This is a genomic window from Microbulbifer sp. ABF4_143, from assembly GCF_056160225.1.
The window spans coordinates 1-56,598 of sequence record NZ_JBSWWT010000007.1; the positions used below are offsets into that span (position 1 = coordinate 1).

At 62.9% G+C, this 56,598-nt stretch carries 52 protein-coding genes, 1 tRNA gene and 1 other RNA gene (1 of these 54 only partly in view); 19 read left to right on the forward strand and 35 right to left on the reverse strand.

Annotated elements, in window-relative coordinates:
- Nucleotides 1-63: 63 nt before the first annotated feature.
- Nucleotides 64-369: an IS66 family insertion sequence element accessory protein TnpA gene (gene tnpA / locus ACXAF3_RS06960; protein ID WP_475111572.1), complete on the reverse strand. Its 306-nt coding sequence runs from the start codon at nt 367-369 to the stop codon at nt 64-66.
- Between the two features lie 215 nt (nt 370-584).
- Between tnpA and ACXAF3_RS06965 the strand changes: the two genes are divergently transcribed.
- Both ACXAF3_RS06965 and ACXAF3_RS06970 read left to right on the forward strand, forming a co-directional pair.
- Nucleotides 585-947 carry an alpha/beta fold hydrolase gene (locus ACXAF3_RS06965; protein WP_475111573.1) on the forward strand — a complete coding sequence of 121 codons (363 nt, stop codon included), beginning with the start codon at nt 585-587 and terminating at the stop codon, nt 945-947.
- Nucleotides 948-1,157: 210 nt separating this feature from the next.
- Nucleotides 1,158-1,367: a cold-shock protein gene (locus ACXAF3_RS06970; RefSeq protein ID WP_475111574.1), complete on the forward strand. Its 210-nt coding sequence runs from the start codon at nt 1,158-1,160 to the stop codon at nt 1,365-1,367.
- A gap of 155 nt (nt 1,368-1,522) precedes the next feature.
- Here ACXAF3_RS06970 and ACXAF3_RS06975 read toward each other — a convergent pair whose 3' ends face one another.
- The 3 genes from ACXAF3_RS06975 to ACXAF3_RS06985 all read right to left on the reverse strand — a co-directional run bounded on the left by ACXAF3_RS06975 (nt 1,523) and on the right by ACXAF3_RS06985 (nt 4,676).
- Nucleotides 1,523-3,265, reverse strand: coding sequence for a SulP family inorganic anion transporter (locus ACXAF3_RS06975; protein WP_475111575.1), 1,743 nt, complete (start codon nt 3,263-3,265; stop codon nt 1,523-1,525).
- Entirely contained in the window at nt 3,262-3,684 is a 423-nt protein-coding gene (locus tag ACXAF3_RS06980) for a protein tyrosine phosphatase family protein (RefSeq protein WP_475111576.1), read from the reverse strand. The genes ACXAF3_RS06975 and ACXAF3_RS06980 overlap by 4 nt, the downstream gene beginning before the upstream one ends.
- Before the next feature lie 113 nt (nt 3,685-3,797).
- Complete coding sequence (locus tag ACXAF3_RS06985; RefSeq protein WP_475111577.1) at nt 3,798-4,676, reverse strand: MBL fold metallo-hydrolase; 879 nt, start codon at nt 4,674-4,676, stop codon at nt 3,798-3,800.
- A 101-nt stretch (nt 4,677-4,777) separates the two neighbouring features.
- Between ACXAF3_RS06985 and ACXAF3_RS06990 the strand changes: the two genes are divergently transcribed.
- The 5 genes from ACXAF3_RS06990 to ACXAF3_RS07010 all read left to right on the forward strand — a co-directional run bounded on the left by ACXAF3_RS06990 (nt 4,778) and on the right by ACXAF3_RS07010 (nt 10,134).
- The gene (locus ACXAF3_RS06990) at nt 4,778-5,092 is read left to right on the forward strand and encodes an ArsR/SmtB family transcription factor (protein WP_475111578.1); all 315 of its coding nucleotides are present in this window, start codon (nt 4,778-4,780) and stop codon (nt 5,090-5,092) included.
- Between the two features lie 9 nt (nt 5,093-5,101).
- On the forward strand, nt 5,102-5,536 hold the full coding sequence (locus tag ACXAF3_RS06995) for a YeeE/YedE family protein (RefSeq protein ID WP_475111579.1): 435 nt from the start codon (nt 5,102-5,104) through the stop codon (nt 5,534-5,536).
- Between the two features lie 4 nt (nt 5,537-5,540).
- Complete coding sequence (locus tag ACXAF3_RS07000) at nt 5,541-5,984, forward strand: DUF6691 family protein (protein ID WP_475111580.1); 444 nt, start codon at nt 5,541-5,543, stop codon at nt 5,982-5,984.
- A 110-nt stretch (nt 5,985-6,094) separates the two neighbouring features.
- Nucleotides 6,095-7,825, forward strand: coding sequence for a SulP family inorganic anion transporter (locus ACXAF3_RS07005; protein WP_475111581.1), 1,731 nt, complete (start codon nt 6,095-6,097; stop codon nt 7,823-7,825).
- 86 nt (nt 7,826-7,911) lie between these two features.
- The gene (locus ACXAF3_RS07010; RefSeq protein WP_475111582.1) at nt 7,912-10,134 is read left to right on the forward strand and encodes an ATP-dependent helicase; all 2,223 of its coding nucleotides are present in this window, start codon (nt 7,912-7,914) and stop codon (nt 10,132-10,134) included.
- 54 nt (nt 10,135-10,188) lie between these two features.
- On the opposite strand, the gene ACXAF3_RS07015 is transcribed toward ACXAF3_RS07010, so the two are convergent.
- Together ACXAF3_RS07015 and ACXAF3_RS07020 are read right to left on the reverse strand one after the other, a co-directional pair.
- Nucleotides 10,189-10,881, reverse strand: a complete 693-nt coding sequence (locus ACXAF3_RS07015) for a DUF4919 domain-containing protein (RefSeq protein ID WP_475111583.1) — start codon at nt 10,879-10,881, stop codon at nt 10,189-10,191.
- Nucleotides 10,862-12,127: a patatin-like phospholipase family protein gene (locus ACXAF3_RS07020; RefSeq protein WP_475111584.1), complete on the reverse strand. Its 1,266-nt coding sequence runs from the start codon at nt 12,125-12,127 to the stop codon at nt 10,862-10,864. The genes ACXAF3_RS07015 and ACXAF3_RS07020 overlap by 20 nt, the downstream gene beginning before the upstream one ends.
- A 266-nt stretch (nt 12,128-12,393) precedes the next feature.
- Here ACXAF3_RS07020 and ACXAF3_RS07025 point away from each other — a divergent pair.
- Nucleotides 12,394-12,471: non-coding RNA, sX9 sRNA (locus ACXAF3_RS07025), on the forward strand.
- A gap of 125 nt (nt 12,472-12,596) precedes the next feature.
- Here ACXAF3_RS07025 and ACXAF3_RS07030 read toward each other — a convergent pair.
- Genes ACXAF3_RS07030 through ACXAF3_RS07050 form a run of 5 tightly spaced genes read right to left on the reverse strand, consistent with a single transcriptional unit; the run spans nt 12,597 to nt 18,153 of the window.
- Complete coding sequence (locus tag ACXAF3_RS07030; protein WP_475111585.1) at nt 12,597-13,598, reverse strand: YhdH/YhfP family quinone oxidoreductase; 1,002 nt, start codon at nt 13,596-13,598, stop codon at nt 12,597-12,599.
- 57 nt (nt 13,599-13,655) lie between these two features.
- Nucleotides 13,656-14,840 carry a protease SohB gene (gene sohB, locus ACXAF3_RS07035; protein ID WP_475111586.1) on the reverse strand — a complete coding sequence of 395 codons (1,185 nt, stop codon included), beginning with the start codon at nt 14,838-14,840 and terminating at the stop codon, nt 13,656-13,658.
- A 43-nt stretch (nt 14,841-14,883) separates the two neighbouring features.
- Nucleotides 14,884-15,534, reverse strand: a complete 651-nt coding sequence (locus tag ACXAF3_RS07040; RefSeq protein ID WP_475111587.1) for a cation/multidrug efflux pump — start codon at nt 15,532-15,534, stop codon at nt 14,884-14,886.
- A 59-nt stretch (nt 15,535-15,593) separates the two neighbouring features.
- Entirely contained in the window at nt 15,594-16,400 is an 807-nt protein-coding gene (gene nudC, locus ACXAF3_RS07045; protein ID WP_475111588.1) for an NAD(+) diphosphatase, read from the reverse strand.
- Nucleotides 16,401-16,455: 55 nt separating this feature from the next.
- Nucleotides 16,456-18,153 (reverse strand): FimL-related protein, encoded by a 1,698-nt coding sequence (locus ACXAF3_RS07050; protein ID WP_475111589.1) that lies wholly within the window; start codon nt 18,151-18,153, stop codon nt 16,456-16,458.
- Between the two features lie 527 nt (nt 18,154-18,680).
- On the opposite strand from ACXAF3_RS07050, the gene nhaB reads away from it, so the two are divergent.
- Complete coding sequence (gene nhaB, locus ACXAF3_RS07055; RefSeq protein WP_475111590.1) at nt 18,681-20,213, forward strand: sodium/proton antiporter NhaB; 1,533 nt, start codon at nt 18,681-18,683, stop codon at nt 20,211-20,213.
- 39 nt (nt 20,214-20,252) lie between these two features.
- Here the strand turns inward: nhaB and dnaQ are convergent, their stop codons facing one another.
- The 3 genes from dnaQ to ACXAF3_RS07070 are packed head-to-tail and all read right to left on the reverse strand — an operon-like array spanning nt 20,253 to nt 22,263.
- Nucleotides 20,253-20,981, reverse strand: coding sequence for a DNA polymerase III subunit epsilon (dnaQ, locus tag ACXAF3_RS07060; protein ID WP_475111591.1), 729 nt, complete (start codon nt 20,979-20,981; stop codon nt 20,253-20,255).
- A 2-nt stretch (nt 20,982-20,983) separates the two neighbouring features.
- A complete protein-coding gene (gene rnhA, locus ACXAF3_RS07065; RefSeq protein WP_475111592.1) occupies nt 20,984-21,424 on the reverse strand; it encodes a ribonuclease HI in 441 nt (146 codons plus the stop codon).
- Nucleotides 21,425-21,474: 50 nt separating this feature from the next.
- On the reverse strand, nt 21,475-22,263 hold the full coding sequence (locus ACXAF3_RS07070) for a class I SAM-dependent methyltransferase (RefSeq protein WP_475111593.1): 789 nt from the start codon (nt 22,261-22,263) through the stop codon (nt 21,475-21,477).
- Between the two features lie 230 nt (nt 22,264-22,493).
- On the opposite strand from ACXAF3_RS07070, the gene gloB reads away from it, so the two are divergent.
- Together gloB and ACXAF3_RS07080 are read left to right on the forward strand one after the other, a co-directional pair.
- Nucleotides 22,494-23,276: a hydroxyacylglutathione hydrolase gene (gene gloB / locus ACXAF3_RS07075; RefSeq protein ID WP_475111594.1), complete on the forward strand. Its 783-nt coding sequence runs from the start codon at nt 22,494-22,496 to the stop codon at nt 23,274-23,276.
- 201 nt (nt 23,277-23,477) lie between these two features.
- On the forward strand, nt 23,478-25,034 hold the full coding sequence (locus tag ACXAF3_RS07080; protein WP_475111595.1) for a LysM peptidoglycan-binding domain-containing protein: 1,557 nt from the start codon (nt 23,478-23,480) through the stop codon (nt 25,032-25,034).
- A gap of 82 nt (nt 25,035-25,116) precedes the next feature.
- On the opposite strand, the gene ACXAF3_RS07085 is transcribed toward ACXAF3_RS07080, so the two are convergent.
- The 11 genes from ACXAF3_RS07085 to ACXAF3_RS07135 all read right to left on the reverse strand — a co-directional run bounded on the left by ACXAF3_RS07085 (nt 25,117) and on the right by ACXAF3_RS07135 (nt 40,847).
- A complete protein-coding gene (locus ACXAF3_RS07085) occupies nt 25,117-26,997 on the reverse strand; it encodes a SurA N-terminal domain-containing protein (protein WP_475111596.1) in 1,881 nt (626 codons plus the stop codon).
- 238 nt (nt 26,998-27,235) lie between these two features.
- Entirely contained in the window at nt 27,236-27,508 is a 273-nt protein-coding gene (locus tag ACXAF3_RS07090; RefSeq protein WP_475111597.1) for an HU family DNA-binding protein, read from the reverse strand.
- Nucleotides 27,509-27,763: 255 nt separating this feature from the next.
- Nucleotides 27,764-30,169, reverse strand: a complete 2,406-nt coding sequence (gene lon, locus ACXAF3_RS07095) for an endopeptidase La (RefSeq protein ID WP_475111598.1) — start codon at nt 30,167-30,169, stop codon at nt 27,764-27,766.
- Between the two features lie 318 nt (nt 30,170-30,487).
- Nucleotides 30,488-31,777, reverse strand: a complete 1,290-nt coding sequence (clpX, locus tag ACXAF3_RS07100; protein ID WP_475111599.1) for an ATP-dependent Clp protease ATP-binding subunit ClpX — start codon at nt 31,775-31,777, stop codon at nt 30,488-30,490.
- A gap of 170 nt (nt 31,778-31,947) precedes the next feature.
- The gene (gene clpP, locus ACXAF3_RS07105; RefSeq protein WP_475111600.1) at nt 31,948-32,589 is read right to left on the reverse strand and encodes an ATP-dependent Clp endopeptidase proteolytic subunit ClpP; all 642 of its coding nucleotides are present in this window, start codon (nt 32,587-32,589) and stop codon (nt 31,948-31,950) included.
- 187 nt (nt 32,590-32,776) lie between these two features.
- A complete protein-coding gene (tig, locus tag ACXAF3_RS07110; protein ID WP_475111601.1) occupies nt 32,777-34,090 on the reverse strand; it encodes a trigger factor in 1,314 nt (437 codons plus the stop codon).
- Nucleotides 34,091-34,286: 196 nt separating this feature from the next.
- Nucleotides 34,287-34,371 (reverse strand) — tRNA-Leu (locus tag ACXAF3_RS07115).
- A 292-nt stretch (nt 34,372-34,663) separates the two neighbouring features.
- A complete protein-coding gene (gene fadA / locus ACXAF3_RS07120) occupies nt 34,664-35,839 on the reverse strand; it encodes an acetyl-CoA C-acyltransferase FadA (protein WP_475111602.1) in 1,176 nt (391 codons plus the stop codon).
- A gap of 11 nt (nt 35,840-35,850) precedes the next feature.
- Entirely contained in the window at nt 35,851-38,007 is a 2,157-nt protein-coding gene (gene fadB / locus ACXAF3_RS07125) for a fatty acid oxidation complex subunit alpha FadB (protein WP_475111603.1), read from the reverse strand.
- 304 nt (nt 38,008-38,311) lie between these two features.
- A complete protein-coding gene (locus ACXAF3_RS07130) occupies nt 38,312-38,893 on the reverse strand; it encodes a cupin domain-containing protein (RefSeq protein WP_475111604.1) in 582 nt (193 codons plus the stop codon).
- 97 nt (nt 38,894-38,990) lie between these two features.
- Nucleotides 38,991-40,847: a beta-ketoacyl synthase gene (locus ACXAF3_RS07135; RefSeq protein ID WP_475111605.1), complete on the reverse strand. Its 1,857-nt coding sequence runs from the start codon at nt 40,845-40,847 to the stop codon at nt 38,991-38,993.
- 143 nt (nt 40,848-40,990) lie between these two features.
- Between ACXAF3_RS07135 and ACXAF3_RS07140 the strand changes: the two genes are divergently transcribed.
- The gene (locus ACXAF3_RS07140; protein WP_475111606.1) at nt 40,991-41,977 is read left to right on the forward strand and encodes a GlxA family transcriptional regulator; all 987 of its coding nucleotides are present in this window, start codon (nt 40,991-40,993) and stop codon (nt 41,975-41,977) included.
- A 67-nt stretch (nt 41,978-42,044) separates the two neighbouring features.
- On the opposite strand, the gene ACXAF3_RS07145 is transcribed toward ACXAF3_RS07140, so the two are convergent.
- Together ACXAF3_RS07145 and ACXAF3_RS07150 are read right to left on the reverse strand one after the other, a co-directional pair.
- A complete protein-coding gene (locus tag ACXAF3_RS07145; protein ID WP_475111607.1) occupies nt 42,045-42,683 on the reverse strand; it encodes a class I SAM-dependent methyltransferase in 639 nt (212 codons plus the stop codon).
- A 1-nt stretch (nt 42,684) separates the two neighbouring features.
- Complete coding sequence (locus tag ACXAF3_RS07150; protein ID WP_475111608.1) at nt 42,685-43,161, reverse strand: Hsp20 family protein; 477 nt, start codon at nt 43,159-43,161, stop codon at nt 42,685-42,687.
- 149 nt (nt 43,162-43,310) lie between these two features.
- Between ACXAF3_RS07150 and thpR the strand changes: the two genes are divergently transcribed.
- Entirely contained in the window at nt 43,311-43,895 is a 585-nt protein-coding gene (thpR, locus tag ACXAF3_RS07155) for an RNA 2',3'-cyclic phosphodiesterase (RefSeq protein WP_475111609.1), read from the forward strand.
- 45 nt (nt 43,896-43,940) lie between these two features.
- Here thpR and ACXAF3_RS07160 read toward each other — a convergent pair whose 3' ends face one another.
- Nucleotides 43,941-44,873 carry a hypothetical protein gene (locus ACXAF3_RS07160; RefSeq protein WP_475111610.1) on the reverse strand — a complete coding sequence of 311 codons (933 nt, stop codon included), beginning with the start codon at nt 44,871-44,873 and terminating at the stop codon, nt 43,941-43,943.
- 538 nt (nt 44,874-45,411) lie between these two features.
- Between ACXAF3_RS07160 and hpf the strand changes: the two genes are divergently transcribed.
- The gene (gene hpf / locus ACXAF3_RS07165) at nt 45,412-45,759 is read left to right on the forward strand and encodes a ribosome hibernation-promoting factor, HPF/YfiA family (protein WP_475111611.1); all 348 of its coding nucleotides are present in this window, start codon (nt 45,412-45,414) and stop codon (nt 45,757-45,759) included.
- A gap of 45 nt (nt 45,760-45,804) precedes the next feature.
- Here the strand turns inward: hpf and gorA are convergent, their stop codons facing one another.
- Nucleotides 45,805-47,160, reverse strand: coding sequence for a glutathione-disulfide reductase (gorA, locus tag ACXAF3_RS07170; protein ID WP_475111612.1), 1,356 nt, complete (start codon nt 47,158-47,160; stop codon nt 45,805-45,807).
- Between the two features lie 285 nt (nt 47,161-47,445).
- Here gorA and ACXAF3_RS07175 point away from each other — a divergent pair, with 285 nt between their 5' ends.
- Entirely contained in the window at nt 47,446-47,946 is a 501-nt protein-coding gene (locus ACXAF3_RS07175; protein ID WP_475111613.1) for a hypothetical protein, read from the forward strand.
- A gap of 62 nt (nt 47,947-48,008) precedes the next feature.
- Here the strand turns inward: ACXAF3_RS07175 and ACXAF3_RS07180 are convergent, their stop codons facing one another.
- The 5 genes from ACXAF3_RS07180 to ACXAF3_RS07200 all read right to left on the reverse strand — a co-directional run bounded on the left by ACXAF3_RS07180 (nt 48,009) and on the right by ACXAF3_RS07200 (nt 52,635).
- Entirely contained in the window at nt 48,009-48,530 is a 522-nt protein-coding gene (locus ACXAF3_RS07180; protein ID WP_475111614.1) for a hypothetical protein, read from the reverse strand.
- Nucleotides 48,531-48,555: 25 nt separating this feature from the next.
- Nucleotides 48,556-49,701: a TIGR01620 family protein gene (locus ACXAF3_RS07185; RefSeq protein ID WP_475111615.1), complete on the reverse strand. Its 1,146-nt coding sequence runs from the start codon at nt 49,699-49,701 to the stop codon at nt 48,556-48,558.
- Nucleotide 49,702: 1 nt separating this feature from the next.
- Nucleotides 49,703-51,142: a YcjX family protein gene (locus ACXAF3_RS07190; RefSeq protein ID WP_475111616.1), complete on the reverse strand. Its 1,440-nt coding sequence runs from the start codon at nt 51,140-51,142 to the stop codon at nt 49,703-49,705.
- 145 nt (nt 51,143-51,287) lie between these two features.
- Nucleotides 51,288-52,079: a GIN domain-containing protein gene (locus ACXAF3_RS07195; RefSeq protein WP_475111617.1), complete on the reverse strand. Its 792-nt coding sequence runs from the start codon at nt 52,077-52,079 to the stop codon at nt 51,288-51,290.
- A gap of 133 nt (nt 52,080-52,212) precedes the next feature.
- Complete coding sequence (locus ACXAF3_RS07200) at nt 52,213-52,635, reverse strand: HIT family protein (RefSeq protein WP_475111618.1); 423 nt, start codon at nt 52,633-52,635, stop codon at nt 52,213-52,215.
- Between the two features lie 309 nt (nt 52,636-52,944).
- Here ACXAF3_RS07200 and ACXAF3_RS07205 point away from each other — a divergent pair, with 309 nt between their 5' ends.
- From ACXAF3_RS07205 to tcdA, 4 genes are all read left to right on the forward strand, one after another.
- Nucleotides 52,945-53,304 (forward strand): hypothetical protein, encoded by a 360-nt coding sequence (locus ACXAF3_RS07205; RefSeq protein WP_475111619.1) that lies wholly within the window; start codon nt 52,945-52,947, stop codon nt 53,302-53,304.
- 146 nt (nt 53,305-53,450) lie between these two features.
- Nucleotides 53,451-53,915 (forward strand): FKBP-type peptidyl-prolyl cis-trans isomerase, encoded by a 465-nt coding sequence (locus ACXAF3_RS07210; protein ID WP_475111620.1) that lies wholly within the window; start codon nt 53,451-53,453, stop codon nt 53,913-53,915.
- 207 nt (nt 53,916-54,122) lie between these two features.
- Complete coding sequence (locus ACXAF3_RS07215; protein ID WP_475111621.1) at nt 54,123-54,572, forward strand: thiol-disulfide oxidoreductase DCC family protein; 450 nt, start codon at nt 54,123-54,125, stop codon at nt 54,570-54,572.
- A complete protein-coding gene (gene tcdA, locus ACXAF3_RS07220; protein ID WP_475111622.1) occupies nt 54,559-55,365 on the forward strand; it encodes a tRNA cyclic N6-threonylcarbamoyladenosine(37) synthase TcdA in 807 nt (268 codons plus the stop codon). Before ACXAF3_RS07215 ends, tcdA begins: the two co-directional genes overlap by 14 nt.
- Here the strand turns inward: tcdA and ACXAF3_RS07225 are convergent.
- Nucleotides 55,362-56,598, reverse strand: the 3' portion of a protein-coding gene (locus ACXAF3_RS07225) for an aminotransferase class V-fold PLP-dependent enzyme (protein ID WP_475111623.1). Its footprint extends 422 nt past the window's final position; the window shows 1,237 of its 1,659 coding nt (coding positions 423-1,659); the start codon falls outside the window, past its right edge — the gene reads right to left on this strand; it ends in the stop codon at nt 55,362-55,364. The two genes, tcdA and ACXAF3_RS07225, sit on opposite strands and share 4 nt — an antisense overlap.

Below are 56,598 nucleotides of genomic sequence, written 5' to 3' on the forward strand. Positions count from 1 at the left end.
ATTTGCGCATATCCGTGGGCTCAGTACACAGCAGGATCCTCGCACGGGTACCCACCGAGAACATCAGCGCTGGCTCAGCTTCAGCTCAACCCCATTGCCCAGGCTCAGCACAATGTCCCAGCCTGAGACTGAAGCCGATTTCAGGGAGCCGAGATCAATAAAGTCTGGAGCAGCACTCTGAGCTGGTTCAATACTGCTAACCGGTACTGACAGACGCTTGCGCCACTGGCTGAAGCTGGCATAGCCAAGAGCCCGCTCGGTGCAAAACTGTTTGGCGGACAGAGCGCTGGCCTGCCACTCGTCAATCAGTGCTTGCCATTGCTGTGCGGATCGCCTTGGGCGAGAAGAGCGGGTATCGATAGAGTTCATGGTTGGCCTCCGTGTTGTTGACGGTGGCCAGAATAGTTTGAGGATTGGTTTGGTGAATGACGTCCTACAATGAACGGTTACCCTTTTGTGTGGTCGCTACGTCCCCAATACTACACAAAAAGGAGCATAAAGTGTGCCGCCCCTGAACGCGGTGTTAAATGCCAAAGGAAGCCATGAGGCAACTATCAGAAAGAGAATTCGAAGCCACTTTCACTATGCCACTACAGTTCGGCAGGCACACCCTGGCAACCAGGCCCGAGCTGGTCGCCGAGTGGAAGGAGAAATCCTCGGCCATGTCGCTGGTGTCGATCAGCAATCTGGTCGACACCCTCTGCGCGCGGGATTCCCTGCGCGACAGGCTCGGCGATATCCGCCAGCCGGCGCTGGTCATCGTGGGCGAGGAAGACATTTCACTGCCTCCCCCCTGCTCCGCCAGAATGGCCGAGCGGCTGCCCAATGGATCGCTTCAGGTCATAAAGCGTGCCGGGCACTTGTCCGCGCTGGAGCAGTCAGAGGCGGTGACTGCGGCAATGCTGACTTTTATGGCGTCGCACCGACAGCGCCGGGATTGGCACTGAAAGTGCCGACTCCCGGGAAAAGTATTGTTTGACTTCCCGACCAATCCGTATACACTGCCAGGGCGCTAGAAATTAAGCACCACGAACATCCTCTCCTGTTACGAAGTTATACCCATAATCCTCGTCCGTAGTTGTAAGTCCTGCTTACTTTCCCGCCAAATCCGCCATTTTCAATGGCTTTTTAATATTGTTTTGTTATAGGACACGATTATGTCTAACACAGTCACAGGAACCGTTAAGTGGTTCGACGAATCCAAGGGCTTCGGTTTTATCGAGCAGCAGTCCGGACCGGACGTCTTCGCACACTACAGTGCCATTTCCGACACCGGCTTCAAAACGCTGATCGAGGGTCAGAAGGTCGAGTTCAGCGTAGCCAAGGGCCCCAAGGGTCTGCAGGCCGAGAATATTGTCGTTGTCTGACGACTAACGGCTGACAAGCCGGACCCCGACCGGGTCCGGCGCACACCGCTCATCGGCGAGTGTGCGCACGGTACAGAAGAGGCGAAACCGGGTGGTTTCGCCTTTTTTATTTGCGCAGTTCCGCCCCGAAACCGGAGGCCGGCCGCTTCAATCGGCTAGCCTGCGGCCAGCTCGGATCTCAGATCGGAAAAGGCGTGAAACTGGGACAAAAATACACGCCCCGTGAGATGCTCCAACAGCCCGCAGCGCTGCAGCGAGTCCATGACCGGCCCCTTGACCTCGGAAAGGTGCAGCTTCACCCCCTGCTCTGCCAGCCGCTCATTGAGCGCTTCCAGTACCTCCAGCCCACTCCAGTCGATCTCATTGATCGCGCTGCACATCAGGACCACGTGGCGTATATGCCGCCGCCCGGCCAGTTCGGCGTAGATGCGGTCTTCCAGATAGCCGGCATTGGTAAACATCAGGCTTTCGTCAATGCGGATAGTCAGGATTTCGGGGGCGGTGATCACCTTGTGCCGCCTGATATTGCGGAAGTGCTCTGTTCCGTCGACCAGCCCCACTTCCGCGATATGGGGCCTGGAAGTCCGGTACAGAATCAGAGCGATGGAGGCAGCAACACCGCAGCTAACCCCCAGTTCCACACCAAACAACAGCGTGATCACGATTGTGACGACTGCCGCGAGAAAATCGCTTTTCGAGAAGCGCCAGGTCTTCTGCAGGATGGAAAAATCCACCAGCGACAACACCGCGACGACAATCGTCGCCGCCAGCGTCGCCTTCGGCAGGTAGTAGAGAAAGGGCGTCAGGAAGAGCGAGGCCAGGGCTATGCCGGCGGCGGTGAAAACGCTCGCCATCTGGGTCTCCGCCCCCGCATCAAAATTCACCACCGAGCGGGAGAAGCCGCCGGTGACCGGGAAGGCGCCGGACAGGCCGGAACCGATATTGGCCGCACCCAGACCGATCAGCTCCCGGTTCATATCGATTTTCTGGCGCCGCTTGGCGGCCAGCGTCTTGCCCACGGAAACCGATTCCACATAGCCGATAATGGAGATCATGATCGCCGGCACCGTCAGCGTCTCGACCAGATCCCAGGAAAATCCGGGTATATGCAGTGTCGGCAGTCCCGACGGAATGGCACCCACCAGCGCCACCTGCCGGCCTTCAAAATCGAACGCCATCGCGGCGGCGATGCTAGCCAGCACCCCCACCACCGGGGCGGCCTTAACCAGCAGGCCGGCAGTATGGGCGGAAAGCGACAGGCGCTCGAATTGCCGCGCCGCCGCCGAGCGCGACCAGTACAGAAACAGTATTACCGCGATGCCGGTGGCCAGGGTATAGGGATTGGCGCTGCCTATGTTCCCCCACAGCGAAGTCAGCATACGAATCAGATTATCGCCGTCCGCGTCGATGCCGAGGATATGCTTCAGCTGGCTCAGCGCGATCAGCAGGCCGGACGCGGTGATAAATCCGGAGATCACCGGGTGGGAGAGGAAGTTGGCCAGAAACCCGAGCCGCATCACCCCCAGCAGCACCAGGAACAGCCCGGACAACAGCGCCAACAGCGCCGCGGCCAGCAGGTATTCCGCACTGCCCTGCAATGCGACTTCACTCAGGGCCGCGGCGCTCATCAGCGAGGCCACCGCGACGGGGCCCACCGACAGGGTGCGGCTGGTGCCAAAGAGCGCGTAGGCCAACAGCGGCACCATGCTCGCATAGAGGCCGACTTGTGCCGGCACCCCCGCCAGCAGTGCGTAGGCCAGCGACTGGGGGATCAGCATGATGGTGACGATCAGCGCGGCCATCAGATCGCGGCTCAGGGTGTGGGTATTGTATTGCCCCAGCCAGTCGATGGCGGGCAGATAGGCCGACAGCGAGCGCATCACTATTCTCTGTTTCACCGATGATTTGCATCGAAAGCGACGAGCGTGCCGCTGACATCGAAACCCGCCTCGCGGGCACTCTGCAACAGAGCCTTTTTGTCCGCGCCGGCGAGGCTGCGGGCGGCGGCCCAGAGGTTGCAGGAGCGGTTGCCGGTGCGGCAGAAGGCGTGCACCCTTTTGCCCGAGGCGAGCAGGTCGGCAAATTCCCGGCAGTGCTGCGGGGTCATCTGGCCGCGGGCGAAGGGAATCGCAACAAACGCCATACCGTTGTCGCGGGCGACCTTTTCCAGCTCGGCGAAGTCCGGCTGATCTTCGCACTCATCTTCCGGGCGGTTGCAGACCAGGATTTCGACTCCGGCCTCGGCCAGCCTCGCCACTGCGTCGCAAGAGAACTGCTCGGAAACGCTGACCTGATCGTCCAGATACTTGATATTCATGTATTACCTCGAACTTAATTGCCCCCCAGTAGGAGCCTGCTTGCAGGCGAACGGCCACAGTGAACTTATCCATTCGCCTGCAAGCAGGCTCCTACACAGTTGGCGTTTTCCGCTTACAGTTGGTTGATCGGCACCTTCAGATAGACGGTGCCATTGTCCTCCGCCGGTGGCATCTGGCCCGCGCGGATGTTGACCTGGATGGATGGAATAATCAGGCGCGGCATCGCCAGTGTCGCGTCGCGCTCGGTGCGCATGGCGACGAACTCGGCCTCCGTTATGCCCTCACGCAGATGGATATTGTCGCGCTTCTGGGCGCCCACGGTGGTTTCACAACGGTACTCACGCCCGCCGGCCGGCGGGTAGTCATGACACATAAACATACGCGTCTCTTCCGGCAGGGCCAGCAGCTTCCGCGCCGAGCGGTACAGGGTGGCTGCGTCGCCGCCGGGAAAGTCACAGCGGGCGCTGCCCACATCCGGCATAAAAAGCGTGTCGCCGACAAACAGCGCATCGCCGATCAACCAGGCCATGTCTGCCGGGGTGTGGCCCGGGGCGTAGATGACTCGCGCCTCCAGGTCACCGATATTGAAGGTTTCGCCGTCGCGGAACAGGTGATCGAACTGACTGCCGTCCACGAGGAATTCTTTTTCCAGGTTGAACACTTCGCGGAAGATGGCCTGTACCTGGCGGATCTGCTCGCCGATGGCGATCCGGCCGCCGAGCTGCTCGCGGATAAACGGCGCCGCGGAGAGGTGGTCGGCGTGGGCGTGGGTTTCCAGTATCCACTCCACGGTCAGTTGTTTTTCGCGCACGAAGGCCACTATCGCCTCGGCGCCGGTGGTGCCGGTGCGGCCGGAGGCGGCGTCGAAATCGAGCACCGCGTCCACCACCGCGGCGGAACCGCCCTCCCGGTCGTACACGACATAGCTCCAGGTTTCGGTATCCCGATCCAGGAAGGGCTGAACCTGAGTGAGCGGCTTGCTGGCAGACATAATTTGACCTCCGCTATTTGCTGCTGACAACAATATACTTGTCGATATTATATAAATCAATATAATATGAAAGTGTAAATCGAGACCGCGGGGAGAAACCCATGCCAGATGCCGCCGAGACCAATCTCGACAAGATGCGCGCGTCCGCCGGCGAAGCCGCGCAGATGCTGCGCTCCCTCGGTAACCAGGACCGCCTGCTGCTGCTGTGTCAGCTGAGCCAGGAGGAGCTGAATGTCGGCGAACTGGAGGAGCGCCTGGATATCCGCCAGCCCAGCCTGTCGCAGCAGCTGGGCGTGCTGCGCCGGGAGGGCCTGGTCGCGACCCGCCGCGAGGGCAAGCACGTCTACTACCGGGTCGCCGACCAGCGGGTGCTGGCAGTACTGCAAACCCTTTATCAACTCTACTGTGCGGAGTGATTCCCAACCATGACTATCGACTGGAATGCATTTACCCCCTGGTCCGCCCTCGCGGGCGGGGCATTGATCGGACTGGCAAGCGCCATGTTGTTACTGCTGAACGGCCGCATCGCCGGCATCTCGGGTATTCTCGGCGGGCTGATAGATCGCACCGCCGGCGAGACCGGCTGGCGGCTGACCTTCATCCTGGGGCTGCTGGCGGGTCCGGCGCTGTGGCTGCTGTTCTCCGCCCTGCCCCCGATCCGGATCGAGGCCGGCTATCCGCTTCTGATCGCCGCCGGCCTGCTGGTCGGGATAGGCACCCGCTACGGTTCCGGCTGCACCAGCGGCCACGGGGTCTGCGGCCTGTCGCGACTTTCACCGCGCTCGCTGGCGGCGACCACCGGCTTTATGGCCGCCGGCTTCGCCACCGTCTTCACTGTGCGCCACCTGCTGGGAGCTTAAGACCATGAAGAAAACACATTTCAGCGCCTTCATCGCCGGACTTGTGTTCGGTCTGGGCCTGCTGGTCTCCGGCTTGGCGAACCCGGACAAGGTGCTCGGCTTTCTCGATCTGGCCGGGGCCTGGGATCCGTCCCTGGCCCTGGTGATGGCAGGCGCCATCGGCGTGGGCCTGCCGGTGTTCTGGCTGGCGAAAGGCCGCGACCTGTCGGTGCTGGGAGAGCAGATCAAGCTGCCCGGCAGGCGGGATATCGACCGCCCGCTGGTGCTCGGCAGCCTGCTGTTCGGCATAGGCTGGGGCCTGGCGGGCTTCTGCCCCGGACCGGCGATAGTGGCCAGCGGCGCGGGCGAGCCGAAGGCGATCGTGTTTGCCGCCGCCATGCTGGCGGGTATGGGCATTTTCCACCTGCTGAACCGCCGCGCACCGGCCCCGGCAAATCCAGCGCACTGACCGCCCATCCCCTCTCCATTTGTACGGAGGGGGGCCCAAAGCCGTCTATCTTGTCTGGGAGTTCTCCGAATACCCGACGCAAGAAAACAGCAACGGATTAACAGGCAGGGATGCGGGCCAGCAGACTGATACCCCAGTGGTTGAAACACTACCGGCGCCAATGGCTGGCGGGGGATGCGATTGCGGCGCTGGTGGCCACCATGATGCTGGTGCCCCAGGCCCTGGCCTACGCCGCCCTCGCCGGTCTGCCACCCCATATCGGCCTCTACGCCGGGCTGTTGCCGCTGCTCGGCTACGCGCTGTTCGGCTCCAGTTCGGTGCTGTCTGTCGGCCCGGTGGCGGTGCTGGCCCTGATGACGGCCTCGGCGCTGACGCCGCTGGCCGCACCGGGCAGCCCGGAGTATATCGCCGGCGCGATACTCCTGGCGGCGCTGAGCGGCGCCTTCCTGTTCGCGATGGGCCTGCTCGGCCTCGGCACCCTGTCCAACATGCTGAGCCACCCGGTGATCAGCGGTTTTGTCTCCGGGGCCTCGACGCTGATTATCATCGGGCAGATAGGTCCGCTGTTCGGCCTCGAGAGCGACGGCGACACCGCGCTACAGCTGCTGGTGAGCACCCTGCGGGAAATCCCCGGCGCGGACAGGGCCACCGCCGGCCTGGGTCTGACGGCCACTCTGACACTGATTGCAGCGCGCCTTTGGCTGGCGCCGCTGCTGCAAAAAGCGGGCGTTGCGGAAATGCGCGCAAAGCTGCTGGCGCGGCTGGCGCCGATGCTGGTGGTGCTGGCCGCAATCGCGCTGACCACGATCTTTCACTGGGAAAAACAGATGGACGTCGTGGGCGCCATTCCACCCGGACTGCCACAGCTCAAACTGCCGGAATTCGACTGGAACATGACCTATCAGCTGCTGTTGCCGGCGCTGATCATCGCCCTGCTCGGCTTCGTCGAGAGCCTGTCCATCGCCCACGCCATTGCGCTGCGGCGCGGTGAGCGCCTGGATGCGGACGCGGAGCTGCGCGGCCTGGGCGCCGCCAACCTGCTCAGCGCCCTGTCCGGCGGATTTGCGGTTACCGGCAGCTTCGCCCGCACCGCGATCAACGACGAGGGGGGCGCTGCCTCGCCGATGAGCGGCGTGATCGCCGCGCTGCTGCTGGCGCTGGTGCTGCTGTTTGTCACCGGCCTGTTTAGCGAACTGCCGTTGTGTGTGCTGGCCGCGACCATCATCGTCGCCGCGGCGAGCCTGATCGATGTGCGCGGCTTTGTGCACAACTGGCGCTACGACCGCACCGACGGCGTGGCGATGACCGGCACCTTCCTCGGCGTGCTGCTGTTCGGCGTCGAGGCCGGCATCGGCCTCGGTATCGGGCTGTCCTTCGCCACCCTGATCTGGCGCACCAGCCGCCCCCATATCGCCGTGGTCGGCCGGGTGCCGGGCACCGAGCACTTCCGCAACGTGCTGCGCCACACGGTCAAGACACAGCCGGATATCCTGTTCCTGCGCATCGACGAAAGCCTCTTCTTCAGCAATATCAGCGCGGTGGAGGACCGACTGCTGAGCGAGCTCAAGCGCCACCCGCAGACCCGCGAACTGGTGCTGATCCTGTCTTCGGTCAGCCGTATCGACGGCACCGCGCTGGAGCGGCTGCAGCAGGTAAACCGGGATCTGCAGGAGCGCGACATCCGCCTGCACCTGTCCGAGGTCAAGGGGCCGGTCCTCGACCGCCTGGGGCGTTCGCGGCTGCTGCAGGAGCTGAGCGGGCGGGTGTTCCTGTCCTCCTACATCGCCGAGCTGGCACTGCGCCGCAACCGCCTGAGCGACGGGGAAGCCGGAGCCGGCTGAGCAGCGGGCCCTCACCGGCCGGCTCCGGGTATGTACCGCACCGCCAAACACTGGCAAAATATCCAGTATTTGAACGGCACCCGCGCATGCACCCGATCCAACTCACGGAAGAACAGCAGGCCATCGCCGAGCACCCCGGCGGCCACGCCAAAATTATCGCCGTGGCCGGCTCCGGCAAGACCACCGCGCTGCTGCACTATGTGAAGAATCGCCTGGGCGCCGGCGTGGCGGCGGAGCGGATGCTGGTATTGATGTACAACCGCAGCGCGCGGGAGGATTTCGAACGCCGCCTGCAATCCCTGCTCGACGGGCCGGCGCCGGCGGTGCACACCTTCCACAGCCTCGGCTACCGCCTCTACCAGCGCATGATCGCCAACCGCCATATCGCGCCGGCGAACCTGACACCCCTGCCCCAGTCGACGATTCAGCTGCAGATCTGGAAGGCGATAGAGCAGTGCGCCCCGCCCTACGAGCTGGAGGAGATCCGCGCGCGCAAGCAGTCGGAAATCGAGGCGGCGGAATTTTTTATCGACTACACCAAGACGATTCTCAGCGGCGATTTCAGCGCTTTCCAGGAGCTGAAGCTCGGCGACGAATATATGTATTTCCTGAAGGTATTCCGCGCCTTCGAGGACTGGCGCCGCAGCCAGAATGCGGTGACCTACGCCGACCTGATCTACGATCCGGCCATTCTGCTCAGCCTGGAGCCGGGCATGGCCGAACAGTACGGCAGCTACTACGAGGATATCCTGGTGGACGAATACCAGGATATCAACGAGGTGCAGCACTTTTTGCTGCGCGTGCTCTACGGCAAATCCGGCAACGTGATCGCCATCGGCGACCCGGACCAGACCATCTACGAGTGGCGCGGCTCCAAGCCGAATTTCCTGCTCAAGTTTTTCGACGGCGACTTCCCGCCCTCCAATATCTACCACCTGAGCCGCACCTTCCGCTACGGCCACCAGCTGGCCCTGGCCGCCAACCACTTTATCGGCAACAACCGCGAGCGCGCGGATATTTTCTGCGTGTCCGACAACGGCGAGCGCAACACGGAAGTCGAACTGGTGCAGGTGGAAAAGGAGACCCGCTGGCTGGTGGAGCACCTTCGTCGGGCGCAAAAGCAGGGGCAGCCGCTGGAGCAGATCGCGATTCTGGTACGCCTCTGGTCCCTGGCCGCGCCGATCGAACTGGCGCTGCTGGCGAACAACATTCCCTACCGCTCCGGCAGCCGCAATACGGTGCTGTCGCGGCGGGAGCTGCGCCCGCTGTTCTGGAGCCTGAATATCGCCGCCGGCCGCTTCGCCCAGCTGCCGGCGCAACGGCGCGAGCAGGGGCTCTACGAATGGCTGACCGCGCCGCATATCCGCATACCGCGCAAACTGCTCGAACCCCTCTGCGCACAGCTGGCCCTGCGCGAGCGCGACTGGGGCGCACAGCTGCCGAAGCTGATACCGGAAAGCCTGAGCAAGGCGCAGTTGAAACGCCTGCGAAGCCGCGCCGATCTGCTGACACAGGTGGAGCAGTGGCGCGGCACGGCCGGCGAGCTGCTGCGCCGCCAACTGGCGGACCTGGACTACCTCGCCGGTATCGGTGACGACAGCTTCACCCGCCAGCAGGGTGAGGAGCGCCAGCAGACGATACTCGCCTTCTGCCAGTACCTGGACAGTCTCAAGTGCCCCCCCGCGGAGGCGCTGGCGCACCTGCGGGAGCTGCAGCGCAAGCACCGCGAGGGGGAGCAGACGGCGGCGGACGCGGTGCAGATCACCACCATGCACCAGGCCAAGGGGCTGGAGTGGGATCAGGTCATCATCCCATCGCTGACCCAGCACAATATGCCCTACCAGCCACAGCGGGATTTCACTACGCCGGCGTCGATGGAGAGCGAGCGGCGCCTGATGTATGTGGCCATGACCCGCGCGCGCCACAGGCTCTACCTGCTGGCGCCGCCGGCGGCTGCGCAGGGGAAAGCCGCGGGTGCGGAGCAGCAGCCGTCGCTGTTTATCGACGAGATGCAACTGCCGCTGTGCCAATTGATCGCCGCCGCCCTGCGCGAGCGCCCGCAGAAAATTCACAGCGAGGTGCCCGTCACCCGCCAGGCACTGCACTACCTGGAGGCCTGCGGCTACAACCCGGAAATCAGCGGGCCGCGCGCGCCGGTGCGCAAACCGGCCCTGGGCGACGGCATCCGCCACCGCAAACTCGGCCACGGGCGGGTAATCAAGTGGGAGGACGAGCGAGTGGAAGTGCTGTTCAGCGACCGGCAGACGCGGCGCTTCGACTGGGACAAGCTCGCGCAGCACCTGATATAGCGGTTTTGAATCTCCCTTGCAGGAGCGGCCAGCGGCCGCTCCTGCGGGGCGAGGCTATTCCGCCGCGCTGTCCATGCCGTGCGCAAACTGCTGGCTGACATTGAAAAACAGCGCGTATTCGTCGCCGGATTCGGGATCGCGCACCTGCATCTTGTCATAGATCCCGCGCTGATCGTAGACGATCGACTGCTTCAGCACCTGCAATCCCTTGAGACGCACAAAGCCGCGCAGCTCGGAGGTGCTGATGGTGTGATAGGCGCTGTCCTGGCTGCGGCCATCGCCGCTGTTCTCGATGGACTCCATCAGCCCCTCGACCATATAGCGGTGGATATCCTCGCGCTGCAGGTTGGCACTGCGGCCGCTGCAGACGACGCCGATCATATGGGCCTCCAGGCTCATATAGTTGTTCGCCAGTACCCGGTCCACATGCTCCAGACACTCGCCGAACTCGGCCCGCTCCACCGCGCTGTAGGCCTCCGCCAGCCCCGCCAGCTTGCTCCCGCCGTAGGGATTGTACTCGGGCGATTCGACGAAGGCGCGCCTCAGCGCATCGAAATCGAGGGTAAAGGAAAGCTGCTGCGCCTCCGCCAGCAAGCGGCGGTATTCACTCTGTTCCGCCGGGCGCAGCTGGGGACCGGCCGGCTGCCCATCCTCACGTTGTGCCGTCGGCGCACTGCAGGCCGCGAGGACCGCGGACAGGCCCGCGAGAGCCAGACTGCAAAAAAAATTATGACTGCGTATTGCCATTGGCTATTTCCGTCTGCGGTTTCACTCTGATACCGAACAGGCCCTTGCGCTCCGTCTCCGCGGGCTGCGCATTCGGCTGCAAAAAGGCGCGCAGCTTGTCCCGCTCCCACATGGCGTCCTGATACCCCAGTTCGACCAGCTCGCCGATAAAAGGTTTCTCGAACAGCAGGTAGCTGGCCGCCGATGCGCCGCCGCCGGAAGTCGTGGCCCCGGTGGAGCGGAACAGCCAGCGCAGCGCCGGCGGCAGGTGGCGCACCTTGCGCCCGGCCAGGCGGTCCAGGCTCTGGGAGGGCTCGATCACCGCCGACTCCACCGGCCGCAGCGGCGCCAGGTCGGCGAGTTTTTTATCGGGCACCGAGTCCAGCAGCAGGTTGACCCTGTCCAGATGCTCCAGGTCCCCTTCCAGACTGTCGATAAAGGCCGCATTGAACAGCTGGCCGGCGATCTGCGCCATCGACGGCGAGTGCCGCGGCGGCTTGCTGCGTTTCTTGCCCCAGTGCACCGGCGAGCGGTTGTCCGAAACACCCACGACGAACACCCGGTTCGCCCCCAGGTGCAGCGCCGGGCTGATCGGCGCCAGCTGGCGCACGGCGCCGTCGCCAAAATAGTCGTCGCCGATTTTGACGGTGGAGAACAGGGTCGGAATGGCCGCGGAGGCCATCAGGTGGTCGGCGGTCAGCCGCGTGCGCAGGCCGTAGCGGCGGAAACGCCGCCACTCCGGCAGGTCTTCGGCCCCCTGAAAGAAGCTGACCGACTCCCCCTCGGTGTAGGACAGGGCGTTCACACAGACCGCGCGCAGGTGGCCGGCATCGATATTTTTCTGAATATTGTCGAAGTGGATAACCTTATCGACCAGCGCCCGCAGCGGCCTGTTGTCGAGCAGCGCCAGGGGCCTCTGCCGCCCCACCCCCTGGTTGAACAGCGAGCGGGTGATCGCGAACATATTGCCGAGCAGACTGCGCCAGCTGGTGCAGTAGATCTGATCCACCGTCAGCCGCATCCACATATCGCACAGGCGCTCCACCGCCTCTTTGAAATTGCCGGGGTGAGAGGCCAGCAGCAGCGCGTTGACCGCCCCGGCGGAGGTGCCGCAGATAATCTGGAATGGGTGCGGGTTGCTGTCCGGGGCCAGTTCCGCCAGCGCCTTCAGCACTCCGGCCTGATAGGCCGCGCGGGCGCCACCGCCGGACAGGACCAGAGCGCTGGCCTGATAGGTGAGCTTTGGTATTTCGTTATTTTCGGACAATTTGTTCTACCAATAGCGAGAAAACGCAGACAACAGTACTAGGGAACCTCTGATTAAGTCCGCAATGTCTCTGCGGGGCTTGCAGAGCGATTCACACTCTGCGTTGCGGCTTCTTTAACGGTCTAGACATTCCTGCGAAGCCGCGCCTTGATTGTGAACCGCTCTGAAAGCCAGAGGTATCGCGGACTTATTCAGAGGTTCCCTAGAAGCTGTTTCATAACTACTGCGCGGGCGCCTGGCGGCGTCCGGCGGTGCTCGGCATCCTCATGTACTACTTGTACACTGCGGTGCCTCCGCTCCGGCGGCCACCACCAGCCACCCGCTCGCTACGTTATGAAACAGCTTCTAGCAATTGGACGGTCGAAAAACCGTGTCCCGCCGGATTCGCCGCCGATGGGTATTTAGCATAGCAGGCGCGTTTCGGCAGAATGCTGACCAGGTTCGGCTTTTGGTCAGTTTCCTGCGCGATTCACAGCGCCATATCCACGACATAGCGCCCGATTCCGTGGCCGCGGTGCAGGCGGGCCAGGAATTCCGGCGCCTGCTCCAGGGAAATATCCTCGGCGATACGGCCCAGCTGTTCCCCGATATACCATTCTCCGGCCAGTTTGCGCCAGACTGCGGCCTTCTTCTCCAGCGGCAGCTCGACACTGTCCACGCCCAGTAGGCTGATACCGCGCAGGATAAAAGGAAATACATTGGCCTGGAACTGGGCGCCGGAGGCCATACCACAGGCGGCGACACCGCCGCCGTAGGCCAGCGACTTGATCACATTGAACAGCGTCTCGCCGCCGACCGTATCCACGGCCCAGGCCCACAGCGGCTTGGCCATCGCCTTGCTGGCGAAAGGCGCCAGGGTTTCCCGGTCGATGACCTTCCAGGCCCCGAGCCCGGTCAGGAAATCCGCCGACTCCAGCTTGCCGGTCACCGCCGCCACGCGGAATCCCAGCTTGGCCAGCAGTGCCACCGCGATGGAACCCACACCGCCGGTGGCGCCGGTCACCAGCACTTCGCCGTCCCCGGGCGCGGCGCCGGCCTCCAGAAGCTTCTCCACACAGAGGCCGGCGGTCAGGCCGGCGGTGCCGAGGATCATGGATTCCCGCGCGCTCAGCCCCTGTGGCAGCGGCAGCGCCCAGCCGGCGGGAATCCGGATGCGCTCGGCGAGACCGCCGGGGGTGTTCATGCCCAGGTCGTAGCCGGTGACGAGCAGCTCGTCGCCGGGCGCAAAAGTGCCGCTCTTGTCCTCCAGCGCCACACCCACCGCATCTATGCCCGGCGTGTGGGGGTATTCGCGGGTGATGGCGCGGTTGCCGAAGGCGGACAGCGCATCCTTGTAGTTCAGGGAGGAGTGGGAAACTGCGATCAGCAGCGGATTGTCCGGCAGATCTTCCAGCCGCCGCCGCACCAGCTGCTGATCGTATTTGCCGGCGGCCACCTCCTCCACCCGTATAGCGCGAAAAGTTTCATCCATGCAAGCGTGTCCCGTTCCCGGCGGCTCTCGACAAGCAACCGCCACTGATCACTGAATTCACTGCGCCTGGTGACGCCAGGCCGCCAGGCGGGAGAAGAGGCGCATCAGCGCGGACTCGACACCGGCCTGGGCCGCCAGCCCCATCTTGCTGGCAATGTTCTTCCTCTCCTTGTACTCCACCCGATACAGATCCGCCTCCTGTGCACAGGCCGTCAGATATTCGTCCGAGGTCTTCAACTCGTCCACCAGCCCCAAATCCAGCGCGCGCTGGCCGAACCAGACCTCGCCGGTGGCCACCTTGGCGACATCCAGCGCGGGGCGGTACTCGGCGATAAAATGCTGGAACAGCGCGTGGATCTCGTCCAAATCGCTCTGGAACTTCTCGCGGCCCTCGGGGGTGTTCTCACCGAACATGGTCACGGTGCGCTTGTACTCGCCGGCGGTAAACAGTTCGAAGTCCACATCGTGGCGCTTCAGCAGGCGGTTGAAATTGGGCAGCTGCGCCAGCACACCGATGGAGCCGACCATTGCGAAGGGCGCGGCGAGAATGCGGTCGGCGACACAGGCCATCATGTAGCCGCCACTGGCGGCCACCTTGTCCACAGCGATGGTCAACTGAATGCCGGCGCCGCGCACGCGCGCCAGCTGGCTCGCAGCCAGGCCGTAGTTGGCCACCATACCGCCCGGACTCTCGAGGCAGACGACCACTTCATCTCCGGGTTCCGCCACCTGCAGAATCGCGGTGATTTCCTCCCGCAGCTGAGACAGCGCGCTGGCCTTGATATCGCCGTCGAAGTGCGTCACGAAGATGCGCTTGCGCTCGCCCGCGGGCTTTTCGGTAACGAGCGCCGGCGCAGTGCGTTCGCCCGCCTCCGCGTCGGCCTCGCCCTGCTCGGGCACCGGAATCTCGGTACTTTCAAGCCCCTGGTGCTGAACCTTTTCCCGGGGCTTCTTTTTCTGCTCCACCTTGTGTTTTTTTAATCGTGCCTTTTCCTGCGCTTTCTTTTCCTTCGCCATCTGTTTCTTGCGCAGGGAAAATTCGTGCTTGTCCATCACCGCTTCGAGCAGCGTTTCCTTGAAATGCTCGTAGCGGTCGTTGAGGTGGGTAACGCTGATATGCCCCTGAACGCGCTCTTTCAGCTGCTCCCGGTTGGCGACGACAAAGCCGACAACAACCAGCAGGGCCACAACGATGGTCACTACCTTGGCCAGAAACAGGCCGTATTCACTGAGAAATTCCACTAACACTCCAGATTGCTACCTTGTGTACTATGTTTCCAACCCGTCATTGCCACTCATTCAGTGCCGAACTCGCCTGGCGGTTCAGCGGCCGCGCCATCAGGCCGCTGTGGGTAATGCGCACTTCGTAGACAGCGCCGTCTTCCATCGGCAGGAAAGTCGCGCTGCCGTATACTGCGTCCACCAGTGGCAGTTTCTCGTCGATCGCGCGCAGGGACTGCCAGACATCCACGCCGTAATTGCTGCCCGCCAGTTGGTGCACCGAGCGCTGCTTGCTGCGCTCGTCCTGCAGCGTCAGGTAACGGCCGCTGAGGCGGTCGAGGCGGTAGGCCGGCTGAATGCCCCAACGCGCGAGCGGACCTTTCCACTTCAGCATCCGCGCATCCAGTTGCCACTGGTCGCCGTGCAACTCGAAATTCTGGGCCAGCCCGTCCGCATCGGAAAACTTCGCCTCGAAGTGTTGCTCGCCGATCTTCCTGAAGGCCACGGTGCCGACGCTGTGCTCCTCGGCCAGATTGCGGTAGCTGTAGACATCCGCGGCGACCAGGACGATCAGGAGCGCGGCACCAAGCAGCAACAAGCCCAGAGTGCCGCGGACAAAGCCCAGCACCCAACTGCCGTTGAGCAGCACCCTGCCCCCCCAGAACACCAGCAGCAGCGCCAGCAGCGCGATTAGAAAAGTGATGGCGATATACATGTTGTAATCGAGCTCCTCGATGTTGTCCCAGCCGTGAAACGGCGCAGCTCAACAGCCCGCTAGTTTCCCCCAGCCAATTCCGCGAAAGTGCGTATCAACTGCCCGGACAGCGTCTGCGGCGGCGGCAGCTCCGGCAGTGCGCTGTAGTGAAACCAGTGCGCCTCGGTGATCTCCTCCCGGTCGAGGTTCAGATCCCCGCCCGCCCACTCCGCCAGGTAGCCGAGCATCAACTGGCCGGGAAAGGGCCAGGACTGGCTGCCGATATAGCGGAGCGCGCCGACATCCAGCCCCACCTCCTCGCGCACTTCGCGCACCAGCGCCTGCTCCGCATTCTCACCCGGCTCGATAAAACCGGCCAGCGCGGTGTATTTCGAGTAGCGATTGCCGGTGTGGCGAGCCAGCAGGCACTCCTCGCCGCGGGTCACCAGCATGATGACACAGGGGGAAATGCGTGGATATACCGCCAGCTGGCAGGAGGGGCAGACCCTGGCGCGGTCGCGCGGGTGGCATTCGGTCGCGCCGCCACAGCGGCCGCAGAAGCGGTGTTCACTGTCCCAATTGACGATCTGCACGGCGCGCCCGGCCAGCGCAAACAGCGCTTCATCGACACAGGTCAACAGGCTGCGCAGCGTACGCCACTCGCAACCGCGCACCTCGACCTGCCGTGAAATCAGGTGTACACCGCAGGGGCGGCCGCCGAGCTCGCCCAGATAGTGGCTGCCGTTGACCAGCTCAGCGGCTACTTCAAAACCATCATGCAGAAACAGGTCGCCGCGGCACAGCAGGCGTCCGTCGGCGACGAGGATGTGCCGCGCAAACTCAGGCAGGGGCCACATACGGGCAGCGGGCTCGAAGATTTCGCTCAAGGCGGACTCCCTATCGTCGTTCGGGGCTGGCGAAACATCCGCGCAAGGCCGCCGATCAAGCCGCCTCGACCGGGAAGCCCAGGGCTTCGAGACTCTCGATGGCGAGATTCAGAGACTGTATATCCGCCTCGCGGTGCAGCTTCACCTCGCCGAGATAATACTCGAGGCTGATGATCGCATCGGCGAAGATATCCAGCGACTGTTCGATAGCCGGGGCCGCGCTGTGCTGCTCCATCACCGTTTCGACAAAATCCACCAGGCGCTCCACAACCGCGGCGGCGCGGCGCAGGTTCAGGACAATCAGGCCGCCGCGCACCGAGTTGAGGGTGGTGGAGACATTGCGGATATGGCCGTGATCAAATCCGGATTCGGCGTAGGAGGCAAGTGCGCGCTTGATCAGCGACAGGCCGGCTTCCGCCTCCTTCAGCACTGCCACCTCGGCTTCCGCCAGTTGACTGCGCTCCAGCGCCACGTCCGCGTGACCGTACTCGTCAACATCGATACAGGAGGTCTGCCGCAGAGCGCGGATGGTACTGTCGACCATCAATACCTGGCTCGTCAGTTTTTGCAGTGCCGCCTCGGCCACCGAGCCGCCGGCACCTGCGCTGCTGCGGTATTCCTGCACCGCACTGCGCAGGCCTTCGCCGACGCGTTTGAAATTCAACAGCTGCAGGGTGCTGGCGATACGCTGCAGGGTAGCCACCAGGCCGTCCTCTTCATCCAGTGCCGAGGGGCCGATCAGCTCCACGTCGTCCAGCATCCGGCGCACGCCGGAAAGCTCTTCGTCGAGGGCGGCCGCCACCGCGTTGATCGCGGTGGCGCCGGGGCCGCCGAGGCTGGCGCGCTCGCGCTCCAGCTCCGCCTCGCTGTAGCCCAGCGGGCGGGCGGAGAAGGCTTCGAGCACCCTGGCGCCCTGGCCGCCGGGAGCCGACAGCGCCAGCCAGTAGAGGCACTCCTTGATCAGCACCGGCGGCGCAGGCTGATCCAGCGCCGCATCGCCCTCCTTCTGCAGCACCCGCAGCCGGCGGTCGAACATGCTGAACACCATGACCCGGGAGCGGTTGACGTGCATTTCCCGGGCCGCCATGCCCCCGAGCGCGGCACCCGCGACCGCCCACAAACGCCCGTTGGGGCGACCCGCCGAAATACTGGCGACACGCTGCAGGGCCCGCGCCATCATCGTATAGGCGGGCTTGCAGGGCTTCCCTTTCAGCAGCGCGAGCAGTCCCACCTGATACATATGGCGGAAGCGGCGCACGAAATTGCGCAGATCCTCCGACATCACCGCGGAGGACACCGCACCGGGCACATTCGCATCCAGGCGGCAGCGGAAGAAGTGACTCTCGGGAACCGGAGGCTGGGAGCGGGCGCTGCGCAGGTTGTTGATATAGGGGATCAGCAGTTCCGGGCGCGCGGTACCGCGATTCTGCACAAAGTCGAGATAGCGGGTCAGTACATAGAAGCCAGTCCCGAGCCCCTCCATCAGTTCGGAAGTCGCCTCCTGGCGCCCCTCGTGTATCTCCGCCAGGGTGTTGAGCATCTCCTGGGCCAGCAGTTCGCCCGCGTGCAGCTGCACCATCTGCAGAACACCGCCGACCTGGCGCAGGGCGGCCAGGCACTGCGCCAGCGACTGCTTGTTGTTTTCATCCGCTGCGAACTGGTCCAGGTGGGCAGCCGCGCTGTCCACGGCCGCCACCAACTCGTCCTTGACCATGTTGACGGAGGTGATATTGATATCGCGCAATTCAGTCACTGACTACACCGCTGCACTTTGTCCGTTGTACAAATCTCGATCAAAAAAAATATGTTTTGGTCGAGAAAGGGGCAATTTATACCAAACCGGCACAGAGTCCACCTTTCCATCGACAATTTCCACCGAACAATCGACAAAACCGCCGGCGGAGAGCGGCAAGTGGCAGAATCACTTGATTTTTTTCCCAAACTGAGTAGCGTTTGGCAGATTCGCCCTCCTCAAATTGGGGGTTGCGCGCGTCGAGCCGGGTGCGGAAACTAGGGAACCTCTGAATAAGTCCGTAATGTCTCTGCGGCCTTCAGGCCCCGCCCTTCGGGGCTTTCAGAGCGATTCACACTCTGCGTTGTGACTTCTTGAAAGGTCTAGACATTCCTGCGAAGCCGCGCCTTGATTGTGAACCGCTCTGAAAGCCAGAGACATCACGGACTTATTCAGAGGTTCCCTCTAGCGCTATCCGGCTCCCAGCAAGGCCCGCCATGGGCTCCTCGAAGTCCGGGACGCCTTACAGCCAACCAAGGAAGTAATAGATGAATACCTACAATAACGCCCTCACCGCTTCCGGCAGCGGCTTCGGTCGGGCCTTTATCGACAACTTTCTCGGCGAGGCACCGGACTGGTACAAGCTGACCATAGGTGCTTTTTTGATCATCAACCCGCTGCTGCTCTACATCAGCGGCCCCTTCGTGACCGGCTGGGTACTGATCGGGGAGTTTATTTTCACTCTGGCCATGGCTCTCAAGTGCTACCCGCTGCAGCCGGGCGGCCTGCTGGCCATAGAGGCGGTACTGCTGGGCATGACCAGCACCGATGCCGTCTACCACGAAGTGGTCGAAAACATTGAGGTGCTGCTGCTGCTGATGTTTATGGTGGCCGGCATCTACTTTATGAAGAGCCTGCTGCTGTTCGTATTCACCAAGATACTGATCAACGTCAATTCCAAGACACTGCTGTCGCTGCTGTTCTGCGCGGTGGCGGCGGTGCTGTCGGCCTTTCTCGACGCGCTGACAGTGACCGCGGTTCTTATCGCCGTCGCCGTCGGCTTTTACACCGTCTATCACCGCGTGGCCTCGAATCAGCCGCACCACCACACGCACGACCACTCCAACGACGATCACGTAGTGGAGTATCACCGCGAGGACCTGGACCAGTTCCGCGCCTATCTTCGCAGCCTGATCATGCACGGCGCCGTCGGCACCGCGCTGGGCGGCGTCTGCACCCTGGTGGGGGAACCGCAGAACCTGCTGATCGCGGAAAAGGCCGGCTGGGAGTTTGTGCAGTTCTTCCTGAACATGGCCCCGGTCACCATCCCCACCTTCTTCGCCGGTCTCGCGACCTGTGTCTTTCTGGAGAAGAGCGGCATCTGCGGCTACGGTGCCAAGCTGCCCAGCGCGGTGCGCGAAGTGCTGGTGAACTTCTCCCGCGAGGAGGAGCAGAAGCGCACCCCGAGAGACGTGGCCGAACTCTGGATCCAGGGCACAGTGGCGATTCTGTTGGTACTGGCGCTGGCGTTTCACGTGGCCGAGGTGGGCATTATCGGCCTGATGATCATAGTGCTGCTGACGGCGTTCAACGGCGTGATCCAGGAGGCCCGTATTGGCCATGCGTTCGAGGAGGCCCTGCCGTTCACCGCACTGCTGGTGGTCTTCTTCGCCATAGTGGCGGTGATCCACCAACAGCACCTGTTCGAGCCCGTCACCAACTTTGTGCTCGGGCTCGAACCCTCGCAACAGCCGGGGATGCTTTTTCTCGCCAACGGTATCCTGTCGATGATTAGCGATAACGTCTTCGTGGCGACCGTGTATATCAACGAGGTGAAGGCCGCACTGACCGCCGGCGATATCACCCGCGAGCATTTCGACAAGCTCGCCATCGCGATCAACACCGGCACCAACCTGCCGAGCGTGGCAACCCCCAACGGCCAGGCGGCCTTCCTGTTCCTGCTGACCTCGGCGCTGGCGCCACTGATCCGCCTGTCCTACGGCCGCATGGTGCTGATGGCCCTGCCCTACACGCTGGTACTCAGCGCGGTGGCAATGATCTGCGTGGTTTACGCCATCTGATTCAATGCGGACAAATCTGCCGAAGCAGATTTGTCCGCGTTACCAGAAGTGCTTGCCCGCAGACTTCTCCAGCAGCGCCAGCATCGACTGGTGCGCCTCCACCTCTTCGGCACTCGCCTGCACTACCGATAGCGGCGCGCGATCCGCAGACAGGCGGCGGATCGCGCCCGGTGTGGCATCGCGCCGCTGCCCGTCCGCCTCTTCGCCGGATTGCTGATCGCCCCCCTGGGCCAGGGCCAGATCCGTCTGACCGCCGGTCATCATCAGGTAGACGTCGGCGAGAATCTCCGCATCCAGCAGGGCCCCGTGCAGGTCGCGCTGGGAGTTGTCGACGAAATAGCGCTTACACAGCGCATCCAGGTTGTTTTTCTGCCCCGGGTGCTTCTCCCTGGCCAGGGCCAGGGTATCCAGCACGCTGCAGTGCGCGGCGACGCTCTGCCAGCGCGGGCTGCCGAGCAGTTTCAGTTCCCAGTCGATAAAACCAACGTCGAAGGGCGCGTTGTGGATGACCAGCTCGGCGCCCTCGCAGAAGGTCATAAAGTCATCGGCGATCTGTGCGAAGACCGGCTTGTCCTGCAGGAACTCGTTGGTGATGCCGTGCACCTCGATAGCGCCGTCGTCCACCTGCCGCTCGGGGTTGATGTACTGGTGGTAGTGGCGCCCGGTCAGCTTGCGGTTGACCAGTTCGACACAGCCGATTTCGATGATGCGGTGCCCGCTCTTCGGGTCCAGGCCCGTGGTTTCCGTATCCAGTACCACTTGACGCATATTCAGCTCCCCTTCAACTCGTCTATACCGCGGTTGGCCAACTGATCCGCCCGCTCATTGCCGGGATGGCCGGCGTGCCCCTTGACCCAGTGCCAGTGCACCTCGTGGCCGGCGATGCTTTCGTCCAGCGCCCGCCACAGATCGGCGTTCTTCACCGGCTTCTTGTTCGCGGTCTTCCAGCCGTTCCGCTTCCAGTTGTTGATCCAGTTGGTGATACCCTGGCGCAGGTACTGGGAGTCGGTGTGCAGGTCGACGCGGCAGGGCTGCTTGAGCGCGCCCAGCGCCTTGATGGCGGCCAGCAGTTCCATGCGATTGTTAGTGGTATGAGGCTCGCCGCCAAACAGTTCTTTTTCCGCATCGCCGTGTACCAGCAATGCGCCCCAGCCCCCCGGCCCGGGGTTACCGCGGCAAGCGCCGTCGGTATAAATGGTCACTTGTTTCAAAATTGAATGCTTGTCTGTTGGTGCCGAGATATCCCGGCGACGGCCGGGTATCAGCGCTTGTGATGACGTCCGCGCGCCGCGACGCGCGAACTCGACGGCACGGCGGTCAATGCGGGGTTCCGCTCGCCGCGCCAGTTGATCTTGATGGTGCGCATGCGCGCCACTTCTTTGCGCGCGACTATGATGTAAAAGCCCCCCCAAGGCAAGCGCCAGCGGGCGCCGAGCCTCTCCATCCAGGCGGTCTTGGTCAGCAGCTCACGCTGCTGCAGCGGCAGGCGGAAGAAGCCCCGCTCCAGGGTCGCGGCCTGTAAGTCGAGCAGGTTCATCCAGTCCGCCAGCCGCGCCGCGCGCAGCTGGTTGCCGCGCTGGTGGGCCCCACCGGAAAACAACAGACGCGACAGCCCCAACAGGGAAAAGGGGTTGAAGCCGATCAGCAGCAGGTGGCCACCGGGTATCAATATCCGCGCCGCCTCGCGCAGCACCTGGTGCGGATGACTGGCAAAGTCGAGCAGGTGGTGCAACAGCACCACGTCGATCGACTCCGATGGCAGCGGCAGCTGCTCGAATTCCACCAGTGCCGCACCGCTCTGCTCGCGGCAGGGGCTGAGGCGAAAACGGTGGTTGATGCGGCTGCAGGCCGCAAAGTCCACGGCACTGGTCACCCCCGCCTGCATCAGGTGATAGCCGAACAGTCCCTCCACCAGGGGCTGTGTCAGCGCCAGCTGCTGGGACAGTATCTCCTCCCCCAGCGGGCTGGCAAACCAGCGCGACAGGGCCGGGCAGGACTGCTGCAGCGAGGGTATCTCGGTACGCCGCCCCAATAGGGACTTCTTTGCCATGGCTTCTCCGACCGGTTGCGAGTCCGTGTCAATCCGATTCTATCGATATCGCGCCCTGCGATACCAATGTTTCCGCGTTCACCCCATCAACGCAACGGTTCCATTTCCGAATCGGCGACACCGTAAACGCTGTTCTCAACGCCGCCGCGCCGGCTCGGGCTGTCAACGCGATTCATAGCGGACTACCTTAATGGTATCGTTTTGGGATCTAGCTTAGCGGGCCGCAAACAATGCTCACAATTTCCCCTATCCCAGCCTTCAGCGACAACTATATCTGGCACCTGGAGCGCAATGGCGAACACTGGGTGGTGGACCCCGGCGACGCAACCCCGGTAATCGCGGCACTGGGCAAAGCCCCCCTCGACGGCATTTTGCTCACACACCACCACCTGGACCACACCGGCGGGGTGGCAGAGCTGCGCCGGCGTTACGACTGCCCGGTCTACGGCCCCGGTTCCATCGAAGGCGTCACCGAGCCGCTGGCCGATGGCGACAGGCGCGAGATCCTCGGCGTGCCACTGCGGGTGATGGAGGTGCCCGGCCACACCCTGGACCACCTGGCCCTGCTACTCGAAGAGGAGGGTGACGACGGCAGCCTGCAACGCCATCTCTTCTGTGGCGACACCCTCTTCGCCGCCGGCTGCGGCCGCCTGTTCGAGGGCACACCGGCGCAGATGTACCATTCGCTGGCAAAGCTGAGCGCGCTGCCGCCGGCGACGCGAGTCTACTGCGCCCACGAGTACACCCTGTCCAATCTGCGCTTCGCGAAGGCTGCCGAACCGGGCAATGTCGCCATCCAGAACCGCATCGCGGAAAGCGAGGCACTGAGGGCCGACAACCGCCCGACCCTGCCCTCCACCATCGGCGAAGAGCTGGCCACGAATCCCTTCCTGCGCTGCCATATCCCCGCCGTGGCGCGGCGCGCTGCCAATCACGGTGCCAATGGCGCCGCGGAGGACACGAACGAGGTCGAAGTCTTCGCCAGGCTCCGGCGCTGGAAAGACAATTTCTAACAGCCCACACCGGCGCAAACGCCGCCAAGATGGCGAAGTTGCCGACATTTTGCGCAAAACTTGGCCATTTCGCATTGACCGAAACTAACTGCGCTCTTTAGAATCAGACAATTACAACGAAAAGCTCAGGTGCGACCGAAGATAAGCAGCAAAGCGCACCCCGGGCCTGGAAATTAGAAAAACGACTCGCGGACACCAAGCATGGTTCACAAAAAATTTGCCGTCGCAATCCTGGCAGCGGCAGTCGGGGCCTGCGCGCAGATGCCGGAAAACAGCATCGCGCCGGACAATCGACAGCTGCAGGGGGAGAAGGCCTCCACGGCGGACAGCGCCGAACCCCGCACCCTGAAACCGTCCGAGAAGGCCCTGCCACCGGCGGATATCTGGGAGCGCATGCGCCGGGGTTTCCGCCTCGAACGCCATGCAGACCACCCGAAGGTGCGGGACTATATCGCCTACTTCTCGCGCAACGAGGGCTATATGGCCCGGGTTACCGAGCGCTCGCGCCGCTATATTTTCCACGTGGTGGAGCAGTTGGAGCAGTCCAATATGCCGCTGGAGCTGGCGCTGCTGCCGATCGTCGAGAGCGCCTACGACCCCTTCGCCTACTCCCACGCCCGCGCCTCCGGCATGTGGCAGTTTATTCCCGCTACCGGCCGCTCCTTCGGCCTGCACCAGAACTGGTGGTACGACGGGCGCCGCGACGTACAAGAGTCCACCCGCGCCGCAATCGAGTATTTCAACTACCTGTCCGCGCGTTTCGACGGCGACTGGGAGCTGGCGCTGGCAGCCTACAACGCCGGCGAGGGCACTGTGCGCCGCGCGATCGAGCGCAACCGGCGCCGCGGCCTCGGCACCAGCTTCTGGGACCTGAAACTGCCGCGCGAAACCCAGCGCTACGTACCGCAGCTGCTGGCCCTGGCGGAAGTGGTTTCGCGCCCGGATTACTACCGGGTACCGCTGCACGACGTGGCCAATCAGCCCTACTACACCGCGGTGGATGTGGGCAGCCAGATCGATCTGGCGCAGGCGGCGGAGCTCGCCGATATCGAAATCGAAGAGCTCTACCTGCTGAACCCGGGTTACAACCGCTGGGCCACGGACCCCAATGGTAACCACCGGCTGCTGATACCGGTGGAAAAGCGCGAGACTTTCGAGGCCGCGCTGGCCGAACTGCCGCTGGATCAGCGCGTCACCTGGCAGCGCTATAAGATCGCCCGCGGCGACACCCTGTCCACCATCGCCCGCCGCTACGAGACCACTGTCGCGGCCATCCGCGAAGCCAACAAGCTGCGCGGCAACAATATCCGCGCCGGCAGCACACTGCTGATTCCCAGCGCCTCCGGACCGACGGGCCAATACGCCTACGCCCTGGACCAGCGCGTCAAGCGCCGCCAGTCCTCCGGACAGGGGCGCAAGACCCGCTACACAGTTCGCCCGGGCGACACCCTGTGGGGTATTGCGCGCTCGCTCAACGTCAGCGTGCGCCAACTGGCCAGCTGGAACAGCATGGCCCCCGGCGACACGCTGCGCCCCGGGCGCACCCTGGTCGCCTATGGCGGAAGTTCCGGCAGCGACAGCCGCACGACGCGCAAGCTCTCGTACAAGGTCCGCAGCGGGGACTCCCTGTACCGTATCGCGAATAAATTCCGCATCGACGTGGACGATATTCTGCGCTGGAACAAGATCAGCAAGTCGAACTACCTGCGGCCGGGCCAGCGCCTGACGCTGTTCGTCGACAGTGCCGCAAGCGGCTGAGCCAGATCCGCTCTGCCTTCCCGGCGCGCAACAAAAAACCCGGCCTGAGCCGGGTTTTTTATTCAATGGAAATCGAGCCCCATCAATTCGACCGCTTCATCTCGATATCCGCCTGGCTGGCGAGATAATTCTGTACCGCCGCCAGCTCCGCGCTGCCGTTGACTGATGCCAACTGCTGCATCAGCGCGCGGCGCTGCTCCCGGCTCTGCCGCGACAGATCGCCCGGGCGCACCGCCCTCAGCTTCAGCACCACCTGGTCGCCATCGCTGGTGGCGAAGCTGGTCACCAGATCCCCGCGGGAAGCCGGCGCCTCGAGGGCGAAGGCCTTCTCGATAATTTCACCGCGCTTGCCGAAACCGCCGCGGCGGGTCTTGTCGCTGGTTTCCAGGGTCAGCTGCTCGGACTCGGCCAGTTCGGCGAAGTCGGCACCCGCTTCCAGCCGCTCTTTCAGCGCCTGGGCGCGGCCCGCCAGTTGGGTGCTGGCTTTCTCGCGCTTGAGGCGGTCGACGATCTGCTGCCGGACCTCGTCCAGCGGGTAGATCCCGGCGGGCTTGTGCTCCTTCACCCGCAGAACCACGGAGTGCTCCTCCGTCAGGTTCAGCACGTCCGAGGTGTTGCCATCCTCTTTGACCTCCGGGGAGAAGGCCGCCGCCACCACCTTGTCATTGGCCGCGACACCGGCGCCACCCTGACGGCTGAACAGCTCGCTGGTCTGCAGCGGCACACCCAGCTCCTCGGCCGGGCCGGCCAGGTCGTCGGCGTTGTAGGCCAGATCCGCCAGCCGGCTGACGGCCGCGACGAATTCGCGCTCGGCTTCGGCGTTGCGCAGCTGGGCGGTGATCGCCGCCTTGCGCTCCTCAAAGGTCGGCGGCTCGGCGTCCTCGACTTCGAGAAGCTTGATAAAGTGGGTGCCGCTGTCGGTGGTGACCGGCCCAGAGACCTGCCCCACTTCCAGGGACGCCAGCGCCTCTTCAAACGCCTGCGGGAAGACATCGCCGTCAGTGAAACCCAGGTCGCCGCCCTCATCGCGGGAACCCAGGTCATCGGAGTAGGCCTTGGCCAGGGCCGCGAAGTCCTCGCCGGCGTCCAGCTTCGCCTGCACCTCCGCCAGCTCTTCCTCACTGGGCTCCTCCAGCAGGATATGGGCGGCGCGGCGGCGGATATCGGCGCGGAAATTGGCGACTTCCTGCTCGTACTGGGCGCGCACATCCTGCTCGGAAATATCGATATTGGCGGCAAACAGTTCCGGCTTCAGTTCGATATACTCGATGGCCACCTGCTCCGGGCGCTCGAACTGCTGCTGGTTCTCCCGATAGTACTGCTCCACCTCGCTGTCGCTGACGCTTGTCTCCTCAAGCAGTCCCTGCACCGGCAGCACCGCGTAATCGAAGTCGCGCTCCTCCATGGAAACGGCCACTATCCGCTCGGCGTCGGCCCGCGTCGTAAACGCACTGTCGGTCACCGCATCGGCGTATTGCTGCAGCACCAGATCGCGCTCCATGACCTCGCGGAAGCTGGCGGGGCTGTAGCCCATACGGCGCAGCGCGTCGCGGAACACCTGCGGATCGAAGCGGCCATTGACCTGGAAGCCGGGAATCTGCACCGTCTCCCTGTCTACCACCGCGGCGCTCATCACCATGCCGCTGTCCTGGGCGGCCTGGCGCATCACAGAACTGTTGACCAGCTGTTGCAATACCGGATCGCGCAGCTGTTCGTCACTCAACAGGTCGGCGGGTACGTTTTCCCCGTATTGACTCATGATCAGGTTGCGGCGGTTCTGAATCGCGCGCTGCAAATCCAGGTTGCTGATCTTCTCACCGTTGACCTCGGCCACGGTATCCGCGGCACCGCCACTCGCGCCGGTGAAAAAATCAATTCCCCCAATGACCATAATGAAACCGAAAAAGCCCGCGACGATGACCGCCGCCGTGCCTTTCAGGTTGTCTCGCATGGACTGAAGCATACTCAGCTCCGAAAAATTAACTCTAGGACGTGTTTATAAATCTACTGCGCGTGCACCTGGCCACGCCCGGAAAAACTCGCAAACCTGTGTACTGAGATACATCCAGGCTGCTGCGCTCCGGCGGCCGGCACCAGCCACCCGCTCGCTACGATTTTTTAATGGGTCCGTAACTGGCAGATACAAAAAAGGCGCATCCAAGCGATACGCCTCTTTGAAGCTTCGACTTTAGTGAGGCTTCTTAATTTACAGCATCCTTCAGGGCTTTGCCGGCCTTGAAGCTCGGGATTTTTGCCGCCGAGATTTCGATCGGGTCACCGGTGCGCGGATTGCGGCCGGTGCGCGCGGCACGCTCTTTAACGGCGAAAGTACCGAAACCTACCAGCGCAACCTGATCGCCCTTTTTCAGAGCGCCAGTGATGCTTTCTACCATTGCGTCCAGAGCACGACCGGCCGCAGCTTTCGGAATATCTGCAGATGCGGCAATCGCTTCAATCAGTTCGGACTTATTCACGCTTAATCCCTCTGTTCTTTTCTAGGTATGTTTTGAGCGCCCGCTTCCGGGGCACTGCTGCATTCGAGTCTTCCATCGCCGGCAATTTGGGCGCCGGTCAATAAGCCCCGTTTTATACCAACTGCCCAGTAGTGGGTCAAGGAACCATGCGGGTTTCCGGGCAGTTGGACGATTCTTCGGCAGCTTTTCGCCACCGGCAGATTATTTTTTAGCCTAAGGAACTCCGGGGCCGGTCGACCCGGCCCCAGGCACACCTCAGTGGGTCTGCACAGAGCGCTGCGAGCGCTCTTCGGCCTGCTTTTGCAGCGCCGAGTACTCTTCGTCGGACAGGGACTCCGGCTTGTGCTCCAGTGCCAGCTCCAGCACCTGGTCAATCCATTTGACGGGCTTGATCACCAGGTCCTGAAGGATATTGTCCGGAATATCCTTCAGGTCCCGCTCGTTGTCCGCCGGAATCAATACCGTTTTGATTCCACCGCGATGCGCCGCCAGCAGCTTCTCCTTCAGACCACCGATACGCAAAACTTCTCCGCGCAACGTGATTTCGCCGGTCATGGCCACTTCGGAGCGCACCGGGATATTGGTCAGCACCGAGGCCAGGGCGGTACACATGGCGATACCGGCCGAGGGGCCGTCCTTGGGTGTGGCCCCCTCCGGCACGTGGATGTGAATATCCCGTGTCTCGTTGAAGTCCGGCGCTATGCCGAGGGCCTGGGAGCGCGCGCGCACCACGGTGAGTGCCGCCTGGATGGACTCCTGCATCACGTCACCGAGTGAACCGGTCTTGATCATGCGCCCCTTTCCCGGAACCGCCGACGCTTCGATGCTGAGGAGCTCGCCTCCCACCTCGGTCCAGGCGAGCCCGGTCACCAGGCCGATCTTGTTCTCCTCCTCGGCGCGACCGTAATCGTATTTGCGCACGCCGAGCAGGTCTTCCAGCCGCTCGGGACCGATCACTGCCTTGGCGCTGGAGGATTCGCGCACATGCTCGGTCACCACCTTGCGGCAGATCTTGGCGATTTCCCGATCCAGCCCGCGCACACCCGCCTCGCGGGTGTAGTAGCGCACTATATCGCGCACCGCGTCGTCGGACAGCGACAGTTCGTCCTCTTTCAGGCCGTTGGCCTCGCGCTGTTTCGGCACCAGGTAGCGCTGGGCAATGTTGAGTTTTTCATCCTCGGTATAGCCCGGCAGTCGAATCACTTCCATGCGGTCGAGCAGCGGGCCGGGAATATTCATCGAGTTGGACGTGCACACGAACATCACGTCGGACAAGTCGTAGTCCACTTCCAGGTAGTGGTCGTTGAACGACTTGTTCTGCTCCGGATCGAGCACTTCCAGCAGCGCCGACGCCGGGTCGCCGCGATGATCCATACCCATCTTGTCGACTTCGTCGAGCAGGAAGAGCGGGTTCTTGACCCCGACCTTGGAAATTTTCTGGATCAGCTTGCCGGGCAGTGAGCCGATATAGGTGCGGCGATGGCCGCGGATTTCCGCCTCGTCGCGCACACCGCCCAGCGCCATACGTACATATTTGCGGTTGGTCGCGCGGGCAATGGACTGGCCGAGGGAGGTCTTGCCCACACCGGGCGGCCCCACCAGGCAGAGGATGGGGCCTTTGACTTTCTTGACCCGCTTCTGCACCGCCAGGTATTCGAGGATGCGCTCCTTGACCTCCTCTAGGCCGTAGTGATCCTTCTCGAGTATCTCCTCGGCTTTTTTCAGGTCGTGGCGCACGCGGCTGGCCTTTTTCCACGGCACGCTCAACATCCAATCGATATAACTGCGCAGTACCGATGCCTCCGCCGACATGGGCGACATCATCTTCAGCTTGCTCAGCTCCGCGCGGGTTTTCTTTTCCGCTTCCGCCGTCATGCCGGATTCGGCGATCTTCTTCTCCAGCTCCTCGATTTCGCTCGGCTCTTCACTAATTTCACCCAGCTCTTTCTGAATGGCCTTCATCTGCTCATTCAGGTAGTACTCGCGCTGGCTCTTCTCCATCTGCTTCTTGACCCGGCCGCGGATGCGCTTTTCAACCTGAATCAGGTCGATTTCCGAGTCCATCAGGCCGAGGAGCTGTTCCAGGCGCTCTTTGACACTGGCGGTTTCCAGCAGCTCCTGCTTCTGCGCCAGCTCGAGCGACATGTGGGCGGCGATGGTATCCGCCAGGCGCCCCGGCTCGTCGATACCAGACAGCGAGGTGATCACCTCATTGGGCACCTTCTTGCTGACTGAAACATACTGTTCGAACTGGCTCATCGCCGAGCGCACCAGCGCCTCGGCTTCCGCCTCCGGCAGCTCCTCGGTTTTCATTGGCGACACAGTGGCGCGGTAGTGGCCATCGCCCTCGCTCACTTCGAGGATGTTGACCCGCTGGCTGCCCTCGACCAGCACCTTGACGGTGCCGTCGGGCAGTTTCAGCAATTGCAGTACACTGGCAACGGTGCCCACACGATAGATGTCGTCGGCGCCGGGGTCGTCTTCCGAGGCCTTGCGCTGGGCCACGAGCAGCACCTGCTTGTCGCTGCGCATCGCCTCTTCCAGGGCATCGATGGACTTCTCCCTGCCGACAAACAGCGGAATCACCATATGCGGGTAAACGACAACATCGCGCAATGGCAACAGCGGATATTCTTGGGTGGTGTCGGATGGCTGATCCATAGAACTCCTCTCGGCCCGATCACTGGGGAAAATGGCGCGGCATCAATGCTGCTTTTGTGAACTACAGCTTACTGTTGGCCGCCGCCTGTCAGTTGCTAAAGATTGGGGAGCGGCGACCGGAATACAAGTCTAATCTAACGGTGAATTTGTGCCGAGTCGGTGATGGGCCGCAGATTGCCGCCGGCAGCCCGCCCGATACAGGGCCAGCGGCTGCGGAAGCCCCCGCCGCCGCGCCGGTCTCACAAAAAAAGCCCCATTATGGGGCTTTTTCTAGGGCGGCTTGATAAAAGATAAAGAGCGAGTCTAACCGGGCGAGAGTCACTCCTCGGGGGCCACCTTTTGCGGCTGGGACTCTGTCTCATATACCAGTAGCGGCGCCGATTCACCTTTTATGACCGCCTCGTCAATGACCACCTTGACGACATTGTCGGTGGACGGAATATCGTACATGGTCTCCAGCAACACGGACTCCATGATGGAGCGCAGCCCGCGGGCGCCTGTCTTGCGCTCCATGGCCTTGGCGGCGACTGCGTCCAGCGCGTCCGGGCGGAAATCCAGCTCCACATTCTCCATCTCGAACAGCTTGGCGTACTGCTTGGTCAGCGCGTTGCGCGGCTCGGTCAGGATCTTGACCAGCGCGGCGCGATCCAGCTCTTCCAGAGTCGCGGTGACCGGCAGGCGGCCGACGAACTCGGGGATCAGGCCGTAGCGCACCAGGTCCTCCGGCTCCAGGTCGCGCAACACCTCGCCGAAGTTGCTGTTGCCGTCTTTCGATTTGACCTCGGCGCTGAAGCCGATACCGCCCTTTTCGGAGCGGTCGCGAATCACCTTGTCGAGACCGGCAAAGGCGCCGCCGCAGATAAACAGGATATTCGAGGTGTCCACCTGCAGGAATTCCTGCTGCGGATGCTTGCGCCCGCCCTGGGGCGGAACCGAGGCAACGGTGCCTTCGATCAGCTTCAGCAGCGCCTGCTGCACGCCCTCCCCGGACACATCCCGGGTGATGGACGGGTTGTCTGACTTGCGTGAAATCTTGTCGATTTCATCGATATAGACGATACCCTGCTGGGCCTTCTCGACGTCGTAGTCGCATTTCTGCAACAGCTTCTGGATAATATTTTCCACGTCCTCGCCCACATAACCGGCCTCGGTCAACGTGGTCGCATCGGCGATGGTAAAGGGGACGTTGAGCAGGCGCGCGAGGGTTTCCGCCAGCAGCGTCTTGCCGCTGCCGGTGGGGCCGACCAGCAGGATGTTGGACTTGCTCAGCTCGACGTCTTCCTTACCCTTACCCTTGGCGCTCTTGCTGCGCAGACGCTTGTAGTGGTTGTAGACGGCCACCGCCAGCACCCGCTTGGCGCGCTCCTGGCCGATGACGTATTGGTCGAGAATTTCCGTGATCTCCCGCGGCGTCGGCAGGCGGCCCTCGGGACCTTCCGAGGACTCCTGCACCTCTTCACGGATGATATCGGTACACAGCTCGACGCATTCGTCACAGATAAAAACGGACGGCCCGGCGATCAGCTTGCGCACTTCCTGTTGGCTCTTGCCACAGAAGGAACAGTACAGCAGTTTGCCGTTGTCTTCTCCGCTGCTCTGGTCGGTCATCAATTTACTCCGAGGTCTACGGCCAGCCGGGGGCCCATCGATATTGGCTTCTATTGCAAGATGCTGTCTTTTGGCGGGTTTTTCAAGCCCTTTGTGCGCAGGGGCACCGGAAGCCCCGCCAAAGCCGCCGGTGGCGCCACTAGCGGCTCAACCCTGCGCCAGGGGCGAAGTTATTTTTCCACCGCTTGGCGACGCGAGAGCACATCGTCTACGAGACCGTACTCGCGGGCCTCGTCCGCACTCAGGAAGTGATCCCGCTCGGTGTCCCGCTCGATATCGCTGACGGAGCGGCCGGCGTGGTGGGCCATCAGCTCGTTCAGGCGCTGGCGGATCTTCAGGATCTCCTGCGCGTGGATATGGATATCGCTCGCCTGCCCCTGAGCGCCGCCGCTCGGCTGGTGGATCATCACGCGGGAATTGGGCGTCGCGTAGCGCTTGCCGCTGGCACCGGCGGCGAGCAGGAAGGCGCCCATGCTGCAGGCCTGGCCGATGCACATGGTGCTGACATCGGGCTTGATGAACTGCATGGTGTCGTAGATGGACATCCCCGCCGTCACGGAACCTCCGGGGGAGTTGATATACAGGTGGATATCCTTGTCGGGGTTTTCCGCCTCCAGGAACAGCAGCTGCGCCACCACCAGGTTGGCCATATGGTCTTCCACCGGGCCCACCAGGAAGATCACCCGCTCTTTCAGCAGGCGGGAATAGATATCGAAGGAGCGCTCGCCGCGGGCGGTCTGCTCCACCACCATGGGCACGAGGCCGCTGGCCGAGGGGACAACTGAAGACTGGGGAATATCAAATCGTGCCATAGATACCGTTGCTTCCTTTTGTGGCGTATAAGGCAGGTCAGCGACAGAGCAGCGCATGCTCGAGGCTGAAAATTCGGTCTTTCTGAGCTTAACCGGTCGAGCGCGAGAAAGCCAGCCGGCAAAAAGAGAGGAGAGAGAGGGACGCCCGCGGATCGCGGGCGCCCTCCGAAAGGGCAGACCCGGGCCTTTAGCCCTGTTTCTGGGGCTTGATGACCTCGTCGTAGCTGCTCTTCACTTCTTCGACCTTGGCGGCTTCGAGAACGAAATCCACAACCTGATCTTCCAGCACTACGGACTCGACACCGGACAGCAGCTCGCGGTTGTTGTAGTAGTACTCGACCACCTCTTCCGGCTGCTGATAGGTGGAAGCCAACTCTTCGACCTTCGCCTTGACGCGATCCGCATCCACGGCGATCTTGTTCTGCTTGACGATTTCGCCGACTACCAGCCCCAGCACCACGCGGCGCTTGGCCTGATCCTCGAACATGGCGTCCGGCAGCATCTTCTCAGCGTCTTCCATTTTGATCTGGCCGCCGAACTGCTGCACCATCTGGCCGCGCAGGGCGCGAACCTCACCGGCAACCAGTGCCGAGGGCAGCTCTACCTGATGCTTCTCGAACAACTGGTCCATGACCTGGGTCTTGACCTTGTTCAGCGCCGCATTCTTCAGCTCGCGCTCCATATTGCTGCGCACTTCCTGGCGGAACTTCTCTTCACCGCCCTCTTCCACGCCGTAAGTCTTGAAGAACTCCTCGTCCAGCTCCGGCAGCTCCGGCTTTTCGGACGCGGTGACCTTGATGGTGAAAGTTACAGCGGCGCCGCGCAGCTCTTCGGCCTGATAGTCTTCCGGGAAGGTGACATCGACGTCTTTCTCCTCGCCCGGCTTCATGCCCAGAATGCCGTCTTCAAAGCCCGGGATCATCTGGCCGGAACCCAGCACCAACTTCTGACCTTCGGCCTTGCCGCCCTCGAATTCCTCGCCGTCCTTGCGGCCGACGAAATCGATGGTCACGCGGTCACCCTTCTGCGCCTTGCGCTTGGTGTCCTTCCAGGTCTGCTGCTGTTTGCGCAACACGTCGATCATGTCGTCGACGTCTTTGTCAGTCACCTCGGCCACCGGGCGCTCGACTTTGATTTCTGACAGGTCCGCCAGCTCGACCTCGGGGTAAACCTCGAAGGTGGCGACATACTCGAGGTTTTCGCCGGGCGCAGTCTGCTTGGCTTCGATGCTCGGCTGACCGGCGGGCTTGAGTTGTTCCTTCTGTACCGCCTCGTAGAAAGAGCGGCTCATCACCTCTCCCAGCACTTCCTGGCGCACGCCGGCACCAAAGCGCTGACGCACCACTTTCAGCGGCACCTTGCCCTTGCGGAAGCCGTTTACACGGACATTCTTGGCGGCCTGCTGAAGGCGCTTGTCCACTTCCTGATCGACGACTTCTGCCGGCAAATTAACCGTTAAACGACGCTCCAGGCCGGAAGTTGTTTCGATGGAAACCTGCATGTTCATCCTCGTGAGACTATCTCTTTTATCGCGCCACAGCGCCAACTTATACCGGGGGCGCCGGGACTCTGCCGGCCGACCGCCTGTTTTATGGCGTCTGTATCGGAATTGCTCGACAACTACCGACCGACGCCAAATACAAACAGCCCGCACCCACCCGTCTGGGCAGGCGATGCGGACTGCACAAATCTTTGATTGGTGGGGACGGGGAGACTTGAACTCCCACACCTTGCGGCACCAGAACCTAAATCTGGCGTGTCTACCAATTCCACCACGTCCCCGGAATCACCCTCGGCGCTAACTCATTGATATTCCTGCAATTTAGCGCAAAAACATCGGGTCCCGGCGACGAGGGGAGCAGATTGTGCCACAGGCGCTGGGGGGCTTCAACAAAATGCCTTTTGAGGCTGCCCGCTGGCGCGGGCCAGCACGCACTTTGAGGCGGCACTGCTGCCGGGATTCGTTTGCGGGACTGTCTGCGAGAGGGACCTCGCAGACAGTCCCCATGGACGGGTTCACGGCGTGAACCACAGACGAACCCCGCTAGCGGGGCCGTCGCGCCCGGAAACAGGCTTAAACCCGCTCGACGATGGTGGTAATGCCCTGCCCCAGGCCGATACACATGGTGGAGACACCCAGGTCGCCCCCCTCGTTCTGCATCACGGACAGCAGGGTACCGGTGATACGCACGCCGGAACAGCCGAAGGGGTGCCCCAGGGCGATGGCGCCGCCGTAGAGGTTCACCTTTTCGTCCATCTTGTCGAGCAGCTGCAGGTCCTTCAGCACCGGCAGCGCCTGGGCGGCGAAGGCCTCGTTCAGTTCCACCTTGTCGATATCGTCGATGGTGAGACCGGCGTTTTTCAGCGCCTTCTGGGTGGAGGGCACCGGGCCGTAACCCATGATGGACGGGTCCACGCCGGCCAGCGCCATCTCGCGCACCTTGGCGATGGGCGTCAGACCCAGGGATTGGGCGCGCTCGGCGGACATGATCAGCATCACCGAAGCGCCGTCGGTGATCTGCGAGGAAGTGCCCGCAGTGACCTGGCCGTGCTTCGGATCGAAGGCCGGCTTCAGCTGCGCCAGCGCCTCGACGGTGGTGTCCGGGCGGATGGTCTGGTCGGTTTCCACCAGGAAAGGCACGCCGTCTTCGTCGTGCCCCTCGATCGCAATGATCTCCTTGTTGAACTTGCCCGCCTCGGTGGCCGCGGCGGCGCGCTGGTGCGAGCGCGCGCCGAACTCGTCCATCTGCTGGCGCTGGATGCCGTGCATCATCGCCAGGTACTCGGCGGTCATGCCCATGGAACCCGCGGCCTTGGCCATATTGCGGCCCAGCATCGGATTGGGGCTCACGTGCTCCATCATGTTCAGGTGGCCCATATGCTCGACACCGCCCACGACATAGACGTCACCGATACCGGCGCGGATATTGGCGGCGGCGGTGTGCAGCGCGGACATGGAGGAGCCGCACAGGCGGTTGACCGTCTGCGCCGGAATGGTGTGCGGCAGGCCGGCGCGCAGCAGAATGAAGCGCGCCACGTTGAAGCCCTGCTCGTCGCGCTGCATCACGCAGCCCCAGATCAGGTCGTCGATCTCGGCCGGATCCAGCTTGTCGTTGCGCTGCAGGAATTTCTTCAGCAGTTCCGCGGACATGTCGTCGGCGCGCACATTGCGGTAGACACCGTTCTTGGAACGCCCCATGGCCGTGCGCGCATAGTCGACGATTACGGCATCTCTAGGATTCAGACTCATTGCAATACTCCTCACTTGTCGCCGTAGTAGGTTTTGCCGCCGGCGGCCATTTCACGCATGCGCTCGGTGGGCTTGTACAGCTCGCCCAGGTCGGCGTACTTGTCGGCAATTTTCACGAACTCGTCCAGGCCGATGCTGTCCAGCCAGGCGAAGATGCCGCCGCGGAAGGGCGGGAAGCCGATACCGTAGATCAGCGCCATATCCGCCTCGGCGGGCGAATCGACGATCCCCTCTTCCAGGCAACGCGCCAGTTCGGTGGCCATGGGCACCATCATGCGCTCGATAATTTCGTCTTTTTCGAATTCGCGGCGCTCCGCCACATGGGGCTTCAGCAGCTCGTAGGACTCCTCGGTGACAACCTTCTTCGGCCGCCCCTTCTTGTCCTCTTCGTAGTTGTAGAAGCCCTTGCCGTTCTTCTGGCCGTAGCGGCCCGCTTCGTACATCACATCGGAAGCCGCCTTGAAGGTCTTGCCCATGCGATCCGGGAAACCCTCGGCCATGACTTTTTCCGCGTGCACGCCGGTGTCGATACCGACCACGTCCATCAGGTAAGCCGGACCCATCGGCCAGCCCCAGCGCTCCATAATCTTGTCGACCTGCTGGAAGTCGGCGCCGTCGCGCACCAGCATCGCGAAGCCGGCGAAGTACGGGAAGAGCACCCGGTTGACTAGGAAGCCGGGGCAGTCGCGCACCACGATGGCCTTCTTGCCCATCTTGTTCGCGTAGGCCACGACGCGGGCGACCGCATTGTCGGAGGTTTTCTCACCGCGAATCACCTCAACCAACGGCATCTTGTGCACCGGGTTGAAGAAGTGCATGCCGAGGAAGTTCTCCGGGCGCGCCAGCGGCTCCGCCAGGTAATCGATAGAGATGGTAGAAGTGTTGGAGGCGATGACCGTGTCTTCGCTCACCTTGGACTCCACCTCTTTTAACACCGCGTGCTTCACCTTCGGGTTTTCCACCACGGCCTCGACCACCACGTCGACATTGTCGAAGCCGTCGTAGCTCAGCGTCGGCTCGATGCGGTTCAACACCTCGCCCATCTTGGCCGGCGTCAGACGCCCGCGCTCGACCAGTTTGGTCAGCAGCTTGTTGGCCTCTTTCAGGCCCAGATCGATACCCTCCTGGGCGATATCCTTCATCTTGATCGGCGTGCCTTTGTAGGCGGACTGGTAGGCGATACCGCCACCCATGATTCCGGCACCCAATACGGCGGCGCGCTCGATTTTCTTGTCGGCTTTCTTTTCCCAGCTCTTGGCCACCTTGCCGATCGCCTGATCCTTCAGGAACAGGCCGACCAGGGATTTGGCGGTTTCAGTCTGCGCACAGAAAATGAACTGTTCCTGCTCGATCTTCAGCGCCTCGTCACGGCCGAGCTTGTAGCCCTGTTCGATGGAGGTCACCGCCGCTACCGGGGACGGGTAGTTCTTGCCCGCCTGCTGGCCGACAAATGCCTTGGTGGTGAAGAAGGCCATCAGGGCTTCGGTGTCGTTCAGCGGAATCGGGGACTTCTTGATCTCGCGGCGGGCCTTGAAATCCAGCTCGCCGTCAATGGCGCGACCGAGCAGTTTCAGGGCGGCCTCTTTCAGCTTGTCGGCGGGCACCACTGCATCCACCGCGTGCGCGGTCAGCGCAGCATCCGGACGCTGCTCCTTGCCGGCGGCAATCCACTCGGCGGCCACATCCACACCGACAAGGCGCGGCAGGCGAACGGTGCCGCCCCAGCCCGGGATCAGGCCCAGCTTCACTTCCGGCAGCCCCACCTTGGCCTGGTCGCTCATCACACGGAAGTCGCAGCCCAGACATACTTCGAAACCGCCGCCGAGGGCGTAACCGTTGATGGCAACAACAGTGGGAACCGGCAGATCTTCGAGGCGGTTGATATTTTCATTGTTCTTGTTCATCAGCTCCGCGATGCCCTCAGGGCCGGCGGAGAAGGCGCCGCCGAACTCGGTGATATCGGCGCCGACGATAAATACTCCCTTGCCGCTGGTAAGCAGCACACCTTTGACACCGTCCGCCGCTTCGATGGCGTCCAGCGCCTGGGAAAACTCAGAAACTGTCTGGCGATTGAACTTGTTGACGGATTCGCCCTGCAGGTCGAATTTGAGCTCGGCGATACCGTTGTCCAGCATCTGCACTGTGAGCGCTTTGCCATTAAATAACATTGATTGACCTCTTTTATTCGGGGCCGGAACGCTTGGCCCGGGGTCGGAGTTGTTCTGCGACCGAGGGGTCATCGCCGCCGCACTAGGCGGTGACACAAGGGCCCGATTCGGTCAGCCAGCCCTAGTATAGCCAGATTCAAACGATTGTTTGAATACTATTTTCTTACAAACGGAATGGCACCAGCGGTGCCGGAGTTCAGAAATTCGCCAGCCGGACGGCGAGACGGGACAAGTCTAGCAGCCCGGTATCCGCCGGGCACAGCGGGCGCGCTGGAGCTGCCAGCGAGCAGCGGCGGGACGGGATTTATACACTCGGAGGGGAATTGGCACTGACCAGTATGCAGTCGCAGTCTCCGGGGTTGCGGAAGCGGTGCGGCCTGCGGCTGCTGAAATAGTAGCCGTCACCGGGCCCCAGCACGGCCACCTCGGCCCCCACCGTCACCTCCAGCTGCCCGGAGACCACTATACCGCCCTCCTCGCCTTCGTGACTGAGCATTTCCGGCCCGGTATCCTGCCCCGGCGGGTAGACCTCGTAGAGGATGGACATATCCCGCCGGCTGTTGGTCGCCCCCAGCAGCCGGTACTGTATCGGGCCAGTGCCCACATTGGGCATTTCATCGGCGCGGAAAAACACCTTTCGGTTGTCATCGAGCCGCAGCGTAAAGAACTCGGCCAGCGACATCGGGATTCCGTCGAGCACCTTCTTCAGGGAGCCGACGGAAGGGCTGACGCGGCCCTGCTCTATCAGCGATATGGTGGCATTGGTCACGCCGGCCCGCTTGGCCAGCTCGCGCTGGGAGAGACCGTGCATTTTCCGCACCGCTTTCAATCGCGCACCGATATCGTCGCTGCCCTCGGCTTCCGGCGGCTGAATAACCGAATCCATGCTCATCTAAAGTGGCCAGTGGCTGGTGTTGAGTGATTCTCGACCCGGCAATGTCTACTGCCGGGTCGATAGTTTGCCGCAAATCACCGGCCAGTGCTCAGACCATATCGTCAAACGGATTGGCCTGCGGAAGCTCGACAGGAGGAATCCCCGGCAGCGCAACCCGCTCGGGGGACAGCGCGATTTCACTGTCGTCCACCAGGCGCTCACCGAAACGGTAAATAGCCTTCAGATCGCCGCGGCTGGCGCGCGTATCGTATTCCAGCGCCTGTTCGCCGACCGCCTCGTTGCGCTTGCGGTAGGCGGTCATGGCACTTTCGCCGTGGCGCCTGGCCAGCATGCGCCGCACCAGGTGCGGCGCCAGCACGCTCGCAGTGGCGTTGTTGCCGCCGAAGCCCTTGGAGTTGAGGAAGGCCACATCCAGGGACTCGGGATCCCGCTCGGTGTGCTGCAGGGAGATATCCAGGTTGCGGTGGTGCACGTCATCGGCCACCCGGTCGATGGTGGTGATGCCCGGCAGTATACCGCGCTCGAAGATACCCAGGCTGGTGATCAGCTGGTCGCCGCTCGCAGCGGCCACCGTGTGGCCCAGGTAGGCCTTGACCGCACAAACCGGCCAGCGCTCTATGCCGAAAGCCCCGGCCAGGCGATCGAAAATCGCCGACTCGGTCACCCGGTTCTGCGGCGTGCTGGAGCCGTGGGCCTGTACGAAGCTGCGCCGGCGCAGGCTCTCGTCGCCGACGATGGCGCGGGTCTCCGCCATGGCCCGCGCCACGGTCAGATAGTTGCCCGGCCCCGGCGCCGAGATCGACTTCTTGGTACCGTCGGCGTTGACGAACACATTGGCCACGGCGCCGTGGATGGTCGCGCCCAGTTCCAGCGCCAGCGCGTCGTCCATCAGGATGGCCCACTGACTGCCCTCGCCGAGGGTAAAACCACAGTTCTCACCGAAGGGCCTGCTGGCGCGGCGGTAGTCGATCTCACCGTCGAAGATCTTGCGCAGGCCGTCGATATTCGCGAGCGCCCCCATGGTGGTGTAACCGTCCACCACTTCCGGCACCAGCGGCGCCTCGGCGGCACCGACCACGGCGACCCGGGCGCGGCCGCTGCGGATATCCTCCACCGCCGCGCGCAAATTGTACAAATAGGTCGCACAGGCCCCTGCCACGGCGCCGGTGGTGCCGACACTGCCGAGCACATAGGCGTTGACGAAATCCGCCGGCATGCTGGTCAACCCCAGTGCCAGCTGCTTGGAACTGACCCGGTTGCCCCGCAGGCGCGACTGCAACAGGCCGCCATTGCCGTAGGGATCCAGCTGGCTCATCGCCGAACTGGCGTACACGGAAATATTGCCCGGGCCCGCGGCGGCAACCACCGCGTCCCAGTCGATTCCCAGTGACTGCACCGCGTCGGAGGCGCCGAGAATTGCCAGCTGCAAACCGCGGGGATGAAAACGCGAGTTGTACAGCTCGCTCGGCTCGAAACCCGTCGGCAACTGGCCGGCGGCAGCGACCGGGATTTCGCGGTAACTGTCCAGCATCACCGAAAGACTGGCGGCGCGCACCCGCACGCGGCCGTCTCCGAGAGACTCCACCCGCCAGTCCGGCGGCAGCGGCTCGGGCAGCTGTCGCGCGGACATCTCAAAGGTGAAACCCTCGGCACTGCTCAGTTCCGCCGGCTGGTGGAAATGGCATTTGCGGTAGTCGTAGTAGCGGTGTTCCAGCTCGCGCACCAGGGTGCCGTTCAGCACCTGCTGCTCCAGCGCCGCATCCAGCGCCCCTCCGGCATCCGCCCCGGTACGCAACCCCATCAGCGCAGCCAGACCGGACAGCGTGTCGGTGCGCTCAGCCTCACCGAGCTGGTCCAGTACCAGGCGGCGGTAGCCGCGGTTGAAGGAACTCCGGCCGGCGGGATTGAAACCGCCGAATGCGGTAATAACGGGAAGGCGCTGCATCCTGACCTCCAGCAAAACGCTGAGAAAATGACAATTCCGAACGACGGTCAGTGTAGGGGGTGGCGATTCGGCCTCGTTATGGGCATACTGGCCAGCAAAATTGAGTTTTTGGCCACAGGCGCCAAGGCGCGCCCCAATTGCTAATGCGAACAGTCACCTTTGTATTGATAGACCAGATGCTGGCAACCGGTACCGTGTTGCCGCTGGAAATGCTGCGCGGCGCGGAGAGCCGCGCGCGCGTCGAGGGCGATACCGAGCCCATGCGCCTGATCACCGCGAGCCTGGACGGCAAGCCGGTCAGCACCCGCTCCGGCTTCCCGTTCGCGCCCGACGTGGCGCTGGCGGACGCGCCGGACAGCGACCTGATCTATATCCCCGCCATGTGGCGCAATCCGCGCCCAGCGCTGAAGCGCAGCGGCCCCCTGCTGCAATGGCTGCGCCGGCAGGCCGAAGCGGGCGCCGCGATCAGCGCAGTGGGTACCGGGGTCTGCTTTCTCGCCGAGGCGGGCCTGCTGGATGGCAAGCCGGCCACCACCCACTGGCACTATTTCGAGCGCTTCGCCGCCGACTATCCGGCGGTCAAACTGAAGCGTCAGTATTTCATCACCCAGGCCGACAAGCTGTTCTGCGCCGCCAGTGTCAACTCCCTCGCGGATGTCACCGTCTACCTGATCCGCCAGCTGTACGGGCCGGCGGTCGCCAGTCATGTGGAACGAAACTTCTCCCACGAGATCCGGCGCCCGTTCGAGGAAATCGCCTACTCGGAAGGCGCGGTGCACCTGCACCCGGACGAGGATATAGTCCAGGCGCAGACCTGGCTTAAAGAGCACTGCAGCGAAGAGGTCCGGCTGAGTGAAGTCGCCCGCCGGTTCGATATGAGCGTGCGCTCCTTCAACCGCCGCTTCAAACTCGCCACGGGTCAGACCCCGCTGCAATACCTGCAGAATGTGCGTGTGGATATGGCGCGCGAGCTGCTGCAATCCAGCAACCTTTCTGTCAATGAAATCGCGGAAAAGGTCGGCTATCAGGATATGGGCCACTTTACCGCCCTGTTCAAGAAGTTTCTCTCGACGACACCGAGCGAATACCGGACGACAGTGCGGGCGAAGCTGTTTCGAGTGAATACCTGAGGCAAGAGCATGGCGGGCCCGGCCCCGCCGCGGACCCTCGTGCGAACGCCCGCCCCTCAGGCAGGAGTTATTTTTTCCTCAGGAAAATGACGTCACTGTCGGCAAACTGCAACTGCGCAGAGAGGCAGTCGGCGAGCCAGTGGAAGGTCTGCACACTGAAGAAACAGATATGGGTGGGATCGCGGATATAGTGCCAGTCGGCGAAACGCTCCGGCGAGATAACCAGCTTGGTCATCAGCGCCAGCAGGCCGCCGGGGCGCAGGCGCTGCCACAGATTCTGCAGCTCCTCGCCCGGGGCGGCGAGGTGTTCGACCACCTCGGTGGATACAATGAAATCGTACTCCCGCTTCATCGCACCGGTATTGCGCAGATAGAAAGCGTCGTACAACTCCACGCGATGCCCCGCTTCCGCCAACATCTGCGCCAGCAGTGGCGCCGGACCACAGCCAAAGTCCAAGCCCTCGCTGCCGGGCTGTAACTCGTTCAGCAGCGGGTTGGCACAGCGACTCAGGAAGCGCCGGTAGCCTTCATCGCCCAGGGCGTTCTCGTGCAGGTCGTAATAGGCGCGCTCCTCTTCGCGGGAGAGATGGAAAGCGGGCGGCACAAACACCAGTGCGCAATGGGCGCACTGGTAGTAGCTGCGAGACTTGTCGCAGTGATAGGGCTGTGCCGCCGGCTGGCGGCACAGTGGGCAGAGGCCTGGCAAATCAGGCGGCTGCGGTATCGGACTTTTCGCCCTCATCGCTATGCTGCAGCAATTTGCCCTCGGTGATTTCGATCTTGCGCGGCTTCATCGCTTCGGGGATTTCGCGCACCAGCTCTATATGCAACAGGCCGTTGGCGAGTTTCGCGTCGGTCACTTTCACGTGGTCCGCGAGCTGGAAACGCCGCTCAAAATTGCGCGCGGCAATTCCGCGGTGCAGGAAATTGCGCTTCGCGGCTTCTTCGGCTTTTCTGCCACTTACAGTCAGGCGGTTCTGCTCCACCTGAATATCCAGCTCGGACTGTTCGAAACCGGCCACCGCCATGGTAATGCGATAGCTGTCTTCGCCGGTCAACTCTATATCATAAGGCGGGTAGCTGGGCTGCTTCTGCTCGTTGGTGACCATCGCGTCCAGCAGGCTGGCCATGCGGTCGAAGCCGATCGCGGAGCGGTACAGGGGGGTGAAATCTAAATTACGCATTGTCATATCCTCAATTCAGAGCAATATTTGAGTTCGCTCGTCCGAAGACCGAGCACTGAGCGGGGGCACTTCCATCGGGAACCTGCCACCCGTACCCAAGAGATAGGGGCCGACAGCGGAATATCAAGGGCGGAGCGCCGAAAAAGTTTATGCAGAACAGAAGCCAACGGGAGCGGGACTGTGTTTCTAGGCTGTTTATCGGTATTCGCCCGGATACGCGCACACAGCAGTTTCTCGACGGACTGGTCAGTCAGTGCAAGCGGCAACTGACCTCGGACAGGCGTGACCGGACGCGCTGGACAAGCCACTCAAACAGGCACCTGACCCTGGCCTTCCTGGGGGAAACCCCGGACAGCCTGATCCCCGAGATCGAGCGGAGGCTGGTGCAGATCGCCGCGGAAAGCCCCGCCTGTAGCGGGCGGATAGTATCGCTGGCCCCCTTCCCGCTACGGCGCGCCCCGCTGCTGGCGGCGGAGCTGCTGACCAATCCGGCGCTGGATCAATTGCACGGCCGCTGCCGTCAACTGATGATGGCGCTGGGAATGAAGCCGGAGCGGGCCACCTACCGCCCGCACATCACACTGGCCCGCAACCGGCGCGGCTTTGCACAGCTGGAGCCTGTGATGCTCGACCACACCGCATTCTTCGACAACATCATCCTCTACCAGAGCCACACCGCACCGGGCGGCAGCCAATACCTGCCGCTGCTGGAGGCCAGACTGGCCGCGACCTAGAAAAGAAAAGGCCCGCTGCAAGCGGGCCTCTGTTCTGTGGGGATCTCAGTCGAGCTGTGACAGCACATACTCCGGATACATCACCAGGCGGGGACGGGCAAGGCGCCGCGCGTCGAAAATAAACACATAGCGTACACCGTCGTCGTCGGCGGGAATGGTGCGGCGGAACTTCCAGGTGTTGATCTTGTACGTCTGGCGCCCCGCCTCGACCGGCGCAACCAGGCGATACTGGTTGTGGCCCAGGAACTCGAACGGCACAGCCTCGCCGCCCGATGGCTTCAGTTCCAGATTGCGGAATGTTTGCTTGCCAGCGTCGCCATCTGCGAGCAGCTTCTCCAGCCGCTCGCGCTCGCGCTTCACATAGTCCAGCAGCTCAGGGTCAACCTCCCGCGCCGCCGGCGCAGCCGCTTCGGGCGCGGCCTCCGCCTCAGACACCTTCTCCGCGGCGGCAACCGTCGGAGCCGGCAGCTGCGGCTTGCTGATCGGCGCAACGCTCTTGGCACTGGAAGCGGTGCGCTGTGCCGCCTCCACTCTCGCCAACATGGCGCTCACCATCCCTTCAACCTTTTTTTCCTGCTCGGAGATACGCCTTTTGGCCAGCGCAATCGCCTTTTGCTCGGCGTTCAGGCGCGCTTTCAGCTCGTCGTAGTTGGTCTGGATAAAACCCACCCGGCGATTGCGACTGTCTACACCCCGCTCAGCCATGGCAAAACCGTGTTTGGCCTTGTTCAGGCGGCGCTCACTGTCGGAGTCGCCCTTCTGCTGGTGTTCGCGCTCTGCCTGTTGCAGCTCCAGACGGCTCTCCTCATAGTGCTTGCGCGCCTTGTCCAGGGACTCTTTTGCACGCTCCAGCTTGTATTCGTAGGACAGCAGTTCGTTCTCGATATCCTCGACGTCAACCATTCGGTTTTCGAGAGACTGCTCCATCCTCGCCAGTTTGTTTTTCTCCGCCGTCAGGGAAGCCTGGGTCTGCGCCACAGCGCCAGCCCCCCAAAAAACTACAAGACCCGCCATCAAGAGCGAGCAGTACCGCTTTACCGCCATATCAAAGAACCCATTACTCGGTATTTTTAAATCCATGGAAAAATCGCGCAGAGCTCGAATTTTGTACAGTCCCCTGGCAGAGCCGCCGCGCGAAGCGGCAATTCTACGCAGGCCCCAGCTGCCGGGCAATGACCACATGGGTCGCGCACAGCGGGCGAATGCGCGCAATCCGCTGCGCCCTATTGCACGGCAAAGTCCGCTGCGCGAACTTTTTGTGACATTTTTACCTTCACAGCGCTTGATTTTTTTTTGCACGCAAGCATTATGGGTAACAGGGAGAAGATCGCTGGACTCAGCGGAAAACCGACCCGGACGTAAAACACTCTCAGCTGTTCAGTCAGCAAATTTCAGTTGCGTTTCCGGTGTACGACTTTCCACGCGCAGCCCCGACTCTCCCTCAAGGGCGCCCTACCTTCTTTCAGCAAACCGCACACGCGGCCTGCATGGTTCCTTATAACCGGAGGTATTGCCCATGAAATCTGCGCCTTACGATAACATCGTGTTCCGCGATATCGATAAATCCGCCGCCCTGGCCACCACGGTATCGAAGAAGTTACATAAACTGGAACGTTATTGTGGCGACATCATACGGAGCCGAGTCGTTCTCGAGGCCCCCCACCAGCACAAAACCAAAGGCAAGCAATACAAGGCTTCGGTTGAACTCGCGCTCAGCGGTAGCCCCGTGACCATCAGCTGTGAAAACGAATCTATCCACCGTGCGGTGAGCGACGCCTTCGCATCCGCCGAACGGCGTCTCAAGGAACGCCAGGAACGCCGCAAGGCAAAGCGCCACCAGGCGCTCTGCACCACGGAAGAGTGACGGGAAGCAGCAGGCGGCGCCTAGGCGCCGCCTTTTTATATCCGCTCAGGCGACCGGCGTGCGCATCGTCACGAACTCCTCGGCCGCAGTCGGGTGAATGCCGATGGTCTGGTCGAAGGTTTTCTTGGTAGCGCCGGCCTTCAGCGCAATCGCCATACCCTGGATAATCTCCCCGGCGTCGGGTCCCACCATATGCACCCCCACCACCCTGTCGTTGCTGGCGTCGACCACCAGCTTCATCAGAGTGCGCTCGTCCCGCCCGCTGACAGTGTGACGCATCGGTCTAAAATCCGACTTGTAGATTACGACCGGGATGCCCGAGTCCCGCGCCTCCTCCTCGGAAAGCCCGACAGTGCCGATATTCGGCTGACAGAAAACCGCGGTGGGGATGTTGTTGTAATCGATCTCGGTCAATTTCCCGGTCTGCAAATGCTTGACCAGGGCCATGGCTTCGGCCAGGGCGACCGGTGTCAACTGCGGCTCACCGGTGACGTCGCCCAGCGCGTAGATAGAGCGCACATTGGTGCGGAAGTTGTCGTCCACGGAGATGGTGCCATCCTTGTGCAGCACCACCCCGAGCTGTTCGAGTCCCAGCCCCTTGGTATTGGCCACGCGACCGGTGGCGTAGAGCACCGCGTCAACCATCAGCGTGGAACCGCCCTCGGCGCGCACCAGCAAACTGCCGTCCGCCTGCTTTTCTATCGCCTCCACGCGGTGATTAAAGTGTAATTGGGTGCCTTTCTTGCCCATTTCGTCGCGCACAAAATTGCGGATGTCGCGGTCGAAGCCGCGCAAAAACAGGTCGCGGCGATAGGAGAGATGCGTCTCCGCCCCCAGACCGGTAAATATCCCGGCGAATTCCACGGCGATATAGCCGCCGCCGACGACCAGGATCCGCCGCGGAAATTCCTCCATCGAGAAGACCTCATTCGAGGTCATCGCGAATTCGCGCCCCGGAATATCCGGCACATAGGGCCAGCTGCCGGTCGCGACCAGGATCCGCTCTGCGCTGTAGCCCCGCCCGTTCACCTCGACGCTGTGGGGGTCAGCAATACGCGCGCGCCCATCGATCACCGTGACGCCGGAGTTTGCAAGCAGGTTGCGATAGATACCATTCAACCGCGCTATCTCTTTGGCGTTGTTGTCGCGCAGTGTCTGCCAGTGAAATTCGGCACCGCGGTTCTGCCAGCCGTAGGCGACGGAATCCTCAAATGCCTCGCTGTAACTGCTGGCGTAGACAAACAGTTTTTTCGGCACACAGCCGACATTGACGCAGGTACCGCCCATATAGCGGTCTTCCGCCACTGCGACGCGCATACCCGCCGCTGCAGCCATGCGCGCCGCACGAACTCCCCCGGACCCGGCTCCGATAACAAACAGATCGTATTCGTATTCGGCCAAAACAAATTCCCCTCGACGGTTGGCACGGCTGCCGATCAGGCACGACCGCTGGTAAAAAATTCAACAAACTGTATGCGTTTCGGACAATCTAGAGAAACTGTCAGTGCGCTAAAATACATTTGGTACAATAATGACAATTTTCCCGCGCTTGTCGTTGACATGCGCTTGAGCTTTCGATATTCATGTGATGATTATCACAAAAGTGGTCATTTATCGAAAACACTAAGCCACTCCCGAAAACAACAAACAGCCTTTAGCAAAACAACAAAACAGTAGGCAAGAAAAATGGACTCCCTTCCGACAACTATCCGGCAATCCCTGTGGCTGCTCTGTCTGCTGCTTGCCAGCGGAGCGAGCAACGCCAAAACCCATCCCTCGTATCTGACTCAGGAATACTGTGACAGTGTCGTGGAGCAGTTTGTCGACTCGGGCATGCGCAGTCTGGGCAAGTACGTCAACGAGCATTTTAGCCTCGAGTACAAGGGTGGCATCCGCAACACCATCCACTTTCTCGAGCAGCGCTCCGCCTGGCTCAACGAGTGCAACGACTACCTGCTCGACACCGGGGCCGGCCACGTCTTTTACAGCGACAAGACCACCCGGGATATCTTCGCCGCGATCGATGCGCTGGCCAAAGAGCTTCAGCATGTCCGCGAAGGTGTCGAATATCCGGACGATACCGGTAACAATAACCCAGCCCCCTTTATCAAGCGCCGCTATGAGACCCTGGCGAAACTGGTGGACCAGCACCACACGCGCATGCTGATGAAGAAACAGTTCCAGTAGTGGGGCGGGGATTCCCGACAGCGGGCCAGCACCCGCCGCCGGGAATCCCGTTGATCTCGGTTTTATTTCTGTAAATACTCCCGCAGCGCGCGGAACTGCTCCGCCAGCACGCTGTTGACAGGCTCGGCGATCGCGTCCAGCTGGTTCGCACTGGGCCCCCACACACGGTACTCCCATGTCAGCAGGGACTTGTCCCCCTGGGGAACAATCCGCCACTGCATCAGACCGCTCACCGGCATACTCTGCAGCGGTCCCAGCCCGCCGGACAGGCGCACTTCGCGGTTGGGCAATGCGTAGATCACCCGCAGGTGCTCCACCGAGCCCTGCTCCCACTCCTCACAGAAACATCCCCCTGCACGCAGTTCCAGCGACAGGTTTTCGGCCGCGCCGGAATAGCTGTGCGCCGGCTTCCACCACTGCGGCAGGTTGGCGAGACCGCGATAGATATGTTCGCTGTCGCCGGCCAGTTCCTGCTCCAGCTTGATAGTGAATTCACCCGGGGACTTACTCAGCACTTCTGCAAAGGCAACGCCCGTCCAGGCGCAGCACAGTGTCAGAGCAGCCGCTTTCAGCTTTCCCAGCATTGTTTTTCCCATCCTGTAGCGATCGTTATTCTCTTTTTTGCGCGGCCCCGTCGCGGCCCGATCCGATCGGCGCGCCGGTATCTATCCCGGCCGCAGACCTATCGCCGAGCATACGCTCTCTGAGACTGCTGGCGATTCGCCGCGTCAGCGCGCCCAGGCGCGGCCGCCGCTTTTCGGCGAAGGGGATGGGCCTGCAGCTCTGCATCGAGGCCAGCCCGATGCGCGCCATAAACAGGCTCGCACCCATCCCCTGCCCCAGACGCGCAGACAGGCTACTGAGCATGCTGTCTCCGACCAGGTCGGGCCAGAGTTCGCTCACCGCGTATTCGCTGGCACCGCTGTAGGCAACCAGTGCCAGCACCTTCTTGAACAGGCGCCAGCGGACCACCACCGACGGGCGCACACCGTAGATCTGCGCCACGTCGTCAATCATACGCAGGGACTGGCGCAGAGCCACCAGCACGTCGACAGAGGCAAACGGGCTGAGACCGACCAGCGCGCCGGTGGTCGTGGCGTGACGCACTATGCGCCGCATCGCCTCCTGGTCGAGCGCGTCCAGGAAGGAGACCTCGAGGTGCTGCAACAGCTCGCTGCTGTCGTAGTAGTCCGGCGTCTCGTCGAGCACCCTGCTCAGCAACACCCCCTGCGGCTTGCCGGAGAAATGCTCCTGTAATTGCCGCCGGAAAGGCAGCGCCTCCTCGTGGCTGCGGCAGTCGCGCAGCTCCAGCGCCAGCTCCTGGGTCTCCTGCAGCTTGCGCAGCGGGCGCCCGGCGCGGAAATACTCCCATACCGCGCTGGCGATCGTCGCACAAAACGCGGCGATGATAACGCCGGCGAGCAGCCCCAGACTCCAGTGTTTGTCCGCCGCCCAGGTATACAGCTGGCGCAACTCCCAGGCCACGGCCCCGCCGGCAAGGCCCAGCGCCGCCAGCAGCGCCGGCTTCCACAAACGCAGGCGGAACAGCGGCAGGCGCAGCTCGGCGAAGGAAATTCTGTCCGGCAGGGACTCCCCGGTGGTGATCGAGCGCGGCATGTCGCCGCCCTCACCGCTCAATGTCTCGACGCGGGTAGTATCCCTGTGTGTGGGTGCTGCTTCCGGCTCGTCGAGGGGCTCGATGCGGGTCTGCCGCCTCTCGTGCTGCTTACCGCCGTTCGTGGTGTCCCGTTTCATACTAGACCTTGTCTCCCAGCAACAGGTTGAGCAGCGCATCGACGCGGATATGCGGAATACACTGCCCCTCCACCATGCCCGCCGGCGGGCGCAGCTGCGGCGGCGCGGCGCCGGCGTAGTGTCGCCAGTCCTCCCCCTCCCTCGGCAAGTGGGCGAAAATCTCCGCGTTCTCGAAGCCGAGATAGCGCCCCTCCAGATCGTGCCCGGTCAGAATGCGGCGACCGTTGCGCAGCGTCTCATTGGAGCAGCGCACCGCCGCTATGGCCTCGCAAAAGAGCGGCAGGCCGCGGTGGCGCGCAGCGCTGAAGGCCTGCTGCAACTGCTGCCCCAGCAGCTGGCGCAGCGCGTCGTGATCCGCGGCCAGGACCTGATCCACCTTGGTGGCGGCAAACAGCAGCCGGTCGACCCGCGGGCGCCACAGTTTGCGCAGCAGGCCGGTCGGACCGTAGCGGAAGGTGTCGGCGATATGCCCGAACGCCAGGCGCATATCCTCGAGGGCCTGCTCGCCGGCGAACAGGGTGCCGATCATGTCCACCAGCACCAGTTGGCGGTCCAGGTGGCGGAAATGGCTCTCGACGAAGGGGGCCACCTGTCGGCGAACATAGTCGTCGTAGCGCCGCGCCAGTAACCGGTAGTTGCTGTCCGCCGGCATTGCCGCCAGCTGCTCCGCGGTTTGTCCGCGCAGGTCCAGCAGCGGCAACAGGCCGTAGTTTTCACCGTCGAGCAGCGCCCTGCCCGGCTGCAGGTAGCTCAGTTTGCGCTGGCTGCGGCAATCGAGCAGGAACTGGCGGTAGTCGCGCCAGAGGGCGTCCAGGCGCGCGGGGTCGGCGGTGGCGCCCGGCTCCAGTGCGGCCAGTTGCGACATCAGTTGCGGCGCCAGGCCGGCGCGGGCATCGGCGCCGATGATATGGGTCTGGTGGCGGCACCAGTCGCGGTAGTCCATCTGCAGCAGCGGCAGGTCCATCAGCCACTCACCGGGATAGTCGCGCAGTTCCACGATCAGCGTCTTGGTGTCGGGGCCCGCCAGCCGGCGCCGGCGGCGCAGGTGGATATGCAGCTCCAGCGCCGACACCTCGCGGGTGCTCTCGGGCCAGCGCGGCGGCTGCGACATCAGCGCCGCGAGGCACTGTTCGTAATCGAAAGGTGGCAGGCCGGAATCCACCGCCGGCTTCAGTTCGGCGCCGAGCAGGTCGCCGTTCAGCGCCGGCGCGAAGCCCGGCAGCTGCGCCTTGTGCGGATGGCTGAGCTGGTAGATAAGACTGGTCAACAGGGTCGATTTTCCGGCGCCGCTGAGCCCGGTAATACCGACACAGATACGCCGGTCGAGCAACCGCTCCGCGGCCCAGTGGGACTTGTCACGCGCCTCGCGGCGCCACTGGCGCAGCCTTTCTCTCACGCGCCGGCCGCGCCCTGAATCCGCCTTGGAGCCGCTCTCACTCATCTGCCATTCCGTGTCGTCGGGTTATCAACCCAATCTGCGTCGATGCGGGGACAATCATTCCGGAGAAGGATAACAGTTCACCCGCCGGGAACATAAAAAAGCGCGCCGGCCTCGCGGTCGGCGCGCTCGCAACTCCAGCGCGCTATCAGTCCACCAGCGCGATATCCCCGGAGCCCATGACCGAGAAAGACTCCCTGGCCGGGCGGCGAATCACTATGTCGCCGGACCCCATCACAGAGCCGCTTGCGCTGTCCGCGCGCAGCTTGCGGCCGACGAAGTCCCCCGAGCCCATCACGTGGATTTTCACATCCGCAACGCGACCGCCGACCACCATATCGCCGGAGCCCTTGATATCGGCGGCCAGGCTTTCGCCGGCGAAGTTGTCCAGGCGCAGGTCGCCGGAACCGGTAATCGCGGCCCGGCCGTCCACGGCCAGGGCGGTGCCGATCAGAAGGTCACCGGAACCTGTCACGGTGGTCGTCAGCGATTCCGCCGCCACCTTGTCAACGCGAATGCTTCCGGAGCCGGTCACGCGGAGTTCCAGCTGTTCACTCTCCAGCGTAACGGCACGCGCCTCACCGGAGCCGGTGACCTTGATCGCCTCCACCTTCGGCAGCGTGACTCTGTACTCGACTTCCAGGTCGGAACTGACCGTGACCACCCCGAACCAGCTTTTCTTGACGTCCTCCACCGAGAGCTCCAGCGTGTCGCCGTGCACCTCGGCCTTGGCGTAGCTCATGGCTTCCTCCGGTCCGCTGGCCACCACCTCGAAGCCCTCGCCCTGGACCACCTGTAGGTGGGAGCTGCCTTTGAGCGCAATGCGGGTAAACCCCGATACATCGAACCGTTTGCTGGTGGTTTCCCCGGCGCTGGCCACAGCGCTGAACGCGGCGGCCAGCATCAGCGCCACCAGTGGGGCGAACAAGGTGTTTTTCACGTGGGCTTCCTCTCGATTCAGTTACCGTTATTCCAGTAGACGGGCCGCGGCGGCCATTTGGATGCACCGCCGGCGACTTTTTTCGGCACCGACATCTTCGCTCGAAGGCGGCCGTGCCAGTCCCCGATCTGTGTCAAGCGCAATCCGCCTCCGGGCAGCCCATATCGACCAGCGCGGCGCGGATCTTCTTCGCCTCGGCGGCCAACTGGTCGGATTCAGCCGGCTGTTGCAGCGAGAAGTCGAAATCGGCCAGCGCATCCACCGGAATCAGGTGCAGGTGGGTGTGGGGGACCTCCAGCCCGGCGATCATAACCCCGACCCGCCTGGGCGAATACACCGCTTTCAGGCCCTTGGCCACCTTCTGCGCCACCTGCATCAGGTGCGCGGCCAGGTCTGCCGGCACATCGTCCCAGTGATCCACCTCCTGTACCGGAATGACCAGACAGTGCCCCGGCTTGATCGGAGCGATGGTCATAATGGCCACGGCCTTGTCGTCGCGCCAGACAAAGTGTCCCGGCAGTTCGCCCCCGATGATCTTGGTAAAAATACTCGCCATAGCTAGCCTCGAATGTGTATGGATTCCTGTTCGACCCGGGAGTCTAACAGCTTCGCAAAAAAGCGCAGCCCACGGCGCGGCGCAGGCCGGCACAAACCGCCCCGCGACACCGAAAAACAACCCGTCGAACAAGATGACAATTTTTTTAAACCGCGTTGGCAGCGCCGAACTTATGCCTTAGGCTCGACCCCCAATTACAGAGGTACCGCCACAGAGCCTGGGCAGGTCCCACCCCTCGCCCCAAAATTCCAGCGGTTCCACGGGACGATAGAGTCAATCAGCGGCGATTTCTCGCCGGGGGGAAGAGATATGAACAGCCTGTTAGACCAGGTCGGCGGCAGTCAATTCGTCAACCGCACGGTCGGCGAATTCTTCCACGCCATCGGCCGTCATCTGTCCGCTATGGAAGCCTGTGACCACCAGAAACAGCAGAGCCGCCAGGCCCTGTTTCTCAATCACGCCCTGTCCGCCCAACCCGAACCGATTCGCAGCAGCCGCGCCAGCTTCCTCGCCCGGGGGCTCAACCCGGCCCTGTTCGAAGCGCTGCTGGAGTATCTGGAGGCGCGCCTGCTGGAGCTCGGCTTCTCCTGGCAGCTGAGCAGCCGCCTGGTGGAGACCGCCGGCAACCTCTACAGCGACTGCGAACAGGATCTGTCCATCGCCTGCTAGGGAACCCCTGAATAGCGCCGCAGCCGCCCCGGTTGCGGCGCGCGAGGTCGCTCAATACAATGGGCACCTCACGGCCTTAACCCCCCGTTTGCTAGCGCATCCGGTAAGCGCTATTTCACTCACTTTCCTTTTTCCAGAGAGTATCCATGAAAATTTCCAACCACTCCGTAGTGGAAATGCACTACACCCTGAAAGACGCCGACGGCACGGTCATCGATTCTTCCGCCGGCGGTGAGCCGCTCAAGTACCTGCAGGGTGTGGGCAACATCATTCCCGGCCTGGAAAAGGAGATGCTGGAAAAGTCCGTCGGCGACAAGTTCAGCGCCGTGATCCAGCCGGAGGAGGGCTACGGCCCGCAGAACCCGGAGCTGATCCAGACACTGCCGCGCAGCGCCTTCGGCGGCGTGGACCAGTTGGAAGTGGGCATGGCGTTCCACGCCCAGAGCACCGAGGGCCACCCGATCCAGGTGGAGATCATCGATATCGACGGCGACGACGTCACCATCAACGGCAACCACCCGCTGGCGGGCGTGGAACTGCACTTCGATATCGAAGTGGTCTCCGTGCGCGAAGCGACAGCGGAAGAGATAGACCACGGCCACGTGCACTGATCCCTTCCCGGGGCAGCCGACCGGCTGCCCCATTTTGCCGATATTTCCCCGATCTTCGCGCATTTTCTCCTCCAGTTCGATAGACCGAAAACCGGAGCCGCCGACGGCGCTCAGATGGCCGGCTGCGCCGGCAGGCGCGAGCCGAGGTATCTACACTCTGCGCTATCCGGCCCGTGGCCGCGCGATATCCGAGACACCCGGGCGACAATGGCACCACCCGACAAGATCATCCTCTTCGACAGCCTGTGCAACCTCTGCAACGGCTGGAGCCGCTTCGTGCTGAAGCGGGACAGAGACGCCCTTTTTACCCTCTGCCGTGTACAATCCCCGGCCGGCCAGCAGCTGTTGGCGCACCTGGGACTTCCGCCGGATACCTGCGAGACGATGATCCTGCTCGAGCGCGCCCCGGGCGGCGGCTACCGGGATTACCACCGCAGCGGGGCGGTACTGCGCATCGCCGCGCAGCTGCCCGGTCCCTGGCGCCGACTGTCCTCCCTGTTGCGCCATATACCGCGGCCCCTGCGCGACCGGGTCTACGACGCCGTGGCCCGCAACCGCTACCGGCTTTTCGGCCGGCGGCGGGCCTGCAGACTGCCGGATGCCGCCGAACGACAGCGTTTTTTGGAAGAGTCTTGGGAAGAAATTGATGCTGACTGATCAGTACCTGCAACGCTTCGGCGGCATAGCCCGCCTCTACGGCAACGACGCCCTGGAACTGCTGCACGGCGCCCATTTTGTCGTGATCGGCATCGGCGGCGTGGGCAGCTGGACGGCAGAGGCGCTGGCCAGGAGTGGTGTGGGGCAGATGACACTGATCGATCTGGACGACGTCTGTATCACCAACACCAACCGCCAGAGCCACGCGCTGGCCGGTACCATCGGGCAGATCAAGGTCGATGTCATGGCCGAACGGCTGCGGCAGATAAACCCGGAAATACGCGTGTATACCGAAGAGGAGTTTATCGCCGCGGACAATTTCGCCGAACTGCTGGCCCCGGAAAAGCGCCCCATCGACATAGTGATCGACGCCATGGACTCGGCGCGGGTCAAGGCGGCGCTGATCGCCTACTGCAAGGCGCGCAAGCTGCGCCTGGTCACCGTCGGCTCCGCCGGCGGCAAGCGGGATCCGGGCCGGATCGGCTGCGCCGATCTGGGGCGCACCGTCAACGACCCGATGCTGGCCAAGGTGCGCCAGCACCTGTACCGCTTCCACAACTTCCAGAAGTCACGCAAACGCCAGTTTGGCGTGGACGCCATTTACTCCACGGAGCCGATGGTCTACCCGCAGCCGGATGGCCAGGTATGCCAGCAGAAGAGCGCGATGCGTGACGGCGTGAAGCTGGACTGCAGCGGCGGCTTCGGCGCCGCCACCATGGTGACCGGCACTTTCGGTTTCGCGGCCGCCTCCCGCGGTATAGAGCGCCTGCTACAGAGCAAACGCCGAATTTAATCTAAGCAGACGCAATCGAGTGCCCGCCGCAACAGCGCGTGGAAACCGTTGCTGCGGGACTGGCTCAGGTGTTTTTCCAGCCCCAGTTCGGCAAACAGTTTCTGGAGTTCCCGTTCAGCTATCTCGTCTGCAGTCCTGCCATCGATCTGTGACAGCAGCAGGGCGCCGAGCCCCTTGACCACGCGACTGTCGCTGTCCAGGGCAAAAAAGTGCCTGCCGCCCTCCTCCCGGTGCGCCAGCCAGGCCTCCGACTCACAGCCGCGCACCCGGTTTTCCGGGCGGCGGATGGCGGGCTTGGGGGAGATCGACTTGCTCCAGCGCATCAGCTCGCGGTAGCGGTCCTGCCAATTGCGCTGGGCGGCCAGCCGCTCCAGCTGCAGTGCGGACAGATCGTCGCCGCTCCACCCGCTGACCGGCGACGGCGCGGCGGCCGGCATCTCCGCCAGTTCGGCGTATTCCCTCAGCGCCTGCACAAACTGCACCACATCCTCGCGCGTGTTGTAGCCGGCCAGCGAAGCGCGCACCGTGGCCGTTTCGCCGGCGGCGCGGATCAGTGGCTGGGCGCAGTGGTGGCCAACCCGCACCGCGATATCGCGCTCGTCCAGCCAGTGCATCAGGTCCGCGGCGCTGCCGCTCGCCGGCGCGAAAGCGACGATACCCAGGTTGTGCTGCGGCTGGCTGACAAGGCGCAGCCCCGGCATTGCCGCCAGCTCCCGGTGCAGCTGCGCCATCAGCTGCTGTTCGTGAGCGGCCATGCCGGCGCGGTCCTGGACCGCGAGAAATTCCAGCGCCGCGCCGAGGCCGGCGATCGCCGCCAGAGGCGAAGTTCCCGCCTCGAACTTGTGGGGCAGATCCGCGTAGCGACTCCGGTACAGGTCCACCTCGGCGATCATCTCGCCACCGCCCTGCCAGGGCGGCATGGCCTGCAACAGCGCCTCGCGGCCGTACAGCAGGCCTATGCCGCTGGGACCGTAGAACTTGTGTGCCGAGCAGACGAAGAAATCGCAGCCGATACCCCGCACGTCCAGGGGCTCGTGGGCCGCCAGCTGGGCGCCGTCGACTATCCAGCGCAGCCCCTGCGATTGATAGCCGCGCAGCTGCTCCGCGATGGCCTCGAGATCCGGGCGCACCCCCAGGGCATTGGAGCCGCCGGTCAGAGAGACGATGCGCGTGCGTCCACTCAGCACTTCGCCGAGCCGGTCGAACTGGGGAATGCCCGCCATGTGCGGTACA

What these genes read in the sequence shown, in the direction of transcription:
- tnpA (WP_475111572.1), bottom strand. Translation starts at nt 369, where the DNA reads ATGAACTCTATCGATACCCGCTCTTCTCGCCCAAGGCGATCCGCACAG.
- ACXAF3_RS06965 (WP_475111573.1), top strand. Translation starts at nt 585, where the DNA reads ATGCCACTACAGTTCGGCAGGCACACCCTGGCAACCAGGCCCGAGCTG.
- ACXAF3_RS06970 (WP_475111574.1), top strand. Translation starts at nt 1,158, where the DNA reads ATGTCTAACACAGTCACAGGAACCGTTAAGTGGTTCGACGAATCCAAG.
- ACXAF3_RS06980 (WP_475111576.1), bottom strand. Translation starts at nt 3,684, where the DNA reads ATGAATATCAAGTATCTGGACGATCAGGTCAGCGTTTCCGAGCAGTTC.
- ACXAF3_RS06985 (WP_475111577.1), bottom strand. Translation starts at nt 4,676, where the DNA reads ATGTCTGCCAGCAAGCCGCTCACTCAGGTTCAGCCCTTCCTGGATCGG.
- ACXAF3_RS06990 (WP_475111578.1), top strand. Translation starts at nt 4,778, where the DNA reads ATGCCAGATGCCGCCGAGACCAATCTCGACAAGATGCGCGCGTCCGCC.
- ACXAF3_RS06995 (WP_475111579.1), top strand. Translation starts at nt 5,102, where the DNA reads ATGACTATCGACTGGAATGCATTTACCCCCTGGTCCGCCCTCGCGGGC.
- ACXAF3_RS07000 (WP_475111580.1), top strand. Translation starts at nt 5,541, where the DNA reads ATGAAGAAAACACATTTCAGCGCCTTCATCGCCGGACTTGTGTTCGGT.
- ACXAF3_RS07005 (WP_475111581.1), top strand. Translation starts at nt 6,095, where the DNA reads ATGCGGGCCAGCAGACTGATACCCCAGTGGTTGAAACACTACCGGCGC.
- ACXAF3_RS07010 (WP_475111582.1), top strand. Translation starts at nt 7,912, where the DNA reads ATGCACCCGATCCAACTCACGGAAGAACAGCAGGCCATCGCCGAGCAC.
- ACXAF3_RS07015 (WP_475111583.1), bottom strand. Translation starts at nt 10,881, where the DNA reads ATGGCAATACGCAGTCATAATTTTTTTTGCAGTCTGGCTCTCGCGGGC.
- ACXAF3_RS07030 (WP_475111585.1), bottom strand. Translation starts at nt 13,598, where the DNA reads ATGGATGAAACTTTTCGCGCTATACGGGTGGAGGAGGTGGCCGCCGGC.
- ACXAF3_RS07040 (WP_475111587.1), bottom strand. Translation starts at nt 15,534, where the DNA reads ATGTATATCGCCATCACTTTTCTAATCGCGCTGCTGGCGCTGCTGCTG.
- nhaB (WP_475111590.1), top strand. Translation starts at nt 18,681, where the DNA reads ATGAATACCTACAATAACGCCCTCACCGCTTCCGGCAGCGGCTTCGGT.
- dnaQ (WP_475111591.1), bottom strand. Translation starts at nt 20,981, where the DNA reads ATGCGTCAAGTGGTACTGGATACGGAAACCACGGGCCTGGACCCGAAG.
- ACXAF3_RS07070 (WP_475111593.1), bottom strand. Translation starts at nt 22,263, where the DNA reads ATGGCAAAGAAGTCCCTATTGGGGCGGCGTACCGAGATACCCTCGCTG.
- gloB (WP_475111594.1), top strand. Translation starts at nt 22,494, where the DNA reads ATGCTCACAATTTCCCCTATCCCAGCCTTCAGCGACAACTATATCTGG.
- ACXAF3_RS07080 (WP_475111595.1), top strand. Translation starts at nt 23,478, where the DNA reads ATGGTTCACAAAAAATTTGCCGTCGCAATCCTGGCAGCGGCAGTCGGG.
- ACXAF3_RS07085 (WP_475111596.1), bottom strand. Translation starts at nt 26,997, where the DNA reads ATGCTTCAGTCCATGCGAGACAACCTGAAAGGCACGGCGGCGGTCATC.
- lon (WP_475111598.1), bottom strand. Translation starts at nt 30,169, where the DNA reads ATGGATCAGCCATCCGACACCACCCAAGAATATCCGCTGTTGCCATTG.
- clpX (WP_475111599.1), bottom strand. Translation starts at nt 31,777, where the DNA reads ATGACCGACCAGAGCAGCGGAGAAGACAACGGCAAACTGCTGTACTGT.
- clpP (WP_475111600.1), bottom strand. Translation starts at nt 32,589, where the DNA reads ATGGCACGATTTGATATTCCCCAGTCTTCAGTTGTCCCCTCGGCCAGC.
- tig (WP_475111601.1), bottom strand. Translation starts at nt 34,090, where the DNA reads ATGCAGGTTTCCATCGAAACAACTTCCGGCCTGGAGCGTCGTTTAACG.
- fadA (WP_475111602.1), bottom strand. Translation starts at nt 35,839, where the DNA reads ATGAGTCTGAATCCTAGAGATGCCGTAATCGTCGACTATGCGCGCACG.
- fadB (WP_475111603.1), bottom strand. Translation starts at nt 38,007, where the DNA reads ATGTTATTTAATGGCAAAGCGCTCACAGTGCAGATGCTGGACAACGGT.
- ACXAF3_RS07130 (WP_475111604.1), bottom strand. Translation starts at nt 38,893, where the DNA reads ATGGATTCGGTTATTCAGCCGCCGGAAGCCGAGGGCAGCGACGATATC.
- ACXAF3_RS07135 (WP_475111605.1), bottom strand. Translation starts at nt 40,847, where the DNA reads ATGCAGCGCCTTCCCGTTATTACCGCATTCGGCGGTTTCAATCCCGCC.
- ACXAF3_RS07140 (WP_475111606.1), top strand. Translation starts at nt 40,991, where the DNA reads ATGCGAACAGTCACCTTTGTATTGATAGACCAGATGCTGGCAACCGGT.
- ACXAF3_RS07150 (WP_475111608.1), bottom strand. Translation starts at nt 43,161, where the DNA reads ATGCGTAATTTAGATTTCACCCCCCTGTACCGCTCCGCGATCGGCTTC.
- thpR (WP_475111609.1), top strand. Translation starts at nt 43,311, where the DNA reads ATGCAGAACAGAAGCCAACGGGAGCGGGACTGTGTTTCTAGGCTGTTT.
- hpf (WP_475111611.1), top strand. Translation starts at nt 45,412, where the DNA reads ATGAAATCTGCGCCTTACGATAACATCGTGTTCCGCGATATCGATAAA.
- ACXAF3_RS07175 (WP_475111613.1), top strand. Translation starts at nt 47,446, where the DNA reads ATGGACTCCCTTCCGACAACTATCCGGCAATCCCTGTGGCTGCTCTGT.
- ACXAF3_RS07180 (WP_475111614.1), bottom strand. Translation starts at nt 48,530, where the DNA reads ATGCTGGGAAAGCTGAAAGCGGCTGCTCTGACACTGTGCTGCGCCTGG.
- ACXAF3_RS07185 (WP_475111615.1), bottom strand. Translation starts at nt 49,701, where the DNA reads ATGAAACGGGACACCACGAACGGCGGTAAGCAGCACGAGAGGCGGCAG.
- ACXAF3_RS07190 (WP_475111616.1), bottom strand. Translation starts at nt 51,142, where the DNA reads ATGAGTGAGAGCGGCTCCAAGGCGGATTCAGGGCGCGGCCGGCGCGTG.
- ACXAF3_RS07200 (WP_475111618.1), bottom strand. Translation starts at nt 52,635, where the DNA reads ATGGCGAGTATTTTTACCAAGATCATCGGGGGCGAACTGCCGGGACAC.
- ACXAF3_RS07205 (WP_475111619.1), top strand. Translation starts at nt 52,945, where the DNA reads ATGAACAGCCTGTTAGACCAGGTCGGCGGCAGTCAATTCGTCAACCGC.
- ACXAF3_RS07210 (WP_475111620.1), top strand. Translation starts at nt 53,451, where the DNA reads ATGAAAATTTCCAACCACTCCGTAGTGGAAATGCACTACACCCTGAAA.
- ACXAF3_RS07215 (WP_475111621.1), top strand. Translation starts at nt 54,123, where the DNA reads ATGGCACCACCCGACAAGATCATCCTCTTCGACAGCCTGTGCAACCTC.